The organism is Kitasatospora humi (assembly GCF_020907985.1).
GTDB lineage: Bacteria > Actinomycetota > Actinomycetes > Streptomycetales > Streptomycetaceae > Kitasatospora > Kitasatospora humi.
The window spans coordinates 55,559-112,578 of sequence record NZ_JAJJPA010000018.1 but is presented as its reverse complement, the minus strand read 5'-3'; the positions used below and the strand labels follow the sequence as shown (position 1 = coordinate 112,578).

Annotated in this window: 60 protein-coding genes and 1 pseudogene (2 of these 61 running past the window's edge); 53 read left to right on the top strand and 8 right to left on the bottom strand. The window is 69.7% G+C overall.

Annotated elements, in window-relative coordinates:
* The 28 genes from LN042_RS19035 to LN042_RS18900 all read left to right on the top strand — a co-directional run.
* Positions 1–922 carry the 3' portion of an NUDIX domain-containing protein gene (locus tag LN042_RS19035; RefSeq protein WP_230052465.1) on the top strand. The gene continues 23 nt to the left of window position 1, outside the view, so 922 of the gene's 945 nt are visible here — the last part of the coding sequence; the start codon falls outside the window, past its left edge; it ends in the stop codon at positions 920–922.
* Positions 923–1,223: 301 nt separating this feature from the next.
* Complete coding sequence (locus LN042_RS19030; protein WP_230052464.1) at positions 1,224–2,156, top strand: exonuclease/endonuclease/phosphatase family protein; 933 nt, start codon at positions 1,224–1,226, stop codon at positions 2,154–2,156.
* Positions 2,153–3,256, top strand: coding sequence for an NUDIX hydrolase (locus LN042_RS19025; protein ID WP_230052463.1), 1,104 nt, complete (start codon positions 2,153–2,155; stop codon positions 3,254–3,256). Before LN042_RS19030 ends, LN042_RS19025 begins: the two co-directional genes overlap by 4 nt.
* Positions 3,257–3,326: 70 nt before the next feature.
* Positions 3,327–4,280, top strand: a complete 954-nt coding sequence (locus LN042_RS19020; protein ID WP_230052462.1) for a hypothetical protein — start codon at positions 3,327–3,329, stop codon at positions 4,278–4,280.
* Between the two features lie 76 nt (positions 4,281–4,356).
* Positions 4,357–5,034, top strand: coding sequence for a hypothetical protein (locus tag LN042_RS19015; protein WP_230052461.1), 678 nt, complete (start codon positions 4,357–4,359; stop codon positions 5,032–5,034).
* A 117-nt stretch (positions 5,035–5,151) separates the two neighbouring features.
* A complete protein-coding gene (locus LN042_RS19010; protein WP_230052460.1) occupies positions 5,152–5,760 on the top strand; it encodes a hypothetical protein in 609 nt (202 codons plus the stop codon).
* Entirely contained in the window at positions 5,760–6,101 is a 342-nt protein-coding gene (locus tag LN042_RS19005) for a hypothetical protein (RefSeq protein WP_230052459.1), read from the top strand. The genes LN042_RS19010 and LN042_RS19005 overlap by 1 nt, the downstream gene beginning before the upstream one ends.
* Positions 6,101–6,571, top strand: coding sequence for a putative phage head morphogenesis protein (locus tag LN042_RS19000; RefSeq protein WP_230052458.1), 471 nt, complete (start codon positions 6,101–6,103; stop codon positions 6,569–6,571). Before LN042_RS19005 ends, LN042_RS19000 begins: the two co-directional genes overlap by 1 nt.
* A gap of 125 nt (positions 6,572–6,696) precedes the next feature.
* A complete protein-coding gene (locus LN042_RS18995) occupies positions 6,697–6,942 on the top strand; it encodes a hypothetical protein (RefSeq protein WP_230052457.1) in 246 nt (81 codons plus the stop codon).
* 7 nt (positions 6,943–6,949) lie between these two features.
* Positions 6,950–7,366, top strand: a complete 417-nt coding sequence (locus tag LN042_RS18990) for a hypothetical protein (RefSeq protein WP_230052456.1) — start codon at positions 6,950–6,952, stop codon at positions 7,364–7,366.
* Between the two features lie 144 nt (positions 7,367–7,510).
* On the top strand, positions 7,511–8,077 hold the full coding sequence (locus LN042_RS18985) for a phage tail tube protein (RefSeq protein ID WP_230052455.1): 567 nt from the start codon (positions 7,511–7,513) through the stop codon (positions 8,075–8,077).
* A 370-nt stretch (positions 8,078–8,447) separates the two neighbouring features.
* Complete coding sequence (locus LN042_RS18980) at positions 8,448–9,041, top strand: hypothetical protein (RefSeq protein WP_230052454.1); 594 nt, start codon at positions 8,448–8,450, stop codon at positions 9,039–9,041.
* 5 nt (positions 9,042–9,046) lie between these two features.
* On the top strand, positions 9,047–9,307 hold the full coding sequence (locus LN042_RS18975) for a hypothetical protein (protein WP_230052453.1): 261 nt from the start codon (positions 9,047–9,049) through the stop codon (positions 9,305–9,307).
* Positions 9,294–13,022 carry a hypothetical protein gene (locus tag LN042_RS18970; RefSeq protein ID WP_230052452.1) on the top strand — a complete coding sequence of 1,243 codons (3,729 nt, stop codon included), beginning with the start codon at positions 9,294–9,296 and terminating at the stop codon, positions 13,020–13,022. The genes LN042_RS18975 and LN042_RS18970 overlap by 14 nt, the downstream gene beginning before the upstream one ends.
* Positions 13,022–13,855, top strand: a complete 834-nt coding sequence (locus tag LN042_RS18965; RefSeq protein WP_230052451.1) for a hypothetical protein — start codon at positions 13,022–13,024, stop codon at positions 13,853–13,855. Before LN042_RS18970 ends, LN042_RS18965 begins: the two co-directional genes overlap by 1 nt.
* 11 nt (positions 13,856–13,866) lie before the next feature.
* Positions 13,867–17,298 carry a phage tail protein gene (locus LN042_RS18960; protein WP_230052450.1) on the top strand — a complete coding sequence of 1,144 codons (3,432 nt, stop codon included), beginning with the start codon at positions 13,867–13,869 and terminating at the stop codon, positions 17,296–17,298.
* A 21-nt stretch (positions 17,299–17,319) separates the two neighbouring features.
* The gene (locus LN042_RS18955; protein ID WP_230052449.1) at positions 17,320–18,018 is read left to right on the top strand and encodes a hypothetical protein; all 699 of its coding nucleotides are present in this window, start codon (positions 17,320–17,322) and stop codon (positions 18,016–18,018) included.
* Positions 18,015–18,206 (top strand): hypothetical protein, encoded by a 192-nt coding sequence (locus tag LN042_RS18950; RefSeq protein ID WP_230052448.1) that lies wholly within the window; start codon positions 18,015–18,017, stop codon positions 18,204–18,206. Before LN042_RS18955 ends, LN042_RS18950 begins: the two co-directional genes overlap by 4 nt.
* 22 nt (positions 18,207–18,228) lie before the next feature.
* Positions 18,229–18,441, top strand: coding sequence for a hypothetical protein (locus LN042_RS18945; RefSeq protein WP_230052447.1), 213 nt, complete (start codon positions 18,229–18,231; stop codon positions 18,439–18,441).
* Between the two features lie 27 nt (positions 18,442–18,468).
* Entirely contained in the window at positions 18,469–18,708 is a 240-nt protein-coding gene (locus LN042_RS18940; protein WP_230052446.1) for a hypothetical protein, read from the top strand.
* A gap of 143 nt (positions 18,709–18,851) precedes the next feature.
* Positions 18,852–19,160 (top strand): hypothetical protein, encoded by a 309-nt coding sequence (locus LN042_RS18935; RefSeq protein WP_230052445.1) that lies wholly within the window; start codon positions 18,852–18,854, stop codon positions 19,158–19,160.
* 308 nt (positions 19,161–19,468) lie between these two features.
* A complete protein-coding gene (locus LN042_RS18930; RefSeq protein ID WP_230052444.1) occupies positions 19,469–20,683 on the top strand; it encodes a recombinase RecT in 1,215 nt (404 codons plus the stop codon).
* An 80-nt stretch (positions 20,684–20,763) separates the two neighbouring features.
* Positions 20,764–22,041 carry a hypothetical protein gene (locus tag LN042_RS18925; protein WP_230052443.1) on the top strand — a complete coding sequence of 426 codons (1,278 nt, stop codon included), beginning with the start codon at positions 20,764–20,766 and terminating at the stop codon, positions 22,039–22,041.
* Positions 22,042–22,191: 150 nt separating this feature from the next.
* Positions 22,192–22,419: a hypothetical protein gene (locus tag LN042_RS18920; RefSeq protein ID WP_230052442.1), complete on the top strand. Its 228-nt coding sequence runs from the start codon at positions 22,192–22,194 to the stop codon at positions 22,417–22,419.
* A gap of 261 nt (positions 22,420–22,680) precedes the next feature.
* Positions 22,681–23,055: a GIY-YIG nuclease family protein gene (locus LN042_RS18915; RefSeq protein WP_230052441.1), complete on the top strand. Its 375-nt coding sequence runs from the start codon at positions 22,681–22,683 to the stop codon at positions 23,053–23,055.
* A 35-nt stretch (positions 23,056–23,090) separates the two neighbouring features.
* Positions 23,091–24,695, top strand: coding sequence for a DGQHR domain-containing protein (locus LN042_RS18910; RefSeq protein WP_230052440.1), 1,605 nt, complete (start codon positions 23,091–23,093; stop codon positions 24,693–24,695).
* Positions 24,696–25,035: 340 nt separating this feature from the next.
* Positions 25,036–25,569, top strand: coding sequence for an ECF-type sigma factor (locus LN042_RS18905; RefSeq protein ID WP_230052439.1), 534 nt, complete (start codon positions 25,036–25,038; stop codon positions 25,567–25,569).
* Positions 25,570–26,018: 449 nt separating this feature from the next.
* The gene (locus LN042_RS18900) at positions 26,019–27,767 is read left to right on the top strand and encodes an ATP-binding protein (RefSeq protein ID WP_230052438.1); all 1,749 of its coding nucleotides are present in this window, start codon (positions 26,019–26,021) and stop codon (positions 27,765–27,767) included.
* 52 nt (positions 27,768–27,819) lie between these two features.
* On the opposite strand, the gene dndE is transcribed toward LN042_RS18900, so the two are convergent.
* Genes dndE through dndB form a run of 4 tightly spaced genes read right to left on the bottom strand, consistent with a single transcriptional unit; the run spans position 27,820 to position 32,815 of the window.
* A complete protein-coding gene (gene dndE, locus LN042_RS18895; RefSeq protein ID WP_230052437.1) occupies positions 27,820–28,200 on the bottom strand; it encodes a DNA sulfur modification protein DndE in 381 nt (126 codons plus the stop codon).
* Positions 28,190–30,208: a DNA sulfur modification protein DndD gene (gene dndD, locus LN042_RS18890; protein ID WP_230052436.1), complete on the bottom strand. Its 2,019-nt coding sequence runs from the start codon at positions 30,206–30,208 to the stop codon at positions 28,190–28,192. Before dndD ends, dndE begins: the two co-directional genes overlap by 11 nt.
* On the bottom strand, positions 30,195–31,685 hold the full coding sequence (gene dndC, locus LN042_RS18885) for a DNA phosphorothioation system sulfurtransferase DndC (RefSeq protein ID WP_230052435.1): 1,491 nt from the start codon (positions 31,683–31,685) through the stop codon (positions 30,195–30,197). Before dndC ends, dndD begins: the two co-directional genes overlap by 14 nt.
* Complete coding sequence (dndB, locus tag LN042_RS18880; RefSeq protein ID WP_230052434.1) at positions 31,682–32,815, bottom strand: DNA sulfur modification protein DndB; 1,134 nt, start codon at positions 32,813–32,815, stop codon at positions 31,682–31,684. Before dndB ends, dndC begins: the two co-directional genes overlap by 4 nt.
* A gap of 100 nt (positions 32,816–32,915) precedes the next feature.
* On the opposite strand from dndB, the gene dndA reads away from it, so the two are divergent.
* The gene (dndA, locus tag LN042_RS18875; protein WP_230052433.1) at positions 32,916–34,049 is read left to right on the top strand and encodes a cysteine desulfurase DndA; all 1,134 of its coding nucleotides are present in this window, start codon (positions 32,916–32,918) and stop codon (positions 34,047–34,049) included.
* Between the two features lie 20 nt (positions 34,050–34,069).
* Here dndA and LN042_RS18870 read toward each other — a convergent pair whose 3' ends face one another.
* Positions 34,070–35,509, bottom strand: coding sequence for a DNA phosphorothioation-associated putative methyltransferase (locus tag LN042_RS18870; protein ID WP_230052432.1), 1,440 nt, complete (start codon positions 35,507–35,509; stop codon positions 34,070–34,072).
* Positions 35,510–35,796: 287 nt separating this feature from the next.
* Between LN042_RS18870 and LN042_RS18865 the strand changes: the two genes are divergently transcribed.
* The 8 genes from LN042_RS18865 to LN042_RS18830 are packed head-to-tail and all read left to right on the top strand — an operon-like array spanning position 35,797 to position 41,211.
* A complete protein-coding gene (locus tag LN042_RS18865) occupies positions 35,797–36,651 on the top strand; it encodes a ParB N-terminal domain-containing protein (protein ID WP_230052431.1) in 855 nt (284 codons plus the stop codon).
* Entirely contained in the window at positions 36,648–37,547 is a 900-nt protein-coding gene (locus LN042_RS18860; RefSeq protein ID WP_230052430.1) for a hypothetical protein, read from the top strand. The genes LN042_RS18865 and LN042_RS18860 overlap by 4 nt, the downstream gene beginning before the upstream one ends.
* Positions 37,544–38,479 carry a hypothetical protein gene (locus LN042_RS18855; RefSeq protein ID WP_230052429.1) on the top strand — a complete coding sequence of 312 codons (936 nt, stop codon included), beginning with the start codon at positions 37,544–37,546 and terminating at the stop codon, positions 38,477–38,479. Before LN042_RS18860 ends, LN042_RS18855 begins: the two co-directional genes overlap by 4 nt.
* Complete coding sequence (locus tag LN042_RS18850) at positions 38,476–38,835, top strand: hypothetical protein (RefSeq protein ID WP_230052428.1); 360 nt, start codon at positions 38,476–38,478, stop codon at positions 38,833–38,835. The genes LN042_RS18855 and LN042_RS18850 overlap by 4 nt, the downstream gene beginning before the upstream one ends.
* Positions 38,832–39,302, top strand: coding sequence for a 6-pyruvoyl trahydropterin synthase family protein (locus LN042_RS18845; RefSeq protein WP_230052427.1), 471 nt, complete (start codon positions 38,832–38,834; stop codon positions 39,300–39,302). Before LN042_RS18850 ends, LN042_RS18845 begins: the two co-directional genes overlap by 4 nt.
* Entirely contained in the window at positions 39,299–40,036 is a 738-nt protein-coding gene (locus tag LN042_RS18840) for a 7-carboxy-7-deazaguanine synthase QueE (protein WP_230052426.1), read from the top strand. The genes LN042_RS18845 and LN042_RS18840 overlap by 4 nt, the downstream gene beginning before the upstream one ends.
* Positions 40,033–40,632, top strand: coding sequence for a GTP cyclohydrolase I (folE, locus tag LN042_RS18835; protein WP_230052425.1), 600 nt, complete (start codon positions 40,033–40,035; stop codon positions 40,630–40,632). The genes LN042_RS18840 and folE overlap by 4 nt, the downstream gene beginning before the upstream one ends.
* Positions 40,633–40,647: 15 nt before the next feature.
* Positions 40,648–41,211, top strand: coding sequence for a hypothetical protein (locus LN042_RS18830; protein WP_230052424.1), 564 nt, complete (start codon positions 40,648–40,650; stop codon positions 41,209–41,211).
* Between the two features lie 76 nt (positions 41,212–41,287).
* On the opposite strand, the gene LN042_RS18825 is transcribed toward LN042_RS18830, so the two are convergent.
* Positions 41,288–42,559: a TIGR02391 family protein gene (locus LN042_RS18825; protein ID WP_230052423.1), complete on the bottom strand. Its 1,272-nt coding sequence runs from the start codon at positions 42,557–42,559 to the stop codon at positions 41,288–41,290.
* A gap of 159 nt (positions 42,560–42,718) precedes the next feature.
* Between LN042_RS18825 and LN042_RS18820 the strand changes: the two genes are divergently transcribed.
* From LN042_RS18820 to LN042_RS18745, 16 genes and pseudogenes are all read left to right on the top strand, one after another.
* Entirely contained in the window at positions 42,719–43,345 is a 627-nt protein-coding gene (locus LN042_RS18820) for a hypothetical protein (protein WP_230052422.1), read from the top strand.
* 104 nt (positions 43,346–43,449) lie between these two features.
* Positions 43,450–44,499 carry an AcrVA2 family anti-CRISPR protein gene (locus LN042_RS18815; protein ID WP_230052421.1) on the top strand — a complete coding sequence of 350 codons (1,050 nt, stop codon included), beginning with the start codon at positions 43,450–43,452 and terminating at the stop codon, positions 44,497–44,499.
* 140 nt (positions 44,500–44,639) lie between these two features.
* Entirely contained in the window at positions 44,640–45,197 is a 558-nt protein-coding gene (locus tag LN042_RS18810) for a hypothetical protein (protein ID WP_230052420.1), read from the top strand.
* Positions 45,198–45,501: 304 nt separating this feature from the next.
* Positions 45,502–46,125, top strand: coding sequence for a hypothetical protein (locus LN042_RS18805; RefSeq protein ID WP_230052419.1), 624 nt, complete (start codon positions 45,502–45,504; stop codon positions 46,123–46,125).
* Positions 46,126–46,193: 68 nt separating this feature from the next.
* A complete protein-coding gene (locus tag LN042_RS18800) occupies positions 46,194–46,403 on the top strand; it encodes a superantigen-like protein SSL4 (protein WP_230052418.1) in 210 nt (69 codons plus the stop codon).
* A gap of 93 nt (positions 46,404–46,496) precedes the next feature.
* Positions 46,497–46,832 (top strand): annotated as a pseudogene (locus LN042_RS18795) (HU family DNA-binding protein); the annotation flags it as partial.
* A gap of 94 nt (positions 46,833–46,926) precedes the next feature.
* On the top strand, positions 46,927–47,292 hold the full coding sequence (locus LN042_RS18790; protein WP_230052417.1) for a single-stranded DNA-binding protein: 366 nt from the start codon (positions 46,927–46,929) through the stop codon (positions 47,290–47,292).
* Positions 47,293–47,399: 107 nt separating this feature from the next.
* A complete protein-coding gene (locus LN042_RS18785) occupies positions 47,400–47,726 on the top strand; it encodes a hypothetical protein (RefSeq protein WP_230052416.1) in 327 nt (108 codons plus the stop codon).
* 257 nt (positions 47,727–47,983) lie between these two features.
* Positions 47,984–49,021 carry a DUF932 domain-containing protein gene (locus LN042_RS18780; RefSeq protein ID WP_230052415.1) on the top strand — a complete coding sequence of 346 codons (1,038 nt, stop codon included), beginning with the start codon at positions 47,984–47,986 and terminating at the stop codon, positions 49,019–49,021.
* Between the two features lie 99 nt (positions 49,022–49,120).
* Positions 49,121–50,179, top strand: a complete 1,059-nt coding sequence (locus LN042_RS18775) for a DUF4192 family protein (RefSeq protein WP_230052414.1) — start codon at positions 49,121–49,123, stop codon at positions 50,177–50,179.
* 229 nt (positions 50,180–50,408) lie between these two features.
* Positions 50,409–51,482 carry a DUF4192 domain-containing protein gene (locus LN042_RS18770; RefSeq protein ID WP_230052413.1) on the top strand — a complete coding sequence of 358 codons (1,074 nt, stop codon included), beginning with the start codon at positions 50,409–50,411 and terminating at the stop codon, positions 51,480–51,482.
* A 181-nt stretch (positions 51,483–51,663) separates the two neighbouring features.
* Positions 51,664–52,743 carry a DUF4192 domain-containing protein gene (locus LN042_RS18765; protein ID WP_230052412.1) on the top strand — a complete coding sequence of 360 codons (1,080 nt, stop codon included), beginning with the start codon at positions 51,664–51,666 and terminating at the stop codon, positions 52,741–52,743.
* 214 nt (positions 52,744–52,957) lie between these two features.
* A complete protein-coding gene (locus tag LN042_RS18760) occupies positions 52,958–53,365 on the top strand; it encodes a hypothetical protein (protein ID WP_230052411.1) in 408 nt (135 codons plus the stop codon).
* A gap of 154 nt (positions 53,366–53,519) precedes the next feature.
* Positions 53,520–54,086 carry a hypothetical protein gene (locus tag LN042_RS18755; protein ID WP_230052410.1) on the top strand — a complete coding sequence of 189 codons (567 nt, stop codon included), beginning with the start codon at positions 53,520–53,522 and terminating at the stop codon, positions 54,084–54,086.
* 60 nt (positions 54,087–54,146) lie between these two features.
* The gene (locus LN042_RS18750; protein WP_230052409.1) at positions 54,147–54,938 is read left to right on the top strand and encodes a hypothetical protein; all 792 of its coding nucleotides are present in this window, start codon (positions 54,147–54,149) and stop codon (positions 54,936–54,938) included.
* 182 nt (positions 54,939–55,120) lie between these two features.
* A complete protein-coding gene (locus LN042_RS18745) occupies positions 55,121–55,729 on the top strand; it encodes a hypothetical protein (protein WP_230052408.1) in 609 nt (202 codons plus the stop codon).
* 93 nt (positions 55,730–55,822) lie between these two features.
* On the opposite strand, the gene LN042_RS18740 is transcribed toward LN042_RS18745, so the two are convergent.
* Together LN042_RS18740 and LN042_RS18735 are read right to left on the bottom strand one after the other, a co-directional pair.
* On the bottom strand, positions 55,823–56,089 hold the full coding sequence (locus LN042_RS18740; protein ID WP_230052407.1) for a hypothetical protein: 267 nt from the start codon (positions 56,087–56,089) through the stop codon (positions 55,823–55,825).
* 300 nt (positions 56,090–56,389) lie between these two features.
* Positions 56,390–57,020: the 3' portion of a class I SAM-dependent methyltransferase gene (locus tag LN042_RS18735; protein WP_230052406.1), read on the bottom strand. 161 nt of this gene lie beyond the right edge of the window; 631 of the gene's 792 nt are visible here — the last part of the coding sequence; its start codon lies beyond the right edge, outside the window; it ends in the stop codon at positions 56,390–56,392.

The following is a 57,020-nucleotide window of genomic DNA, read 5'->3' as shown; positions in this document are numbered from 1 at the left end:
GCGGCAGGCGGCGTGGTCGGCGTGCGTCGAGATGGCGACCCGCTCGCCGATCGCACCCCGGACCGAGGCGGCCGAGGCTCCGGGGCAGATCCTTCACGACGCGCGGACGCTCACCGAGCAGCTGACGGCGGTGTCCGTCGCCGGGCCGCCCGCGCTGCTGGCCCGCACCGTCACCGGGGCCCTCGAACAACTCGCCCCCGTCCTGGCCCTGGCGGAGCAGTTTGAGCAGTGGAAGGCCGGACAGCCGACGACGCACGCGGTGGGCGGATCGGACTTCACCTGGCCGCTCTACCCCGACCTGGTGCAGGCCTTCGAGGCGACCTTCCCGGTGCTGCACAGCGCCTACGCGGCACTGGAGCAGGCCGCCCGCACCGAGGCGAGCGCCGGCTGGCGGACGCTCGGCAGCGAAATCCTGCACCGAGGTCGGCTGACGCTGCACCGTGACCAGGTCGTGCGGCCCGACGGCGAGCCGGGGACCTACGAGTACATCGATGTCAGGGACGCGGTCAGGGTCATCGCCATCAACGCACTGGGGGAGATCGCCCTCGTGGAGGACGACTTCTACCTCCAAGGCCGGCGCGTGGTCCACCTGCCCGGCGGCGGCATCGAACCGGGCGAGGCCATCGAGGCGGCCGCGGTGCGGGAACTGGAGGAGGAGAGCGGCTGGCGCGCCGGCCGGGTACGGAAGATCGGTGCGATCGATCCGCTGCCCGTCTCCACCCGCGCCGTCACCCACCTCATGCTGGCCACGGCCCTGGAGCCCGGCCAGCTACACCGGGACCCGACCGAGGCTGGGATGAGCGTGCACTGGGAACCCTTGTCGGGCGCCGTGGACCTGGTCACCACCGGAGCCATCCGCGAAGCCGGCAGCGTCGCAGGGCTCCTCCTGGCCGACCGGCTTTCCCGGATGCAGGCTCGGTGATTCGGGACTGCGATGCCGGCGCCAACCACCACTGCCACGGCGGCACCGCGTGGGATGCCCGGGCTCGTCGGCTGGCCGCCGCATCCCAGCCCCCATCGGCCGTCACCGTTTCCATCCGGTTCCACACTCACGTGCTGCACCGCCTGCTCATCGGAACTGACCGGCGACGAGTGGCCACTGCTGGACCTGCTCGACGCCATGGACAGCGCTCTCTGCACCTGACCCCCATCGGACCTGCCCCTGCGAATACTCGGCTCGGCCGTCGGACGGACGAGACCGGCCGACCACGGAGGATCACCCCATGCGCTTTGCGAGCTACAACCTCTTCAACCTCGGATCGGTGAAGACCCGTCAGGAGCAGGATCGCTACGACCTGCTCGTCCAGGTGATCCGCGACCTCGACCCCGATGTCCTGGCCGTTCAGGAGCTCATCGGGCGGACAGCCGAAGCCGCCGCAACCGTGCTGTGGCGGCTGGCGGACGACACCGGTTTGGACTGTTTGGCGGTCCGGCCCCACGACGACAGTGCGCCCACTCTCTCCCTTGCGTCCAGCACCCACACCTTCCACACGGCGGTGCTGTGGCGGCCGGGAATCGAACCCGTGCGCGGCGGCTGGCGCGGCTACGACGGCGGGGTGGACTTCTGGCACTCGATGGCCACCGTCCTGCTCGATGTCGGGGGCCACGGGCCGGTCAAGTTCGCCTCCTACCATGGCGACCCGTTCCGAGGGGACTTCCGCTATAACGAGGCCCGGCGCGTCCACTCGGCGTTCCGAAGCGGTGTTCTGGGCGTGGTCGGATCGGACTCCAACTCGATCTCCGCCGACCGCCGCCTGGACGGCGCCTACTATGACGCCGACCCTTACACCGAGCAGGATCATGAGTGGCTGGAGTACCAAATCCTGTGGCGGGACAACCCGGACGACCCTCCAGTCGCCGACCGTCGCGCCGGCGAAGTCCTGCGCCGCGGCGGCCTGCTGGACGCCGCTGCCGTCCTGGACGCGCCGTGGCAGCCCTCGGCCGGCCACTGGACCGACGAGAACGGCGACCCGGACATCTGGGGCGAGCGCCGGATCGACCACGCGCGCGTTACCCGGAGCCTGGCCCCAGCACTGCGCGAGCACCGGATCGTGCGCACCGCACAGTCGCTCGCGGCCTCCGATCACTGCCCCGTGGTCGCGGAGCTGGACCTTTACGCGCTGGCGGATGCCGTCTCCACCGAGGAGCAGCGGTGATCCGCCCGGGCGGGCAGTCGGACGCCGTGCTCGGCGTCGCCGATGCAGGACGCTACGGCCTGTGGGCGGCATCTGGAGTTCTGCTGCCCACCGCAGAAGGCCGGTTGCTGCTGGTGCGGAACGGCTACAACCCCGATCGGCCGATCTCGCTGCCCGGCGGTGGGATCGAGCGCGGCGAGAACCCCAGGCAGGCAGCGGTGCGCGAGGTCCGCGAAGAGCTCGGCATCACCGTTGAGCTGACGGGTCTGGCTGGCATCGACTGGGCTCTGTGCAGCGGACGGCCACCCGTCGCCGCCTTCCTGTACTGGGCGGCCCCGGTGACCGGCGAGCAGCTGTCGGCCATCCGGCTCCAGGAAGCGGAGATCACCGGTTACGGCCTGCTCGACCCCGGCCAGGTCAGGGCAGCTCTGCCCGAGCAGTTGTCACGGGGGGTCGCGGCCTGCTTGGCCGTCGGCTCAGCCGGGCTGGCGGTCGAGTTGGAGGACAGCTGGCCCGTAGGTGTGACCGCCGACCTGCCCTCCCACGGCGATGCAGGCCGGCCGCCCGGCGGTCAGCAGCAGGCTCAAGCGCTGGTCACAGACTCAGGCCGACGGACGGAACTGCTGCTGGACCCGGCCACCTACGCCGCGACCCGGCCCAGGATCATCGCCTCCGCTCGCCAGCTCTTCACCGACCCGCACGGCCGGGTCTTGCTGGCGCGATCGGCTGGCCCCGACCCGGACCACTGGCTGTTGGCCGGCGGCAAGGTGGAGCCCGCTATCGAGATGCCCCGGCAGGCCGCGCGCCGCGAGATCGCCGAGGAACTGGGCTGGGACCGCACGCCGGGCCAACTTTTGGCCTTGGACTGGTCCAACCCGGCGGGCGGCGGCCCGGCCCGGCTCGCCTACATCTTCGACGGCGGCACCGTGAGCGCCGACGACCTCGCCAGGATCCGGCTGCAGCGTAGCGAGTTGGCCGAGTGGCGGATGTGCACGCTCCCCGAAGCCGAGACTCTGCTGGCTCCCCGCTCGGCAGCACGCGTGCGCGCCTGCCTGACTGCCCGAGCGATCGGCGCAGGCCCGGTCGAACTCTTTGATGGCCGCCCCGCCGGTTCGCGGTAGCTTCGGTGTTCTCCCCGACAACCGGGTCCAGGGCCGGTAGGGTGCCGAACAGCTCAGGAGGGGAGGGCTCGTGGACAACGCGTACGAGGTGGCCACTGAGGTCGCCGCGCAGGCCGGATGGGCCGGCGAGGTCCGCGTGCAGTCCTTCGGCGCCTTCCAGGCCCGGATCGTGCAGGACACCGGAGGCTGGTGGATCGGCCTCACCAGTCCGCGCAACCCCGACAGCGGGACGGCTGACTTGGCCGCCGGCCGCTGGGAGGATGGCCGGCCCACCGATCCGCTGGTCCGCAGCGGGCCGCTGCCCTACAACTTCACCGAACTGGTCCTGGTGGCGAAGACTCTGGTGCGTCACCTCGCGACGGGATCGACGCCCGGCGCACAGGTCCACACCGACAGCGGTGGGTACCAGATCGACGTGCTGCCGGAGGTAAGGCAGCTCGTTGCGGCGGTCGGGCTGATGAAGGTCACGGCCGCCGTGGTGGACCCGGGAACCAAGGCTCCGCCGCTGGTGCGCCTTCAGGTGCTGCCCGACCCTGAGCCCAAGGGTCAGGAGTGGGACCCGGCGGCCAGTGTGCTGACCACGGTGGTCGCCTCCGCCGATTCGACGGCCGACCAGGCGCGGCAGCTGGCCGATGTCGTCGCACTCGCAGGAGCGGAGTCCGCGTCCGACGACAGCTGGATCAGCCCGGCCCTCCACCGGTTCCCGAACGCCGGCGCGCTGGCCCAGCCGACCTCCTCCGGCTGCCGAGTCCTGATCACCCGTGCCCGCCGCCGCCCCGACGCCGGCGACTTCGATCCCGAGCGAGACCACCTTGAGGTCGAGCTGCGCGGTGAAGCGCCGCCGCAGTGGGCCGCAGCAGCGTTGTTCGCGTGGATGTACTGGGACTGCGCCCGCAGGCGCCAGGCCCAGGTATCCGGACCGCTGGAGCTGGCCTTGCCTCCGGCTGGCGCGATCGAGCTGGTCAGCCCGGGCGGCACGCGCGCAAAGGTCAGCATCGGCCCAGCCCGGGTGATCCCATGCTGACCACACCAGGCGGCCACGTCTCAGCGCTCGCGCGCAGCGGCGCCTCCCCGGGCGCAGGACGCGAGGGAACGCACTCGTGCTGATCGAGGCGGCCTGGTGCGAGGTGCAGCCGGTGCTGCCCGTCGCGGGTCCGCTGCACCTGCAGCTGGCCCGCTACTCCACGGGCTTGGTACCGCGCGAGCACGCCCGCCTGTCCAGCAGCTACTTCGGGCTGACGCTGATAGGCGTCGCGCCGCCGCCGCACGGCACCCCGGAGGCGCTGTGGTGGGGCACCTCCCCAGATGCCCAGGCCACCGCGGAGAACGCCTCCGTCGTCGTCACCCACGCCGCCGGCCGCGACCCCCAGGTAGTACTCGGCGACCTGATGATCCATCATCCGGGTTGCCTACTGGCGGGGGTAGTCATCCAGCCAGGCCACTGCCTGACAGGGGTGCGCCGCAATCCGCTGGCCGAGCGGGACATCGTCTTCGCGGACGTCATGACGGTGACGGGGCCTGCGCGGGAGGCAAGTGAGGGCCACCTGTACCCGATGGCGATCTACGGGTGGATGCAGTGGCTGGCACACGAGCAGAAGCGGGCCGGCGGGACCCCGAGACTGATCACCCTCCCGCCGCCACCGCATGACCTGGTCCTGGTCGATGCGTTCCTCCAGGAGCCGTGCCCGCTGACGGTGACCGATGCCCGGCAGGTGCAGTGGCCGTGGCCGCCGCCGAAGCGGCCGATGTCCTGGATCGAGGACAGCGACCTGCCGTGAACCGGAACCCGCGCCCGGCGACGCTCAGTAGGTAGGCACACCAAGACGTAAGGAACGTCCAGCTCTACCGTCGCCCCTTGCTGGCCCCATCCGCGGGGGCCCGACGGAGGAGACCCGATGACGGATTTGATCGTCACGCCAGACGACGTCGCCGTTCGCCTCGGCTACCCCACGCCGCTCAGCGACGCGGTGCGGCAACGCGTTGAGACGGCGATTGTGGACGCTCAGGACGCGCTCGAATCGCATCTCGGCCGACCACTGACCCCAGCCGAGTACACAGAGTTGGGTGTTCACCCCGATTCCAGCGGCAGCGGCTGGGTGCTCAAGCACACTCCCGTGCGGCTCGTCCTCTCCGCGACGCTGGACCCGAATCCGGGACCGGCCTCGCTCCGGGAGTCCAGCTACACCGTGAAGTACCTCGGCGGCATCGATGCCCGGACCGACCCCGATACCGCCCCCCTCCGCCTGTGGCTGCGCGCCACCGCGTGCGCCCACCCGCTTCTCTCCGATGCCCCGGCACGACAGCGCCGTGTGGCCTCCGCCTCCGTGGAGGGCCAGTCCGTCACCTACGACACGGGCACCGACGCGCCCGCCTTGCTGGCGCCGCCGGCTCTGGCGACGGTCGATCGGTGGCGCGTGCGCGGGCGCCGCGCCTACCAGGCCCCGGTCAGGCCGGCCCCGCCAGGCCTGATGGTTCCCGGCATCCCTGGCACGGGCGGCCTGTGATGGCCGTCGTACTTGCGGACCGGCTTCTCGGAGTGAAGACCCGCGGTGCTCCAGGGCTGGACGCCTACGGCGACGAGGTGACCGGCCAGCTCGGGCCGCTGCTCGGTCCGTGGCCTGGGCGGGCGCTGCCCCAGTCGGACGGCAGCTGGCACCTGTCGCTGGACCCGCAGGCCGGGGTGCTGCTAGTCGGGGACGTCATCGTGGAGCCCGCCACCGGAAGCGAGTGGACCGTGCTGGCGGCTGACCAACTGCGCAACGCCGCCGATCCCTCGCTCGCGTACGTGCGGGCCAGCGCCCGGCCGCGGATCACCGGCGGTACCTGCCCGGAGGGACACCGCTGATGGCGCGACTCGATCTGCCCGATGACCTGGCAGCCCGCCTCGTCCCGCTGCTTGCCCGCCAGGTCGAGCGCCTGGCCGAAGAGGTAGCGGTCGAAGCCCGGCGTCGCGCCCCGGCTGGCAAGACCTGGCGGACGGTTGAGGACGGCAAGGCACGGCCCGACCACCAGGAGCTCGACGGTCAGACCCTCCCTGCCCCCGTGCTCTTCCAAGTCGGCGACGCCACGATGACCGGACCGCGCGACCCGAACGGTCCGGTCGAGGAGACCGCCAACTGCCGCTGCTCGCTGATCGAAGACCCAGAGGCCGTGGCCGACGCGATCAGCAGCGGAAAGGCCGCCACCCGCGGAACGCGCACCAGCGCCACCGTCAGCTGCTCCTTCCCGCACATCGCCGAGGCCGAGTACAGCCATGGCGAGGGAGGGCACTTCATGAGCGGCGCGGCCTCGCAGGTTGCCGCACGGCAGCGCTGATCGCCACGCGCACCGCGGCTTCAGCGCCGTGGTCCGCGCAGATGCGCTGCCCCAGCGGGACGCAACCAGCCCCGCCTCCCTACGGTCAGCTCGTTCCCCAACCCCTCGACGAGAAGGGCATCACCATGGCCGCTGACACGATCTCGATCACCCTGGCCCACCATCTGCACCGCGATGGCGCCGATCTGCTGCCCGGCACGGTGATCGACGTGCCACTCCAGGAGGCCCGACAGCTGATCTCCTCCGGGTACGTGGCCGGCGCCGACCCCTCCGACCCGAACTCCGTCGCTCGTGCACTGGGGCCGACGCCGGCTTCGGTGCGCGCGGCGGCAGGCGGCAAGGCACCGGCCGAGCCCGCGCGGGCCGAGTGATCCGGCCGTGCTGGACGCCGAACTGCTGGCAGTGAACTGGCTGTCCGCCCACGAGGAGCTGACCGCGGTGTTGGGCGGGCAGGGTCGGGTGGGAGCTCGCAACACCCCGCCCTACCCTCGGATCCGCCTCGCCCAGATCCCGGGAGGATCGGTGCCCGGCTGGAGGTGGCTGGGCACCTTCCACCTCCAGGTCGAAGCGCTGGGGGAGCTGGACCGCACGACGCCCCGGCCACTGCTGCACACGGCGTTCAGCACGGCGGTGAAGGCGCTCCACCAGCTGCCCTGCCGCCCGCCGGCGGCAGGGCAGCCTGTGGTGACGGCGGTCCAGGCTCTGTCGGCCGGTGGTTGGCTTCCGGAGCCGACCGGGCAGGGACGCTACCTCGGCCTGGTGGCGCTCACCGCTCACCCCGCGCAGCCCGGGTAGAAGGGGGTTGTGCAAATTGCGCGACAGGCTCACGCGCGGGATGGCCCAGGCCGCCGCTGGTCGGCGGATCCGGCGCGACGCTACGGATCGGCGCACCTTACGGTCCCGCGAGAGTGAGAGCCGGCCCGCGTGAAGGAGTAGCCCGTGCCCGCCGAGAGTGTGTTCGTCGCCCAGATGGCGCGCCTGTACCTGGCTGTGCCGGGCACCGTAGCCCCCGCCGATCCGGTCACCGCGATGGCGGCCGGCTGGAAGGAGGTAGGGCTGTTCCAGCCCGGCTCGCTGGAGTGGAACACCGAGCCGAAGTTCGAGGAGGTGAAGTCCCATCAGCTTCAATACGCCGCTCGCACCATCCAGACGGAGGATGCCGCCTCGCTGAAGGTGGAGCTTCAGGAGTGGAACTCCACCAACATCGTCGCCGTCTACGGCGGCGGGCAGGTGACCTCGGTGACGCAGAACAGCAAGACGTTCTACCGGTTCAGCCCGCCCAAGGTCGGAGGCCGCTCCCAGTTCACCGCGGTCGTGGAGCTGATCGACGGCGCCAAGCACTACCGACGCGTCATCCCGCTGTGCGAACAGGTCGCCTCGGTCAGCCAGAAGTTCCCCAACGACAAGGAGTCGACGTTGCCGTTGGAGCTGAAGGTGATCGGCGGGGCGGCCGGTGACCCCTGGTACGACCTGACGGACGACCCGGGGTTCGCACCGGCAGCCTGACCAGGCCAGCGGCGGCAACTGGCTGTGCCCAAACTGCTGTTCCAGCCGTACTGTCGGAGACGTGGTCCGGGTCCCCCGCCCCCTGGGGACCAGGTCCGCTTCCACGATGCCCCAGCCAGAGCGCGCACCCTGGCTGGGGCACCGTCATGTCCCTGTAAAGGAAGCATCGATGGTGGCGAGCGCAGGAAGGCTTTCGGCCACGCTTACAGGGGTGCGCCGCGCTGGCAGCCTGGCTGGTCCATAACCTCCTGTGAGGCTTGGCCCGGCGGGGCCATCAGCGGTGTGCTGCTGACGGGCCGGCGCGACGCTAACGGCGGCAACTCCTACGGTCTTCGGCGATCACCCGCCCGAACGACGGTAGGAGTTGCCGATGCCTGGGATCGACCTGGACACCGCGCGTGCCCGCCGCCTGGCTGCCGCCGCAGCCAAGGCGCTGGCCGCGAAGGCCGAGTACACGGTCGGAGAGGAACCGATCGTGCTCGGCGGGGTGCAGGTGGCGGTGCTGCCGGCGGAACTGCCGCTGGAGGTTTGGCAGCCGCTGATCGGCATCCCGTATCTGCCGCTACTTCTCCGCAAGTTGGTGGAGGCCGCCCAGTCGAAGGGCGAGCAGCAGGCCGAGGCGGCCGGCCTGGTGGTCGACGTGCTCGGCTCGGAGCCGACGCTGCCGGCTGACCTGGTGGCCGCGGTGGGGGAGATGGGCCGGCGGCTGCTCGGGGCGGACGGCTACGAGCAGCTGATGGCGGCTCGGCCCAGCCACTCAGACATCGTGGAACTGGTGCGCTACGCCTGGTCGAAGTACCTGGGCGGGGGTGCGGGCCTGGGGGAACTCATCGCGCCCTCCGCGACGCCTTCGAGCGGTGGGACGACCTCGAATCCGACCTCCAGCGGTTCTACGGGCTCGACGCCCGAGGAGTCTGGCTCCGCCCCGGTGAGCTCGGCTTCGTCGGCACCCGCCGCCTCCTGACGCTGATGCGGGGGCTCCCGGCGGACGCGCTGCTGCGCCGCGACTCCAGCGAGGTCGGCTCCGACCGATGGGGGCTGACGCAGGAACTGCTCGCCCAACTGGTCGAGGTCGTCTCGGTCGTGGCGGCCGAGCGCCGCCTCAAGCAGCCCGTCGACCTTCCCCGCCCCGCCCACCTGCGCCCCGCCGCGAGCGAGGCCGGGATGGGCAGGGCGGTCGGTGTGCTGCGCGGCTCCACCCGGAAGGTGGTGGCCGGTGGCCGAAGGTGACATCGATGCGGGCCGGCTGCTCGTCGAGGTCGTCGCGGACGCGGCCGGGTTTGCCCGGCAGGCCCGCAGCCGGGTGGAGGCCGCCACCCGCAACCTGACGGCGCAGGTCCGGTTGGAGGTGGACGCGGCCGGGCTGCGCGAGCGGATCGAGGCCGCCGCCCGCCGGGCTCGTGCCCGCGTGCAGGTCGCGGCCGATGTGGACGCCACCGCGCTGGCCCGCAAGCTCCGGGCGGCAACGGCGCGCGGTGCCACGATCAAGGTCAGCCTCGACCTGGACACCGCGGGCCTGCGGCAGAGGGTGCGCGCCGCAGCCCAGAGCGCCACCGCACGCGTACGGCTCGGGCTCGACCTGGACACCCGGGGCCTTCGCACCCAGGTGCGGTCGGCGATGGCCGGCCTGTCGGTGCGGGTACGCGTCGACCTGGACACGGCCGCCGCCAGTACTCGACTGGCCGCGTTCCGCGCCCGGGCCGAGCGGCCGGTTCGGGTTCCGCTGGACGGCGGCGGCCGAGGCCCCACCCCGCCTTCCTCCGGTAGCGGGGGAGGTCTGGCCGAGGCCGTCGGCGAGTTCGGCACGGCCGTGGCCGGCCTTGTGCGGCTGCCGGCGATGGCCTCCGGTGCGCTGGCCCTCGGCCAGGCGCTGACCCAGGCCGCGGCCGGGCTGTTCGCGCTCGGCTCGGCCGCCGCGCCCGCAGCCGGCTTGCTGGGGGCGCTGCCTGGCGCGATGAGTGCCGCTGCCCAGGCCGGTGGCACCGTGCTGGCCGCGTTCCTCGGCATCGGCGCGGCCGTCAAGGCGCTCGGCCAGCAGGACACCGCCGCGGCTTCTGCCGGCACGGCCGCCGCCCAGGCCCGCCAGGCCGCCGCCGACCGGGTCGCGGACGCGCAGCGGCGCCTGGTCACCGTCCAGCAGGACGCCGACGAGCAGGCGCTGCGCGGCTCCGAGCAGGTAGCGCAGGCCCGCCAGCGTCTGGCGGACGTTCAGGAGCAGTCGGCCGCGCGGGTGGCCGCCGCCGACCGGCAGGTTGGCTTGGCCGAGGCGACCCTGGCGCGCGCCTACCAGGCGACGGCCCGCGCCCAGGAGGACCTGAATCGGGCTCGGCAGGAGGCCCAGCGCAGTCTGGAGGACCTCAACCGGGACGCGGCGCGCGCCCCGCTGGAGGAGCAGAAGGCGCTGCTCGGGCTGGAGGAGGCCCGTCGCCGTCTTAACGAGACCAACGCCTCGCCGTTCGCCTCGGAGACCGACCGGCGCGAGGCGCAGATCTCCTACCAGGAGGCGGTCAACCAGCTCGAAGACGTCCGGGTGCGCAACCAGCGCCTTGCCGAGGACGCCCGGCGCGCCAACGAACAGGGTGTCGAGGGCAGCGACCAGGTCCGCTCCGCCAAGGAGCAACTGCTGCGCGCCCAGGAGGCCGAGCAGGACGCGGTACGCGGTGTCCAGGACGCCGAGCAGGAAGCCGCGCAGGCCCGTGTTGAGGCGGTGCGGCAGGTGCAGGCCGCGCATGCCGACCTGGACCGCAGCATCCGCGAAGCGGCCCGTGAGCAGAAACGTTCCGCCGAGCAGATCGCCGATGCCCAGCGGGAGGTGTCGCGGGCGCTGCGCGACCAGCAGCAGGCCCTGGAGAGCCAGGGAACGGCCGCGAGGGCCGCCGAAGCCGCGCTCGACAAGCTGTCTCCGGCCGGGCAGCGGTTCGCTCGGTTCCTCAAGGGCACGGTCATACCGGCCCTGACCGGGCTGCGCGACACCGCGCAGGAGGCACTGCTGCCGCCCCTGCAGTCGGCCATCGACCGGTCCCTGGTCCTGCTGCCGATCTTCGACAGCGCCCTGGATCAGACCGGCCGGGTGCTGGGCCAAGTCGCTCAGCGCGGCGCCGAGATGGTCACCTCCGGGCCGTGGAGGGCCGACCTGGCGCAGACCGCGGCCACCAACACGCGCGTGATCGGCACCCTCGCCGGTGCCGGGCTGCAGGCAGCCGACGCGCTGCGGAACATCACCGTGGCGGCCGCGCCGCTTGTGGAGCGGCTGTCGGACGGCACCGCCCGCGCCATCCAGCTCGGCGCCGCCTTCCTCCAGGCCCAGCGCGACAGCGGCCAACTGGCCGTCTTCTTCCAACGGGCCGGCGACACCGGCGCCCAGCTGTGGGGGATCCTGCGCGACGGCGCGCTGATCCTGGTCAACATCGGCCGGGCCGCCGCCCCCGCCGGCCAGCAGCTGCTCGACTCCCTGTCCGGGGTCCTGGCGACGGCCCGTCAGATCAGCGGCGAGACAGCCACGCAGGACAAGCTGCGCGCCTACTTCGCCAACACCGTTCCCGTCGTCCAGGAGCTGGGCCGGCTGCTGGTGGCCGTCGGGGCCGCCTGGTTCAACTTCACCAACAACCCGCAGCTGGCGCCGCTGATCGCCAAGCTGCGCACCGACTTCCTGCCCGCCGTCGAACAGGTCGCCGGGGCGCTCGGCAACGGGCAGGTGTGGGGCCAGCTGGTCAGCCTGCTGACCACGGTAGTGGGCATCGCCGCCGAACTCGGCGGCCTGGGCAACACCCTGTCCGGATTCCTGTTCGTAATGCAGGCCGTCGCCGCCGCGGTGCAGGTGCTGCTGTCGATCCCCGGCATGGGGCCGTTCGTCGGCGCGCTGCTGACGATGGCCGGCGTCGCGGGCGGGATCATGGCCGTGGGCAACGCGATCGGCGCAGTGCGCGGGGCGATGACCCTGCTGTCGGCCAATCCGATCATGCTGATCGTCGCCGCGGCGGCCGCCCTCGTGCTGGCCCTCATCACGGCCTACGAGAGAAGCGAGTGGTTCCGTAACGCCGTCAACTCCGCCATCGGCGGGCTGGTCAACGGCGCCCGCGCGGCCCTGCAGGGCTTCGTCGACTTCGTGCGCTGGATCTGGCCAACCCTGTCCGGCACCTTCGGCGTTCCGATCCGGTTCCTCGTCAACACCGTCTACGACGGCGGGATCCGCCGGGTATGGAACTGGATCGCCGACAGCTTCGGCCTCGGCAAACTGCCCAGCTTCACCGTGGCGTTCGCCCGAGGCGGCGTGGTGCCCGGCTACGCGCCCGGCCGCGACACCGTCCCCGCCATGCTCTCCCCCGGGGAAGGGGTCCTGATCCCGCAGGCCGTGCGCCAGCTCGGCGGCGCAGGCGGCATCACGGCCCTCAACGACGCCGCCCGCGCTGGACGCCTGGCCGGCGCCGGCGCACCGGTTGCCGCGTTCGGCCTGGGCGGCGTCGTTGACTTCGTCGGCGACCGGCTGCGCGGCTGGGCCGCCGACGCCCTTGGCAAGGCCCTCAACCCGATGCGCGGTCTGTTCAACTGGATGCCCGACACAGCGTGGGGCCAACTGCTGCGCGGCATGGTCAACCGGGCCGTGGACGGAGTACTCGGCTTCGTGCGCGGCTACGCCGACGGCGGCGTGGTTCCCGGCTACGCCCCCGGCCGCGACAGCGTGCCCGCGCTGCTCTCCCCCGGGGAAGGCGTCCTCACCCCGCAGACCGTTCGCAACCTGGGTGGCGCCGCCGCCGTCACCACCCTGAACTCCGCCCGCGGCCGCGTGGACACCGCCGAGACCACCAGCCGCATCGGCACCGTCATCTCACCCGGAGCGATCGTGCAGTACATCACCAATCCGGCGCCGGAGACACCAGGGGAGACCGTCAACAACCGGCTGCGCGCCCTGGCCGCGTTCGGCCTGTTCGACAAGGAGGGCGCCTGATGGCGCGCGAACGCTGGCTGGTGGACGGCTGGGAGCTGACCGACGGCCTGGTCCGGGACGTGGAGTACCGCGCCGGACTCAATACCACCCCGGCCGTCGTCGGCGCGAACGCGGCCGTGCCGAACCGGATCGGCGAACTGTGGCGGCCCAAGCACCACGGTCCCGGCAAGTTCACCCTGGCCATGTGGCTGGCCCCGGCCGCCGGTGGCTGGGACGGAGTCGAGCAGGCGTGGGAGGACCTGCTGCGCGCCTTGGTCCGCCCGCACCGGCTGCTGACGTTCGAACGCCACACCGCCACCGGGCAGATCCGCCGCTGCCAGGGCGAAGTGCTCTCAGCCCTGGCCCCCACCCCGCTCGGCCAGTCCGGTATGCGCGTCAGCGTCGAGGTGACCGTCCCCGCCGGCTACTGGCAAGCCGCCGCCCCGGTCACCGCCACCAGCGCGCCCGGCACGCCCGTCCCGCAGGCACTGGCGCTGACAGCGTTCGCCGACGCCACCGCACCGATGGACAACCTCGCCTACCGCATCGACGGGCCGATCACCGCGCCCACCGTCACCGACACCACCGACGGCCCCGGCCACGACGGCGACTCCTTCACCTACACCGGGCAGATCCCGGCCGGGCAGTGGCTCACCGTCGACTCCGCCACCTGGCAGCTGATCGGCGGAGGCGGCTTCACCCCCGACGCGGCCCGCCTCAGCAACACCGGGCCCGCCTTCCTGCGCCTCGCTCCCGGCCGGCCCGGCAGCCCACCCAGCGTGCGCCTGGACGGCACCAACACCGCCGCCGGCACCCGACTGACCGTCACCGGCCGCCCCACCTACCTGGCCTGAAGGACCCAACCGTGGCCGTCCACCTGCGCGTCTACAGCCCCACCGGGCCGCTGCTCGGCCTGCTGCCCTACCCGGCGGACGTCAAAGTCCAAGCCGAGCACAACGGGCCCGGGGCCCTGACCTTCACCTACCCGCGCAACGCCCCCGGCGCCGAGCTGCTCGCCGGGGACGACCCGCGCATCGCCCTGGTCCTCGACGGCACCGAGCAGACCGAGCGGTACCTGCTGGAAGACGACGGCGACGACCCGGCCGACGACGCCGGACAGGCCCGCCCGATCCAGGTCGGCTGCCGAGGCGCCCTGGCCCTGCTGGAGCGGGCCGTGATCTACCCAGCCGGACACACCCCCGGGCAGACCGTGCACGGCCTGGACCCGCACTTCCCATTCACCACCGCCAGCCCCGGCGCGATCCTGGCCACCCTGCTGCAGCGCGCCCAGTCCCGCGGCGCGCTGACCGAGCTGCGCTGGGACTTCACCGCCGCCGCCGACAGCGCGGGCCGGGCCTGGCCCACCGCCTACACCGCCCAGTACGACGCCGGCACCGACCTGCTGAAGACCGTTCAGGCCATGACCGGTGCCGGGTGGGCGGACGTGCGGATGGACGGCTACCTGCTGCACGCCTACGTCCCGGACACGGTGTGCGCCGCCGACCACCCCGGCATCGTGTTCTACCTCGGCCGCGACGTGCTCAAGGGCCCCCGCCAGCGTTCCCGCCGCGCCGTGCGCAGCCACCTGCTGGCCGCCGGCGACAGCGGCACCCTCGCGGAGGTCGCCAACCCGACCGCCGCCGCCCGCTACGGCCGCCGCGAGGCGTTCGACGGCCGTGGCGGCATCACGGATGCGGCCACCTTGGCTGAGCTCGGGCGTGTCACCCTCGCAGGGCTAACCGCCGCCTCCGAAGGGTTCACCATCGAGCTGGACCCCGCCGCCACCTCGGCCAGGCCCGGCATCGACTACCGGGTGGGCGACTACATCCGCTACGACCAGCGCCGCACCGACCCCACCACGTTGGAGCCGCTGCGGGTGCGCACCATCGCCACTACCTACGACGCCACCGGCCAGCCCAGCAGCAGCCTGGAGCTCAACGACCTGTTCGTGGAGCAGCGCCTGCGCCTGCAGCGCACCCTGGACGCGCTGACCAACGGCTCCGCCACCGCCTCCCGCACCCCGCTGCCCCCACTCGGAGACCGCAACGACACCGTGGCACCCAAGGCCCCGGACTCGGTGCTGCTCGGGTCCTGGGCCTACCTGGACGCGGACGGCCAGCAGCACGCTGCCCTCGCGGTCTCCTGGCCCAAGGTCACGCAGAACGCGGACGGCACCGTGTACGACGACGCCGGCAACTACTACGTCTCCTACCTGCTGCCCGGGCTGAGCATCGGCGGCCAGCCGGCCCAGTGGTCTGCGGAGCAGGCCGTCAACGGCACCATCGCCCACTACGACCAACTGCCCGCCGGGCAGCGCGTCCAGGCCCGGGTGCGCACCGTCGATGCCTCCGGCAATTCCTCCCCGTGGCAGCTGTCCGAGCAGACCATCCTCGCCTCTGACACCACCCCTCCGCCGGTGCCCTCCGCACCCGTGCTGGCACCGCTGATCGGCGGCATCCGCGCCACCTGGGACGGGCGTGGCGCCCAGGGCGAGGAAATGCCTTCCGACTTCGCGGCCGTGGAGGTGCATGCCGCCACCGCCGCCGGCTTCACCCCGAACGCGGCCACTGCCCTGGACCGGTTGCAGGGCGCTGGCGCGGCACCGCTGACCGGGCTGGCCTACGGCAGCACCTACTACCTCAAGTTCGTCGCCCTCGATCGAGCCGGCAACGCCTCCGCCCCCTCCGCAGAGATGTCCGCCATCCCCAGCCAGGTGATCGGCGCCGACCTCGCGGACAAGATCCTCACCGCCGGCAAGTGGGCCGACGTGGAACGCGCCAGCCTGCAGACCACGTTCTTCACCGGCTTCATTTCCGACGATGCCCGCTGGGTGAAGACCGCTGCCGACACCGGCGCCACCTGGACCAGCCTGGCCCGGCCCGACGCGCCCACCGGAGCCCGGGCCCTGGCCGTCAGCCGCATGGTCCGCTTGGAGTGGTCGGAGAACCTGGTGCTCGACCCCGCGGTGCTCTACCGCATGTCGATCCGGGTCCGCCAGGTCGCCGGCAGCCCCGCCAAGGTCTCCGCCGGGGTGACGGGCATCGCCGCTGACGGCACCACTCGCATCAACACCGCCGGCGCCAACACCGTGGACCAGCCGTTCACCATCGCCGCCTCGGACACCGTCCTCACCCCCGGAGCAGGCTGGGTGACCCTGACCGGCTTTCTCAAGGGCTACGGTCCCGCCGCCGGACCGTTCTGGACCACCCAGCCCGACCCGCAAAAGCCCGTGACCCTCCACCCCAACGTGCGGTTCGTGCGCCCGCACCTGGTCGTCAACGTCGACGGCGGCACCAGCGCCGCCACCGAGGTCGACATGCTGACCATCGAAGCGCTGGAGTTCCCGGCCAACGTGATCGGCACCGTGCAGATCGCCGACGCCACGATCGTCGGCGCCAAGATCGCCCAAGCCACCATCCAGGACGCCCACATCGGCACCGTGTCCGCCAGCAAGATCACCGTCGGCTCGGTCAAGGCCGACATGACGATCGCCGCACGCATCAAGACTGCTGACACCGGGGCCCGCGTCGAGCTGAACTCCGGCGGCATCGGCGCCTGGAAAGCCGACGGCACCCAGACCGTGGCGATCGCCGGCGCTGACGGCTCCGTCAGCCTGATCGGCCAGCTGCGCAGCGGTGCCGCAGGCCAGCGCATCGTCATCAACCCATCGGACACCAGCCTGCCGGAGATCCGTTTCTACCCCACCACCGGCAACAACTACGGCTTCCTCAACGCCGTTGGCACCGGTACCTCCGTCGCGGTCGGCCTCAACACCGGCACCTTCACCGCCAACGGCCTCGCCTCCACCCACCGCCTCTACATGACCGACTCCACCGCCTCCCTGGAGACCGTCCGCAACGACACCCAGGCCCGCTGGGGCGGCCTTTGCGGCGTCACCCCAGGGGGCGCCGGCCTCTACCACGTGACTGACCAGCTCCACGGCTACCTGTACGTCAACCAGGACGGCGCCTGGCTCGGCCGGCGCAACGGCGGCGTCACCACCGAGCTGTGGATCAACGCCGAGGTGATGAACTACCGCGGCCGGTGGAACAACTACGTCGCCATCGAGAGCAACTACGGCCTGTTCACCGGCAACTTCCAGGGCAGCAACTGGCAGGCGATCTCCCTGGGCTACGGCGCCACCATGGCCACCGACATGATCCCAATCATCACCCTGCGAGATGGCAACGCCTACCGCAACTGGCAGGTCACCTCTACCAACAGCACCGGCTTCACCGTCGCCCTCAGCACCTCCAGCCCCAACGGCGCCTTCGGCTTCTGGTGCTTCCGCGTCTGACCCGAGAAGGAGACTGGGCCCGTGCTCGACACCTACGAAATCCTCGACACCACCCGCATCCGCGTCGGCGACACCGACTGCTGGCAGATCCGCCAGCGGCGCCCCGACGGAGGCCACCACCTCACCGTCTTCCCCACCAGCGCCCTCGAGTGGCGCGCCGCCGAGTACGGCATCGACCACACCACCCCCGACGGCCTGGAGCAGATCATCGACATGGTGCTGCACGAGCCGTTCATCCCCGACCCGCTGCTGCACCGCGACCAGGACCCCGCAGCGGCCAAGGGCCACACCGCCGCCTCCACCCAGGCCATCCACGGCCTGTCCCTCGGCGACGAGGCACCGGTGACCCTGTTCAACGCCCCCAGCCGCGCCCACGCCCGACGAGCCCACCAACTGCGCATCGAGCACACCAAGCGCACCCGCATCAAGGTCGTCACCCCGCCGGCCGCCACCACCCGGACCGGCACTGGCCACACCGCCCCGGCCGCAGCCCCCAGCGACCCGCTGCACCAACTGCGCACCGAACACGGCATCACCGCCCACGGCGTGGCCGCCAAACACTCCACCGTCCAGCAGGTCCGCGCAGACCTGGCCGCCCGGCTCGCCGAAGCCACCGGCCAGAGCGGACCGGCGGCCGTCTTCCCGCAGCAGCCCGCCGGCGGCACCTGGGACGCCTCCCTCGCCGCCCGCGACCAGGCCCACCAGGAAGGCAGCCAATGAACCACCTCCCCACACCCGAGCAACTGCAGCACCTGCTCGGCCACGCCGAGCGCCGCCGCCTCACCACCGCCGAGGCCGCCCGGCTACGCGCTGGCGTCCAGCACCTCATCCGCCAACTCGCCCTCGCCGAACCCCACACCGGCCCCGGCCAGCCTGCCGGCCTGGCCGACGCGTCCGAGAGCAACTGACCGACCGCCAGGAGAATCGCCGATGGACCGCTACTCCGAGCCCGTCACCGTGGACGCCGAGACCTACATCGGCCTGCTGCGCACCCAGCTCACCGAGGCGTGGGGCAACAGCCAGGCCGAACTCGTCCTCGCCAAGGCGGAGAACGCCCAGCTACGTACGCTGCTCGCCAAACGAGACCAGCAGATCGCCGACCTGAATGCCGAGAAGCCGGCAGCGGGCTCGACGCGACCGTAGCGGGCGGCCCGTCTACGGTCCTCGCCTGTGGAACGGCCGGACAAGCACACGCCCCCGGCGCGGCGAGCGCACCGCAGGAGGACCCGTTGGCGCCAGATCACTGGGCTGAAGACCCTGCGCGACGCCGTGCTGTTCCTGCTCGGCACCGCCGTGATCGTGCGCGAGGTGTGGAGCCCGCCGGCCGACCCCAGCCTGATCGTCACCGGGCTGACCCTCACTGGGCTGCCCGCCGCGCTGTCAAGAGACGAACGGCCACCGCGCCGATAGACCCCGCCGCCCCAACCTGGCGGATCCTGGCCCGCTACAAGGCCACCGGCTCCTACCTGGCGTGCGCCGCCCTCGTCTTGATCGCCACCTGGCCGCTCTGACCGCCAACCCCGACCCGCATCCCGTGAAGGAGAAACCCACCCGTGAGCATCCTCAACGACACCGAGGCATGGGGCCTGCTGCTGGGCGCCGTCACCCCGTGGGCGACCGCCCTGATCCAGCAGCCCACCTGGTCCAAGTCGATCCGCACCCTCGTGGGTGCGCTGGCCTCCGCGGCTGTCGGCATCATCACCGTGCTGGCCCGCGGCGACATCGCCCACGCCCAGACCGCCCTGACCACGGTGGCGCTGGCGATCGTCGCCTCCAAGTCTTTCTACGACGGGCTGTGGCAGCACACCGGCGCCAAGGCGATGGAGGTCGCCACCGCCAAGGATCGGCGTGCCGGATGGTAAACGGCCTTCGGCTACCGCCGGCCATCCCGTAGAGTGACAATGAGGCCGCCGGGCCAACCGGCCTCGTGCTCCGGCAACCAACCCTTCGGGGCTGTCTCCTTATCAGGGGAGCGCGAGGACCCGGGCGGGATTCGCACCCCGCGGGCCTGGCGGCCCTCTCCTTTCCAACCTCCTTGCTCTCACAGCGCATTGATGCCGTGGTGGGTGTTCCCACGAGCCGCGTTCGCACGGGAGGCTGGGCGCAGGCAGCCACACCGGGGCCTGCGAACCCCGGTGCCGCCAAGGAGACGACAGGAAGGCGCCGTACGGTGACAACTACCCAGCAGGATAGGCTTGCTGACACCGAGCCGCTCACCCCGCTGACCGACAACCGCGCCCAGGTGATGATCGAGAACCCGGACCAGGTCCTGGAGATCACCGGCGCCCAGCGGTTTTGGACGAAGGCGCAGCGCTCAGCGTTGGCCTCGATCGGCCTGGCCAACGCTCCCACCCACGAGTTGGTGGCTTACTTCCACATCTGCAAGAGCACCGGGCTCGATCCGTTCCGCCGCGAGATCTACTACATCCAGCGCAAGCGCCGGATCGGCAAGCGCGAAGAGCTGTACTACACCGCGCAGACCGGTATCGACGGGTTCCGGCACATCGGGCAGCGCAGCGGCCGGTTCATCCGTCGCGTCGGACCGTTCTGGACTGGCCCCGAAGACGACCCCGCGTGGTGGACCATCGGCGAGGACGGCATCAACCGCCGTCGCTGGGTCGACGTGTGGCTGGGGAAGGGGCTCCCGGCCGCCGCGATGTGCCGCATCGAGCACTACAGCATCGCCGGAGACCGCACTGTCTCCCAAGCCGTCGCCCTGTTCAGCGAGTTCGCCGTCACCAAGGACGAGTGGGCGAACAACCCGCACACCGGGGAAGGCGAGCGCACCGGCAACAAGGTGCTCTCGGGCCTGTGGCCCACTATGGGCGTTCACATGATCGGCAAGGTCGCCGAGGCGCAGGCATGGCGCATCGGCTTCCCCCGCGAGCTGACCGGCATCTACGAGCACGACGAGATGGGCCGCGCCGACCAGGAGCAGCGCGAGCTGGCCCGCGAGGACGCCGCCGCCCGACGGCGCACCGCCCGCGAGAACGCCACCGTGCCCGAGCCGGTCATCATTCAGGGCGGCCTCGTGGACACCACTACCGGAGAGAACCAGCCCGGCGAGCAGGACGGCGGTGACCAGCTGTCTGGGGACGAGCCGCCCGGCGCCGACGAGCTGCGAGCCGAACTGCGTGCCTACGCCAACGCCATGGGCAGCACCGTCACCACCCTCACCCAGCGGTGGCGCAAGTCCAGCGGCAAGAAGATCGGCGAAGCCACGGTCGAGGACCTGCAGCAGCTGCTCGACGGGCTGCGCGACCACGCCGTTACCGCGCTGCGCCAACGCCACCCGGATGCGGCCGAGCACCTGACGGCGGGTGGGCTGCTGGTGCGGCTCAACCCGGCCGTCAACGCCTGGCTCACCACAGTCTCCCGGCACTGACCCTCCCGGCCCGGTCAGCCGCGCCACCCCCGCTCATGGGCGGCGCGGCGCTGAGCCCTGCACACCTTCCGGAACCTGCCATGACCGACCTCATCCAGCGTGCCCGCGAACTGGACGCCCGCACCCCGATCGGACCGCGCCTTCTGTACTGCCGCTGCGGAGCAGCCCGCCACCAGCACCGGGGCGCCAAGCACACCGGTGCCCACCCGCCCACCGATTGCCGCCGCTACCGGCGCGACCCCGCGGACCTGCTGCTGGAACGCGCCCAAGACGGCGCCCACCAGGGCCTCGGCCAGGACCTGGCGACCTACGACCGCACCCACCGCCGCACTGGCCACAACCGCACCAACCGCCCCGCCGGAACCTGGTCGATCGGCGCCTCCGACACCGCCTCATGCCGCCGGGCCATCCAGTACCGGGAGAGGCCGCCCGTCGACTACACCCCGGCGCCTGCCGACAAGCGCGCGGCCATGGCCGGCACCCTGATTCACGACTCCGCCGCCGCTCGCCGCCGCGCCCTGTACCCGTGGCGGCTGTACGAGCAGCCCGTCATCCTGCCGGGGCTCGACCGGCCCAGCCACTTCGATGAGTACGACCCGATCACCGGCGTCCTCTACGACTTCAAGACGGCCGGGGACTGGAAGTGGGCGAACGTCGGGGACAACGGACCACCCGAGGCGGAGTGGGACCAAGTCCAGCTGTACGGGTTCGCCCTGACGATGGTGGGCCACGCGGTCCGCGAGGTGCGGATCATCTATCTGGAGCGCAAGAGCGGCGTGGATGAGGAGTTCGCCCGGCCCTACGACGAGGCCACCGCCCGCCGCGCGCTGGCCCGGCTCACCGCGATCGCCACTGCGCTGGACGTCGGCGCGGAGCTGCCCAGGGACCGGTCCGGGCCGAGTACCGATCCGATCTGCAAGCGCTTCTGCCCGGCGCGGGTGCACTGCTGGAACATGACCGAGGCGGAGCAGGCTGGTCGCTCCCCGGAGTCCTTCACGCTCGTCGAGGACCGCGCCGACATCGAGTGGGCCCTGGCCGAGTATGACCGTCATCGCGCGGCCAAGTCCGCCGCCGCCAAGCAGCAGGAGTTCGCCCAGGTACTGCTGCTGGGCGTCCCCGCCGGCTCCTATGGCGAGTTCGAGTACGACAAGACCAGCGACCGGCTCAACGACCCGGAACCGGACCCGGTGGCGCGAGCCCTCCAACTGGAGGAGTTCTGGGATTATCCGGCGGACCAGCGGCCAGCGCTGTCCGAGCTGGACTATCCGACCAAGCGCAAGAAGGTCTCTGGCCGGACCGTGGTGCGCCGTGTCCGCGCGGCCAAGCGCGACAAGGCCCGCCGCGAGCAGGGCACCTAAGAACGCCATGTGCACCCCGCGCGGCGGCCCGCTGGCGGCACCGGTCCTTGCCGGACCTGGTCCAAAGCTGCCGTGCCCGCCGCCAGGACGCACCGTCCGGCGATTCCTAACCTTCCGGCCGATCAGTCGACTTGAAAGGCACTCCTGGCCATGAGCATCCCAGCCAGTCCCTGGTTCACCGCCCGTCCCCCGCTGCCGGTTGCAGCGCCTGCCCGCATCATCGACACCCCCAGGGAGGAACCGACGCCGCTCTATGACCAGCTGGTGGCCGAGCGTGGGGACCCCTTCCGTGACCTGGGCCCGCGCGGGGTGCGCCTGCGCCCACGCCGTGAGGACCAGGCGAGCGTCGAGCTGCCGGGAAGCAGCCAGGACTCCTAGCGGCCAGAGCCGGCGGCAGAACTCCTCCATCGCTAGCCCCTGGTTCGCCCCCCGACCGGCGCCATCGCACGCGACCCGATGACCGTCATCGCGGCACCTACTCACCGGGGTAGTCGATCCAAGCCGTCATGTTTGGCAACATAAACAGAGTGTCTTGCGACCAGGACATCTGTCCAGATGTACATGGCCGGATGCTTCAACAACACATGCCATGTTTCTAAATACTTGCACAGTGTCTCTCCGACATGCCATGCTGACGGCATGTCACCTGGGGTGAGGACAGAGAAGTTGCTCTGGCAGAGCATTCGATCCGTTGCGCTCGCGCACAAGCTGGTGCCGGATGTGCCCGGCATCTACGCCTACTCGGAGCTCGCCGAGTTCCACGGTCTGGCCGTCGCGCACCAGTGGATATACATCGGCCAAGCGCTGTCCCTGCCGACAAGACTGGCCCGCCACCAGGTCCGCACCGAGTCCAACAGGCAGCTCAGAGACTGGCTGCACCGCCCCGGAGAGAGGCAGCTCTGGTACGCAGAGGTTGACCCCGCCGATCTCGACCGGGTGGAGCGGGACTTGATCGCCCGCCTCCAGCCCCGCTTCAACCGGACGCGCTACCTGCAGCACGCCCAGTCTGCTTAAGCACCATGATTCCCGCTGATATCCAAGGAGAGCGCATGGACACCCGCTCCGCATCCGACCTCGCCGCAGAGATGGAGGAGCTCACGGGGCTCCGCGAGCGGCAGATCAACATGATCGCCCGCTTCCTCGACGACTCGATCGCTCGAGACGACGCCCTGTTCGTGGAGGTGGCACAGATGGGAGGAAGCCCCTCCTACATCGCCTCGGCCTCCCTGGAGTGGATCCGCAACCAGGTCAGCCTGGCGAACACCATGCCGCTACTCAAAAAGAGCATCGACCCGGAGACGGGCAAGCTGCGGATCGACGAGGAGAGCATCGAAGCCATCTCGCAGCGAGCGATCGACTGGTCCCGGGAGGCAGTGCTCGCCAAGTACCTCATCGAGCGCGACAACCACAAGTTCCCGCCGATCCTCGTCGTCCTCAGCCAGCCGTGGGTCGACGACCCCGACAGCGACATGTGGGATGAAGACGGCTGCGCGAAGGAGACCTCCGCGACCTTCCGTGCCCTCGACGGGCGCGGCCGTGTCGGCATGCTCGAACTCGGCCCGCAGACCCGCCTGTACGCGTTCGACGGCCAGCACCGAGTCATCGGGATCGACGCCGCGCTCAAGCTCATCACCTACGGCCGGCTGGACGTCCGGGACAAGGAGGGCAAGGTCAAGCGCGACGAGGTCCTCCTCCTCGACGCCATCGTCGCCGAGCACAACCTGGACGAAGCCCAGCTTCAGCAACTCGGCGCCGAGCGCATGGGAGTTGAGATCATCCCCGCGGTCCTGAAGGGGGAGTCTCGCGAGGACGCTCAACGCCGAGTGCGGAGCATCTTCACGCATGTGAACAAGCAGGCCTCGCCGCTGACCCCCGGCGAGGTCGCCCAGCTCGACGAGGACAACGGGTTCGCCATCGTTGCGCGACGCGTAGCCGTGGAACACCCCCTCTTCAAGACCGCCAAGAGCGCTGTCAACTTCAAGAACAGCACCATCTCCAAGCGCTCAGCCCACATCACCACGCTCCAGACCCTGACGGAGATGGCCAAGGGCTACCTGCTCGCCGACAACCACTACAGCGACTGGGAAGCCAAGGGCCGCGAACTCGCACGCCGGCCAAGTGACGCCGAGCTCGTAAGGGGCCGGTCGGACTTCGCGCAGCTCTGGGACTACATCAACGAGATGCCTACGTTCCAGGCCATCAGCCGAGGCGAGTCCGCCTCGCGGTTCCGCCGCTTCGGACACGAGGTGGAGCGAGGAAGCGGCGGCGGAAAGGGACACCTCCTCCTCCGGCCAGTGGGTCAGCAAGCAATGGCGCAGGCCGTGGGACTGCTTCGCGCTGAAGGCATGCATCTCGACGACATCTTCAGCAAGCTCCACACGCTCGACAGCCGTGGTGGCCTGAAGCTGGACGCCGTCGAGAACCCGTGGTGGGGGGTCCTGTACGACTTCAACGGCCAGCGCATGAGCATCAAGGGGCGGGATACCGCGGTCAAGATCTTCCGTCACCTGGTGTCGGGCCTGCCGACTGACAAGGAGCGGCGAGCGCTTCGGGACCTCATCGCCGATGCCCGTCTGGTCGGAGAGCACGAATACCGCGACTACTCGGGCGAGGTCGTCCAGCGGAACAAGATCAGTTTGCCCGCCACGATCTGAGAAGACGCCGATGCTCGGACCGCTTCCGGCGCTGGGCAGTCGTCGCAAGTTGGAGGAGCACAGCACCTCTGTGGGCATGGGCACTTCCCTGACGCCAGAGGGGTGCCCGAGTCCCTGAGACGAGCGTCGCAAGAAGAATCTGACGAGCAGTGAGGGGCAGAGGAACAATCAAGTCCCATAACAGGTAGAGCACTTCGCCACGAACAACAAGTGGTGCTTCGTACGCTGGAACCACCTGCTGATGTCGGGGCCGACCATACGGCGGCCCCGGCCAAAGGGACAGCAGGCCACAACCGAAGAGGGCTTGACGCACGGCCGTCAGGTACCGGAAAGGCAGTAGATGCCTCAGCTCAACGAGGCACGCCAAAGCGTGCTTCGCCGCCTGTACGACATGCACGACCGCGGGGCCCAGGACGTTCAGCGCCTGGAGGTCCTCGACACCGCGCTCAGCCTGACGCTCGGCGAGCGTCGCGCCGCGGAATGCCCCAACTTCCTGCTGCGCAACGTGCTTCGTGACGCCAAGCGGACGCGCGACCGCGCTGCCATGGTCGCCCGCGAGCGGGCCGCAGCACTTCCCCTCCCGGACGCCCACCGCCGGCGTGCCTACCAGCTGCAGGCGGACGGCAGCGAGGTAGCGGAACTGGTTTCGCACGACACCCCCGAGGAGCGCGCTCTCGTGGGCGAGACCATCCGGGAACTCGACTCCTATGCATACCAGTTGGGGCGGCATGGCTCGGCCTGCTGGGCAGGGCTTCTGGCCGGTTGGACGGCCGCCGAGACGGCCGCCCGCGCAGGAGTGTCGATTGCCACGGTTGAACGGGCTTGGAAGAGCATCCGAGCACATGCCCGCACCCTCCTGGTGGCCACTGCCTGATCGCATCACTGTGGATCAAGGCTCCCTCGGGCGTCCCTGTGAGGCCGGCGAACAGCGTCTCGCGTACCGGTTCACAGCAGCGGTCCTGCGCCAACTGCTGCCGACCGGTCTGCTCGGTGCCTACATGCTGTTCGACGCTAGCTCAACTGCACTAACGCCCATCTACATTGGCCGATCCGATGCCTGCCTACGGACGCGCCTCATCCGCCATCCACTGCTGGGCACCGCAACGCATTTCACCTGGGCTCCCGCCCGCACGCCACGAGGCGCCTACTGGTTCGAGTCGTACTGGTACCACCGACTGCGTCGGGAGCAGTTCCCGATCGCCAACCAGATCCACCCGGCCACGCCGGCACGCGCCAACTACCGGTGCCCCTTCTGCCTTGATGACTCGGCGGCTTGGCGCCACGTCCTGCATACAAGACTTCTGAACTCCGAGGAGAGTCCCCGTGATTGACACGACGCAGACATCCGACGTCATCCCGGTCATGCTGAGCGGCCAGGCCCTCACCAGCCTGCGCGAGTCCGGCTACACGCTGTCGACCGCGATCGGTGAGGTTGTGGACAACAGCATCGAGGCGAACGCCAACAGGATCCAGATCCTGATGGAGGAGACCACCAAAGGCCGCAAGAAGACCATCGACCGAGTCATCGTCATCGATGACGGCGTCGGCATGGACGACAACATTCTGCAGCACTACCTGCAGCTCGGTTACTCCACCCGCTTCATGTCCGACAAGACCATCGGCAAGTTCGGCATCGGGGCCAAGTTGGCCGGCCTGAGCGTTGGCGAGCGCATTGACGTGTGGTCCCGGGTCGCTGGCGACGACCGCATTCGGCACGTGGAGTTCGACCTCCAGGACGCGCGCAGTGCAGAGAACCGCGGCGAGCAGGTCGGCATCTACCCGCCAGACGATAAGCCGCTCCCCGCCCACCTGGAGCCCTGCTTCCCGGAGGGCACCGGCACTCTGCTGATGTGGTCGAAGATCGACCGTGCATCCAACGGGCGCGGACAGAGCACCCCGGATGCCCTACGACTTGAACTGCAGAAGGAACTCTCCCGCATGTTCCGCGAGTTCCTCTACGGCGGGATCAAGATCGAGGTTGACACAGTCCGCCTGTTTCCTCACGACCCCACCTTCCTGCGGGCCGGCTCCTGGGCTGATCACGTCCTCACACGGGAAGTGGCGCGGGTGCAGGGCCTTGTTCGTGACGCTGACCTTCCGGACGACCACTTCGCCGGACACGTCTTCTTCAACGAGTGGGTCGCCGTCGACGGCACAGACCACAAGGTCCGCGTCGTGATCACGCTGGCGCCGCGAGAGGTTGTCCGACGCAGCGGCGTGGGTGGCGACAGCTTGGCGAAGAACCTGAGGATCCCCGACAACGAAGGCATGATCAGCTTCATGCGGCTGAACCGCGAAATCAGCTACACGATCGTACCGAAGCTGTTCCCCGGAGGGATCAAGACCCCGGACCGCTACATCGGATTCGAGGTCCACTTCGATCCGACGCTGGACCGCATGATGGGCGTGCGCAACGTTAAGCGTGGCGCCGAACCGTCGGACGAGCTTCGGAGGACGCTCCGCACCGTGGCCGAGCGTTGGATCCCCAACGCCCGTGCGGAGCTGCAGAGCATCTGGGGGGAGATGGCGCGCGAGGAAGCGAAGGAGTCAGGCGAGCACGCGCCCATCAACAAGGCCCTCACGGACGCCGACCGTTCCCTGCCGAAGGGCAGGGTGAAGGAGACTGTCTCGGAGGAGCAGCAGCTCGATCTGCTCAGCGAGCTGGCCCGCGATGCGGGCAAGCGGAGCGAGGAGGAGCGCGCCGCCTATGTGGATAAGGTCAAGGAGATGCCGTTCGTCATCGAGACGGTCGACTTCCCCGGAACCAACATGTTCGAGATCACCCACGTCAACGGGCAGTCGCTTATCCGCCTCAACTCGCGGCACCGCTTCTACAAGGAGATGTACGCCCCGCTGCGAGCGTTGTCGCAGCAGGATCCGACAACGGTCACCACTCAGCAGGCTGCGGACACTGCGCGCAGGGCGGCCGAGGCGATCACGCTCCTGCTGGTTGCCTATGCCCGCGCCGAAGCTCAGCACCCCGACCCGGCAGAGCACTACGGGGATCTTCGGCAGTGGTGGGGCAATCTGACCGACAGGCTGCTGTTCAAGGTGAAGGACGTCCTCGACTGAGCCAAGAGTCTGGCGGACCCCTGTGCTGGTTTGGGGGCCCGCCAGACTCACATCACGCAGCTACCGTCATGACCAGGTCGTGCACACTTTCAAGGTCCTGGCGTCCCGCGAGGTACCCAATGCCACGGTGGAGATGGATCGTCAGGGTGCGAGAGACAGCCTCGTCGGTGGGCTCCTCGCCGTCCTGAAGACAGCGCGCCTTGATCAGGGCGAGGTAGATGTCGCCGTACTCACTGCCGGCGAACGTCTTCCAGTCCATCGTGACGTTGGAGTCGGCAACGATCTCCCGGACCAGTGGTGTCGATGAGTCCTGCAGAGAGAACATCAACGCCCACCGGCACAGGACATTCCAGTGCTTGATGCCCGTCACGCGCTTGAGACGGACCAGCTGGTCCTTACCGGTCTGTGACAATTTGATGTGATCAAGCGACATTCGGAACTCCGGTCGTCCAGAAGTAGCCCTTGTGGACCGTGGTCGTGAGTGCAGCGTCGTCATGGACAAGGGTGTAGGTATGAGCAATCGACTTCTTGAGGCGGTTGTACAACTGCTCGTCGATCTCCTCGTCCGTTGACAGCAGAAGAACCTGGTCGTTGGCGTGCGGGAAGTACCGCTCCACCAGGTGCTCGCGGTGGTAGCTGTCGAGACGTCCGAGCGGCGTATCGATCACGCTCGGCAGTTCGTTGCCGGCTACACGAGCCACTCCCCAGAGAAGGGATACGGCAAGGAGCTGCCGCTCTCCGGCAGAGAGTCGAGCGCGGTCCAGGGGCTCACCATCGTTGCCGATGAGGTTCAGCGTGTACTTGTCTGTGTCGATATTCAGGTCACGAATGAGGCCGGACTTCCGCATGAGCTGACGAAGACTCTCAAGGACGGCTACCTCAAGCTTGTCAATGCTCTCCGCGATGAGCCCCGCCGCGTACCTCGCCAGCGTGTCTCGTGCGCGCTCCGTATAGTCCTCAAGGCGCTGCAACTCGTTCGAGGTGCGCTCTTTCTTGGCGTTCTCCCTCTTGGCGCGGTCACGCGTGATCTGGAGTTCAGCGCGCCGAGTCGTTGCCTCCTCTTGAGCCTCTGCCGCCTTCGCGATGAGAGCTTCAAGCGTTCCGACCTCCAGCAGTGCTTCGTCGCGACTCTCCATCAACTCCGTGATGGCCGTTGCGGCTGTCCCGCGGTCCTTCTTACCGGAGGTGGCACTCGCAAGGAGCTCATCGACAGTGTCGCGCTCAGCAGACAGGTCGTTGGCCCGCTTCACGAGCTTCTTTGCAGCTGTCCAGCTCCCGGCCAGGCTCTGGTCGAGTGAGCTCAGCTGGACGAGCATGTCATGGGGGAGATTGAGCTGTCGCGGGGACAGAGCATCCTGGTTCCGGCGGTCGCGATCTGACTCCAACTCGCGTGCGATGTCCGACGCGGCGGTGGCCGGCACTGCCTTCTCCAACAGCTCGACCAGCCACTGGTCTCGCTTCTCCAGTGCGTCCAGAACCTCTGCTGCCTGCGTTGCGGTGTGCTCGCGCTGGGCGTGCTCGCGGACCGTGGAGAGCAGATCCTTCACGAGCAGAAGGGGGAGCGGGCCGCCTGCGATGGCCGTTCGCAACTCTTGCTCGACTTCTTGGAGCTGCTTCTGGAGCTGCTTGCTCTGAGCGGTGAGCTCGGCGTGCCGCTCGAAGACGGCTCCGCCCTCCTTCTCAAACCGCTTCTGAGCGTCGCTCAGTTTGTTCTTGGCCTTTTCGAGCTGGGGGTTCAGCGAAGCCATTTCCTGCTTGGCTGAGTCGACCCTCTGCTGCGCAGCCTGCAGCTCAGCCTCGATACTGTCGATAACGTCCGAGGCTTGCTTGTCGGAGTTCCGCTCTTCCTCTGCCCGACGCTGGACGACGCGCAGGTCAGTCCGCAGCTGCTCAACTAGATCGACACCGAGCAATGACTGGACAGCGGACTTGATGACGTCGGCTGAGCGCTGAGGGTCGGCCAGGGCCTCGATCTTCTCGCCATCAAAGAAGAATAGAGAGGCGACATCCAGCGGAAGAATCTCATCCACGTGGTCAGTCCAGCCTTGGCTGAACATCCCGTTCGGGTTCTTGCTGCCGTTGAGATAGACCTGAAGGAACTCGCGAACCTTGTCATCCTCGATTCGCCACTTCCTCTCTACCTTGTAGATCCGCTCCTCGCTGTCGGCGATGATAGAGAATTCGACAGTGACAGAGGCGCCAACACTGGGGTCGGCGGAACGGTTGATGCTGTCCCGGAGGTACTTATGGTAAGAGCCCCGGGTGGACTGGGAGCGCGAGCCGTAGAGTGCAAGCTGGATTGCCTCCAGCAGCGTGGTCTTTCCGCAGCCATTCAAGCCGCCGATCAAAATGATCGGCTTGTTCTTCTTGGTGGCGAGGACCAGAGACTGCTCTCCGCGGTAGGCGCCAAAGTCCCGGAGAGTGATCTTACGCAGGTGCATTGGTGGTCTTCTCGCTCGCGTCCGTGGAGTTTTCTGTGGAAGGTTCGATCCCTAGGTTTTCAAGTTGGAAATCAAGGGCGTCCTGCGCGTCCTTGTAGTATCCCTTCTTGATTGCCTTCGCCAGATTGTCGTAGAGCCCAGCCCGGCGACCCATCTTGCGGTAGTTACGCTCAACGGCCAGGAGTTCTCGGAGGGTGGAGTAGTGGAGCTCGTCGCCATCGCACACCTGCTTCAGGATGGCCATGTTGTCGGCTTCCAGGGCGAGGTGCGCGTCAACGGGCCGCCCCGGGAACTTCTCTCCGGTGATCTTCTCGTACAGCCCGGGGAGGATGTCCTCGACCTCGTGCTTGTCGAAGACCCAGATGCGCCGGATCTCGTGCAGCTCCTCCATCGTGATGAGCTCGATGTTCTGCACGTGTGCCGGCGCGTTCGTCCGGACGTGGTTCTGGGCCTCCAGGAGCTGCTTAAGCCAGTCTGCTCGGGCTTCCTGGGTGTAGGGGCCGTGGATGACCCGGTCGCCGAAGAGCTGGACCTGGCCGTTCATCCGGCGGAAGTCGCGCAGTGGCTTGTCGTCGGGCACGTCCAGCCTGTTGCGGAGCTCGAGAAGGGGCTGCATCCACAGCTTCTCGTCGTCGTTCGAGATCATCGCGGACATGGACTTGTCCTGCTCGACCAGCGTGCAAGTCCAGCAGCCGAACCGGCTATCGCCACAAGAGGGCGTGGTGTTGTCCACGACCAGCGGGCACTCCCCGTCGCTGGAGGCCCCTTGGTACATGGTGAGCAGGTCCTTGTTGTTGTGCCCCCAAGGGTTGGCCTGCTGCATCAGGAACATCCACACCTCGTCGTTGGTCCAGTCCTCGACGGGGCTGTAGACCAACGAGTTCGGCAGGTTGCCGTTGGGGGACAACCGGTCGCGGACCCGGCGCTTCTCGTGCTTGGCCATGGCCTTCGCGCGAGCCTGGCTCTCGGCCTTGCGGATGCCGAGGACGAGGATCGCTTCACCATGACGCTTGACGACGTCGCGGATGAACTTGTTCGACGGGCGGATCTTGAGTCGTTCCGTGCACCAGCGGAACTTCGGCCGGGGGGCGGGGTAGCCGCGGCCGATCAGGTTGACCCAGAAGGTGTCCTTCACGACGGGAGTGAGGCGATGGGGCTGGATCGGGAGGTCTTGCTTGGCCGCAGCCTCGCTCATGGTCTCGAGTGACTGTGTGACCCAGCTGGCTACGATTGGGTTCTCGACCAAGGTGTCCGTGCTGATCACATGGACAGGCTTGGTCCGCTGCTCCGCCGGCAGCCCCTTCAGGGCGAGCCACACCAGCTGCAGGATCGCGGTGGAGTCCTTGCCACCGCTGTAGCCGACGACCCATGGCACCTCGTCCGCGATATACAGCTCGCGGATCTCGTCGGTGAGTTCACTGACGACCTCCGCGAGTTTCCTGCCCTGGAACGGTGCAGTACGCGTCGGGGTGCTCATGCGTCTCCTCGGTGGCTGAACGCCTCTTCGGCCTGCTGCTCCTCGGGGGTGAGCGGCAGGCCGAGGCGCAAGCGCAGGTAGTTGGTGGTCAAGGCAAGGTTCTGGTGGCTTTTGGATACCCGTCCGCCCAAGATCGCGCGACCGCTCCAATCGGCATTCGACCGACCCCAGTCCACGTCCTTGAGGCGGTTCACAGCTGGCTGCCACCGGACTGGGTCGGTCGACTCCCGCAGGAGCGAGTTGCCCACGCGGCCCAGCGCGTGGAGCGCGAGGCTGTGCGAGTGGAGGAAATCCCGCCGCACGTCGGGGGCGCACAGCGAGCGGTCTCGCACCAGCTCCCACTCGGGGATGGTCCGGTCGACAGCCTCCCAGTATGCCTGTGCGAGGCCGGAGGCTTCCTTCTTGTCGACCTCCAGGCCCTGGAGAAGGGCCTGCGTCCCGGAGTAGATCGCGCTCAGCGTGAACAGGCGCCGTGACCGGCTCGACAGGGTGCTCTGCTCCATCTCGACGCATCCCTTGAAGACGGGTGACTTGAGAGCGAGCAGCTTGGTGAGCTGCGCCAGGTCGTCGCGATGGTCGTAGAGCACGCCGATCGAGCGGGATGGGCGCACTGCGTGGCGGTTGAGGTCGGCGAACATCTGCTGGCACCGTGCGAGCCCGGTGTCATGGAAGAACACCACGGCGATCGTCTCGTCGCCGAGGTCGGGGTTCTCCTGGAGCGCGACCTCGATCGCGGCCCGCCGGTGCTGGCCGTCGTTGATCAGGAACCGTGCGTCCATCGGGATGTGAATCTGACCGATCCGCATGCCGGCGCCCTCGTCGCTGACGCCGCTGAAGCGCAGGTCACCATCGATCGACGCGGTCAGCGCGCTGAACACGTAGTCGCCCGGGTTGTCGAGGAGGTATCGAGTCAGCGCGGGCAGGCGGCCCTTGTTGAGGACGCGCTGGGCGCGCACCTCAGGTGGCAGCCCCTCCTCGTCGAACATGAACATCTTCGGGATCAGGCGTAGCGGGCACATCGATACGTAGAACTCCCGACCAGCCTGGATCCCACGGATGGCCGGGAACGTGTACTCGAAGCCCGTCGATGTCGTTGAGTGCTTCGTCTTGGACGATGTACGTGATCCCACGTGCGTGACTTTATCCCAGGTACGTCTATGATTTCACGCGGGTACGTCTCTTGAGTTTCGTGTCCGGCATGGTCCTAAATCTGGGATGCGGAGGGCGGCTGTGGTGAACTACCTGGACGTTGCGGCGACTACTCGAGTCGACCAGCGCGTGGCTGACGTGGTCATGCACTGGATGACAGAGGACTTCGGCAATGCCGGAAGCCGCACCCACGAGTTCGGTACGCGCGCGAAGAAAGCCGTCCAGCAGGCTCGCGAGCAGCTCGCATCCCAGATGGCAGCCAACCCAGAAGAGTTGATCTTCACGAGTGGTGCCACGGAGAGCAACAACATCGCGCTGCTCGGACTCGCCCCGCACGGGGAGCAGACCGGTCGGCGCCACATCATTAGCTCCGCCATCGAGCACAAGGCCGTCATCGAGCCCCTTGAACACCTGAAGACCCGCGGCTTCGACGTCGACTTCCTCACGCCAGATTCCCACGGACGAGTGAGCGTGGAGGCTGTCGCCGAGCGGCTGCGCCCCGACACTCTGCTCGTCTCGCTCATGCACGTGAACAACGAGACCGGGGCCATCCAGCCCGTTGCTGAACTCGCCCACTTGCTGAGCCAGACACCGACGTACCTGCACGTGGACGCAGCGCAGGGCTTCGGCAAGCTGCCGAAGGACCTGACGGCACCCATCGACATGATCAGCATTAGCGGCCACAAGATCGGTGCGCCGAAGGGCGTCGGGGCCCTCCTGACGCGCCGGCGCGGCTGGGAGAAGGTGCCGCTGCAGCCGCTGATGTTCGGTGGCGGTCAGGAGCGCAAGCTGCGGCCCGGGACTCTGCCGGTGCCGCTGATCATGGGCCTGGCGAAGGCGGAAGAGATCTTCCGCGCAGAGCACGCGTCCTGGCTCGCCGGGAGCCTCGCATTCCGGGAGCGGCTGCTGGAAGCCCTCTCTGCCACTCGCTTCCACGTGAACGGCGACGCCGAGCAGGGGGTGCCGCACATCCTCAACGTGTCGTTCGACGGAGTGGACGCCGAGGCCCTGATCGTTCGGCTGAAGCATGTTGCCGCCGTGGCGACGGGTTCTGCGTGCACCAGCGCCTCCTACACGCCGAGCCATGTGCTCACCGCGATGGGCTTGCCCGAGGAACAAGCGCACAACGGGCTGCGACTGTCGTGGTTCCCCTCGCAGGTTGAGGACTTTGATCCGAAGGAGATCGCTGCGGCGGTCGCGTGGCTGCAGCCGTAGACGAGGTCGGTGGCTGTCCATCAGGCCACCGGCCGGCGGATAAGACGGTGCCCGCGCAGTTCGCGCTCGCAGCGTTGGAGCTCAGCCTGCCAGCCTGTCGCTGTGCCGATCAGGTGGGGATTCGCGTAGAGACCGGCCTGCATTTCGGCCCTGCTCAACCGCCTGTACTTCGCGGCATCGGGGTCGTCGGGGGCAAGGAACTCGTGCTTGCGGTGGAGCACCGGACGATCGGGAGCATCAACGTACGAGGAGTACACGGGCTCCAAGGTTCGTAGGTCGACACTGTACGAGGAGCTCAGCTGGGGGTGGGGATCGCGGTCGAAGTCCGGGTAATCCATCCAACTCGCGGCGCGTCCCTGGTGGCACAGCTTTACGATGCTCCAGTCGGCCGGACGCCCGGCCGCGACCGCCGCGCAGTGCTCATAAAGGCGTAGCACCGTCGGTAGCCGGAGCACTGCCCGCCGATGGACGTACAGCGCGGTGCCTGTCACCTTCCCAGCCGCTGACGCTTGCATCGCTCCGAGCACGTATGCGTCGTCCCGCAGTTTGAGCAGCAAGCGATCGGCGCGGCGGCAGGCCTCCACGTACGAGGAGAAGAACGCGCGGACGTCCAGCTGGACGGACAGGGGCAGGCTGCTGAACGGCCCCCGCCCGTTGAAGAGTTCGACCGCGAGGAACAGCAGGGTGTCCAGGGTTGAACGCCTGGCACCGGCGTCCACCTTGGCTGGTTCAGCGGTACGACGCACCAGCCGCTGGAGGTCAGGAGGTTGCACATGACCGAGGATCTCGGCCATCTGCTGAGGCATCTCCTCCAGCCTCGGAAGCCGGCCTCGGCGCTCGGCGTGATCCACGACGGCAGCGATCGCGCTTGCACTGTCGTTCGAGCTGAGCCACTGCGCAGACGGCAGAATGCGGCGGGCGAGATACCCCAGCCGGGACGAGTCGTCCTTGAAGGCGTAGATGATGCCGGGCGCCGCGGCGACGCACCGCACGCCGGTGACCTCCTGCACGAAGCCGCGAAGCTCACTCGGGCTGAACAGGTGCTGGAAGGTATTCCGGCTGGTGAGTAGCCCATCTGCATACTCGTCGCCGCGGACCTTGGTCCTCTCCCAGGTCAAGCGCGTGGAGACAACCAGAAGGGAGCCAGCAAGATCCCATGCCTGCCGCAGGGTCGCGCGGCGCTCCGACGGATCCTCGATGATGTTCAGCACGTAGGTGAGCAGAACGACATCCGCTGGTTGCACCCGCCCGTCCGGTTGGTAGAACGGATCCCAGCCGACTGCCGGGACGGCCATGCCCTCGAGCCCTCGCACGTCCCCACCCCGTCCGCAGCCGTAGTCCAAGACGGTGGTGGTGGGGGTGATCTGCAGGTCGGTAACGGCCTGGCGTGCGGGGACAGACAGGGTGGTGCGCCCAATCGCTGTGAGGCGCCGTTCGCTCTGCCACACCTGACGTGCCATGTGCTGCCCCGTCGAGATCTCACGTAATTCCGACTGCGGTCTCCAACCTGTTGTACAGCCTGCCACGCTGACGCTTCACCAGGTCAGGTGGGTCCGCCTTGGTGGACTGGTGCAGAGACGGATCGGGACCTGATTGGCGCCGGTCTCGTCGAGGTGATGCCCGTTTGCTGTCGCATCCCGATCACTCAGGCCAAGCAGAGGTCGGACCACGTCGCGGTCGATGCAGCCAGGAAGGGGTGGCGAGGTCGGCGCGACCTTACGGGCCATGGCACTTAGGTTTCCCGCTCATGGCTGCCCCCCGATACATCGAGTACATGCCGCTGGACGAGATCCGGCCCGCCGAACGCAACCCCAAGGGTCACGACGACGGCGGGCTGGACGCGTCCGTTGACCGCTTCGACTTCACCGAGCCTGGCCTGCTCGATGAGCGCACTGGCCGACTGGTCGCCGGGCACGGCCGCTACGACACGCTGCAGCGGCGCCACGGTAGTGGCAAGCCAGCGCCGGAGGGCGTCGTCGTCGCCGAGGACGGCACCTGGACGGTGCCCGTCGTCCGAGGCTGGGCATCGGTGGACGACGCGCACGCCGAGGCATACCTGATCGCCTCCAACCACCTGACGACCAAGGGCGGATGGGACGGCGAAGGGCTCGCCGACATGCTGAACGGCCTGGAAGCGGTGGACCCAGACCTGTTCGCCGCCACCGGCTTCGACCACACCCAGCTGGACGCGCTCCTGAACGATGTCGGCGCCAGCAGCAGCCTGGTCGACGCGGAGCAGGACGAACCGCAGGAAGAACCCGAAGGCCAGCCTGATCAGCCCAACCGCGGGGACCTGCTCGCCCTGGCCGGCGTCACCGTCGGCGAGCCCGAGCACCAGGTCGAGCCCGGCCAGGTCTGGCAGCTCGGCGAGCACCGCCTCGTCGTGGCCGAGGTGTTCGACGGCTGGCCGCGATGGGCGCCGCTGCTGGTCGACAACTCCCTGTTCCTGCCGTACCCGACGCCGCTGGCCCCATTCGCGGACCGGGCCGAAGGCCGCCGCCTGGTGATGGTGCAGCCGGAGCGGTACCTGGCCGGGCACTTGCTCGACAAGTGGGCCCGCATCACCGGCCAGCAGCCGGTCCTGGCCGGTGAGAGCGCGTGAGCACGCCGCGCGCCACCGGCGGCGGAGCGTTCGACCGTGGTGAGCGGCCGATCTACTTCCTCGCCGGGGGCGGAGAGTACAACGCCGGGCCGCACGTGCTGACCGCCGTCAACGAGCTGATGGGGCAGGCGGAGGAGCAGCGGCTGAACGCCCTGCTGGAGGCCGGCAACCGGGTGCTGCTCGACTCGGGCATCTTCTGGCTGACCAACCGGCACAGCCGCACCCACGGGGTGACCATGGACGAGGCGCTGGCCCTCGCCCCCGAGCAGATCGACGGCTTCGCCCAACTGCGCGAGCGGTACGTGCACCTGGCCACCACCTACGGGGACCAGCTGTGGGGCTACATCGAGTTGGACCAGGGCGGCCGGGAGCACAAGCTCCGCCAGCGCGAAGCCCTCCAGGATCTGGGCCTGGCACCGATCCCGGTCTACCACCCGCTGGTGGACGGCTGGGACTACTTCGATGAGCTCGCCTCGCAGTACGACCGGATCTGCGTGGGCAACATCGTGCAGGCCCCGGGCCCGGTGCGGCTGCGGATTCTGCACACCTTGTGGGAGCGGCGGCAGAATTATCCACACCTGTGGATACACGCTCTCGGCCTGACCGCCTCCGAGGTGTGCCTTGCTGCCCCGCCGGACTCCTGCGACTCCTCGTCCTGGCTGGCCCCGCTGCGCTGGAACCACCAACGGATCGAGACGGCGATGCTGCGCAGGATCGGCTCGCTCCCGGATGGGTTCCGCTATGCCGACGGCGACCAGGGATCCTACGCGGCCGCCGCCCGGCTGTGCGCGGACGCTGCCGGCGCGCTCGGCCGCTGTTGGCAGCACTCGGCCACCCGCCTGCACGACCTGCTCGGCCAGCTCGCCCTCGGCCCCGAAGGAGCGCAGCACCGATGACCGCCCCTCAGCCCGTGCCGGAGCGCAAGCAGACCGGCGGCGGCGCCTTCGACCCGGCCGACCGTCACATCTACTTCGCCGCCGGAGACTCCGAGCACTACCCGCGGTACACGCTGCTGGCCACCAACGATCTGCTCAGTGAGGCGCAGGAGCGGCGCCTGGTCGCCCTGCTGGACGTCGGCCACCAGGTGCTCCTCGACTCCGGGATCTTCTGGCTGACCAACCAGCACAAGCGGCAGACCGGCGTCTCCATGGACGAGGCGCTGCGCCTGGCGCCTGAGCAGATCGACGGCTTCGAGGACCTGTACGACCGCTATGTCGAACTCGTCCGCCGCCACGGCGACCGGCTGTGGGGCTACATCGAACTTGACCAGGGCGGCCGGGACAACAAGATCCGCACCCGCGCCCGCCTGGAGGCCGCCGGCCTGGCACCGATCCCGGTCTACCACCCGCTGGTGGACGGCTGGGACTACTTCGATGAGCTCGCCGAGCAGTACGACCGGATCTGCTTCGGCAACGTCGTCCAAGCCCCCGCCCCTGTCCGGCTGCGGCTGCTGCACACCCTGTGGGAACGCCACCGCCGCTACCCCGACCTGTGGGTCCACGTGCTCGGACTGACCGTCAACGAATGGTGCATGGCCCTGCCGCCGGACTCCTGCGACTCCTCCACCTGGCTGGGCCCGCTGCGCTGGCCGGACGTGCGGATCGACTCCGCACTGCTGCGCAAGGTCGGCGTCATCAACCGCGGCTTCAGCTACGACCTCGACCAACCCGCCCACCCGACCCGCGGCCGCACCGCCTGCTGCCAGATGTGCGCGCAGACCGTCGAGGCCACCAACACCGTCTGGACGCTGGCCCGCACCACCCGCGAACACCTGCTCCAGCAGGGCCCCTACCCGCCCCTGAACCCGAAGGAGAACACCCCGGCATGACCACCTCGACCGCGATCGTGTGGACCGAAGTCCGCGTCCCCGGCTTCCACCACTGGCCGGCCGCGCCCGAGCACCGCTCCTACCTGCGCGCCCGCCACCGCCACCTCTTCCACCTCCAGGCCCGCATCCACGTCGACCACGACGACAGGGCCTTCGAGTTCCACGACCTGCAGGACGTGATCCGCGCCTGGTGGGGGCCTGGCGACCGCGAGTGCGGCGCCGCCTCCTGCGAACTGCTGGCCCGCTCCCTCGCCGGGCACCTGGCCGCACTCGGCCTGCGCGTCGAGCAGGTGTCGGTCAGTGAGGACGGCGAAGCCGGCGCCATCGTCCGCCCGGTGCCGGAGGCGCGGCCGTGAACCACGCTGTGACAGTCCGCCACAACTTCGAGACGGCCCACCGGCTGCCGCACCTGGCCAGCAAGTGCGAGAACCTGCACGGCCACAGCTGGAACGTCGAAGTGACGGTCGAGGCACCCGAGCTGGCGGCCGGCACCGTCGTGGAGTTCGGCGCCTTCAAGCGGGCCCTGCGCCAGTGGATCGACACCTTCCTCGACCACGGCGCCATGCTGGGCGCGACCGACCCGCTGGCACCCGTTCTCGCCGGACAGGGCAGCAAGCTGTTCCGGTTCGGCGCCACCGACCCGACCGAGCAGGAGCAGCACGCCACCGGCCTCGCCTGGCCCAGTGTCGAAGCCGTCGCCGAACTGCTCGCCCGCGTCGCCGCCGAAGCCCTGCACACCCTGCCCCGCGCCGCCGGCGCCCGGGTCGCCCAGGTCACGGTGACCGAGACCGCGGTCAACGCCGCCCACTGGAGGGCCCCGTGAACGCCGAGACGGCAGCGGTGAGCCTGCCAGTCGTGGAGACCTTCGGCCCCACCCTCCAGGGAGAAGGGCCGAGTTCCGGCGCGCTGGCCCTGTTTCTGCGCCTGGGCGCCTGCAACCTGTCCTGCCCCTGGTGCGACACCCCGTACAGCTGGGACGGCAAGCGGTTCGACCTGCGCAAGGAGATCACCCGCAGGCCAGTGGTCGAGCTGACCGAGTGGCTGGCCAGCAGCCCGCACGCCCTGGTCGTGCTGACCGGCGGCGAGCCGCTGCTGCACCAGCGCAGCGACGGCTGGCGCGCCCTGATGGCCGTCCTGCGGCACACCCTCCGCCGCGTCGAAGTGGAGACCAACGGGACCCTGGTGGCCGCCTCGGTGACCATGGCGGTGCCGGGGCTGACCTTCAACGTCTCCCCGAAGCTGGCCCACACCGGCGACCCGGAACAGCGCCGCATCGTGCCCGAGGCGCTGGAGCAGTACGCCGGCTTGGCCCGCAGCCCCTGGCGCCGGGCCCGGTTCAAGTTCGTCGCCACTGGCCCCGACGACCTGGCGGAGATCGGCGAGCTGGTCGACCGCTTCCGGATCCCGCCGCACGCGGTGTGGGTGATGCCCGAAGGCACCACCCCGGAGCGCACCATCGAGGTCGCCCGCACTCTGGCTGACGCGGTGATCGACCGCCACTGGAACCTGACGATGCGGCAGCATGTGCTGCTGTGGCCTGGAGAACGCAACCGATGACCACCAAAACCGTACCGGCCGCCGTCGACCTGGCCCTGGCCGCCACCCACGCCTCCGGCCTGCTGGCCGCGCTCGGCATCCCGTGCGACAGCCCGTCCACCGCGGACACCCCGCGGCGGCTGGCGAAGGCGCTGGCCGAGCTGACCGCCGGCGTGCATACGGACCCGACGCGGCACCTGGCCGTCACCTTCCCGCCCGAGGCCGACCGGCCCGGGTTGATCGCCGCGGTGGACGTGCCGATCACCGCCCTGTGCGAGCACCACGTGCTGCCGTTCACCGGCAGGGCGACCGTCGCTTACCTGCCCAAGCCCGGTGCCCGCATCGTCGGCCTGTCCAAGCTCGCCCGGCTCGCGCAGGAGTACGCGGCCCGACCGCAGGTCCAGGAACGGCTCGGCCGCCAGGTCGTCGACGCTCTCACCACGCACATGGACGTGGACGGCGCGGCTTGCCTGATCCGCTCCCAGCACGCCTGTATGGCCCTGCGCGGAGCCCGTGCCCACGGGGCTGCGATGGTCACCACCCACCTGGCGGGGCTGCTGGACACCGACCCGGTAGCCCGCTCCGAGGTGCTCACGCTGCTACCCGCATCCTCCTGAAACCGCAGAGGAGTTGTGCCCTTCCCGGCCGACGGCGCGGGAGGATGGCAGTGCCAGGCCGGGGCCGCGAACCCCGGCCGCCGACACACCAAGGAGACGCCCACCATGATGTTCGCCCTGCCCGCAGACCTGCCCGAGGAGGCCCAGCGCGTCGCCCAGCTGCGCACTTACCTGGCCCAGCTGCCCAACCGGGCACCGGTCGTCGCCGACGTCGACTCACCGGAGGACGGTGGCCCGCGCCGGATCGCCATCGGCTGGCCCGTGCAGGCCACTATCCGAGACCACACCGGGCGGCGCGTGCCGGTCATCGCTCTGCCGCAGGAGGACGGCCCGGAAGCAGCCGTAGACGTCGCCCTCCTGCGCAGCCACCTCGCTGGTCTGCCCGACAGCGCGCTCGTGGTCGCCATCTGGGAAACCCCGGACGGCCCTCGCCAAACCACTCTCGGCCAGCCTGAGGCGGTCACTGCCCCGGACGAGCACAGCGGAGCGCCGAGGACTGTGGCGGCGCTGCCTCAGGTGCTCAGCGCTGTCACGGGGTACGCGTACGACGAGATCGTGGACAACCTCGGCTGGGAGTGACGGCCTCTCCGGTGCCCTGGGCTGCTCCAGTCCAGGGCACCGTCATGAGCGCTGCCGGTGACCGAGTGCACCGGCGCTAGGGTGAAGCCGTGCCGATGGCTGCTCCCTGTGTATTCAGAGATGCCTCCGCGAGGTCCAGGCGCCGCATGAGGAAGCTCGCCAGGACCAGCATTTCTTGAGCCTCGTCCGGATCATCCGGGTGGTGGGGGCCGTGGGCGCGGGGGTTGCGCAGTGCCGTCATCGCCCCCTTGAACAGGTCCCTCATTCCCGCCTGTTCACTCGGTAGCGAGCCTCCGACCGAGCGGGTGACTGTGAGTCGGGGTGCAATGGAGCCGAGAACGAAGCCCATCAGGTCCTCGCCGATCTTGGATGAGCCCGAAAGGGTCTGCACCCTGTACTCGACTGCTTTGAGGGCATGCAGAACTGCGTCGAGGCACAGGCCTTTCCTGAAGCGGTCGGCGGATGCCTCGGCGATCAGCGGATGCAGGGTGCAGCTCAGGGTGAGCTGCTCGGCGGGGGCCGCCGTCGTGATGTCGACCGTCGAGGCTGGTGGCTGGTACAAGTCCCGGCCGAGGAGATCGGCTACGTTCAGATTCATCACCGTGCCGTCTACACCCACCACACATCCGAGGGCTCTCTTCTCCTTGCGCTTCAGAGCGACCGAGCGGTCCCACCACTCCTGAATGTCGCCTACGTCACGGAACGCCTGGATACGGTGGTCAACAGTGATCCGCCAGGCGTGCTCGTTCTCCTGCCGCATGATGGTCTTGAAGCCTGGCTGCGTCCCGTGAAGCAGCACGCCGGCCTGGTACACGGCACTGCGCAGCGCGGCCTCCACCAGCTTGAACGACTTCTTGGCGTGAGAGCGTTCCTCGTCGTCTCCAAGCGCAACGGAGAACGCCTCCACGAACCCTTCGACCTCCGCCCGATGACTCGCCATGTGGTCGAACTTCTCGCTGTAGAAGCCCTCGCTGGTGATTGCCGGGCGTTCGCTGGCGCTGGCCGGCCACTCCGCTTCGACTTTGCAGGCGTACCACAGGAGATCGAAGATCAGTTCCTCCACGACGCCGGACCAGTCGCAATAGCGCATGCCGACGAGAGTTAGCTGGAGTTCAGTCCCAGGATCGGGCAGCGGGTGTCCGAACGCACTCGCTCCCTTGACGAGGTCTTCCGACAGCTCCCCCAGGGCGGCTTCGACGTCTCCATCCTCACGGCGCAGTAGCCGATAGACCGTGCCGAAGTCGGGCCATCGCGAGGTCCGCAGGAACTCGCGGAAGATCACCTGAAGCATCTGCTCGCCCGACTCGCCACCCGGTGTTGGCATCTTGACTCGCTGGTCCTCAAGCATGGTGCTCCCCACCCGTACTGCCTGTCCTGGTTCGGCAGGCTATCCGCTGGCCGGCGGCTCTGCATGGGTAATCGGGGCCGTCGGAGACTTGGGGCTCGGCGCCTCTTCGCGGTGGGCTCGGGGCGCCACTGAGCTGCTGGTGGTCGTACGGTCCCCGCTGTGGAATCCCGTCGCCCTGGCCGCCGCTCTGCCCTCCAGCCGGAGGTGGAGAAGCGGCTGCTCGACGCTGTGCGGGCGGGGGTGCCGCTCGGGGACGCGGCGGCGATGGCCGGCGTGCACGCGTCCACGGTCTACCGCTGGCTGGAGCGCGGGGAGCAGGAGCAGCAGCGGCTGGAGTCGGGGGAGCGAGCCCGGTCAGGTGAGCGGATGTTCCGCGAGTTCCGCGACAGGTTCATGCGCGCGCGGAGCGAGGGCAAGGCGCAGTTGGTGCTGCTGGTGCGCAAGGCGGCGCAGGGCGGGCATGTGGTGCGCGAGCGGACCCGGACGGTGCGGGACGCGGAGACGGGCGAGCTGGTGGTGCAGACGGAGCGGGACTTCGCGCAGCCGGACTGGCGGGCCGCGCAGTTCCTGCTCGCCTGCGTGGCGCCGGAGACGTTCGGGCGGGCGGCGCAGGCTCGCATCGAGCTGACGGCGGCGGGCCCTGGGGAAACGGCGCCGGTGCTGGCGCCGCCGGAGCAGATCGGCCGGCTCGCGGCGCGGCTGGCCGACATCCGGGCGCAGTTCGCGGCGGAGGAGCAGCAGGGCGCGGTGATCGACGCGGAAGTGGTCGATACCCAAGAGGTCTGATCGTCCAACTTACTTATGGATTACGCCTGTTGTCCTGATATCTGCGCCTTGGCGAGTGTGGCGGCATGCCGGACCGCAGGGGCCCGGCTGCCGGGAGGGCATCGATGGCCAGCAGGGACGTGCAGATCGGGAGGGCAGCGGCCGAGGTCGCTGAGCGGATGGTGCGGGAGGCGCAGACCTCGAACGCGTTGCTGCAGCGGATCGGGCTCGGCCACCTGCCGCAGGAAGCGATCGAGGGCGGCGCGTCCATCGCGGTGGGGGACGCGGGCCTGACCGTGCAGGAGATCCGAGCCAGCACCACGATGGCGGCGACCTGGCGGCTGTGGGGCCGGGGCAAGACGGTTCTCGCGGTGCACCCGGAGATGGGCGCGGAGCTGCGCACCTACAAGGTGGGCAAGATGGATGGCGGTGTGTTCCGCCGGCTGCGCCACCCGGACCCGCTGATCGTGCTGGCCGAGCCGTGGCCGTGCGCGCTGAGCGACGGTTCACCAGGGCGCCTGCTGGGGCTGTTCGCCATCGGGCGGGTGAGGAACAGCACGTTGCTCTGCTCCACGTCGGACAAGCGGATGGGCACCATCGCCGTGATGGCCGTGGCCGAGGTCCTGGAGGATCCGGACGGCCTGCCGATGCTGGAGTTCATCCACTGCAGCATTCCGGCGGAGCCCGGGGACCGCTTCACGGCGTACGACCTCGCTGCCCGCATCGCCCGCAAGGCGGGGCGGGAGGATCCGACGCCCGGTCAGCAGGGCCTGCTGGAGGACGTACTGCGGTTGGTGTCCTACGTGTGCTCCTCGAAGGCCGACATCGAGCTCGCGGCTCCGAGCAGCGGCAAGAGCGCCAAGCGCGGTCCGCGTGCATGGAACAAGCCGGAGTCGTTCCTGCGGGTTGGCTGGCGGCTGGGGCCCAGGCTGCGCCTGGCGCGGATCCGGGCTCAGGAGGCGGGCCGCCGGGCGCGCGCCTCGGCGGGCTCCGGTACGGGGGCGAGCGGGTGGCGGCAGTACCCCCACCAGCGCGGCGGCCACCTGAAGACGGTGTGGAAGGGGCCGGGGCGCGCGATCGAGGACGTGGCGCTGGTCGAGCCGTACTGGGTCTCGCAGGACCTGCTCGATGGGGACGGGCACGCGCCGGAGGGCGTGGTGCGGCCGGTGCGCTGAGCGGCTGTTGTCCGGCCGTGGCGCAGGCCAGGAGGCTGGCGGAGGCCGTCCGGGCCGGGCCCAACCGGGGATGGGCCCGGCCCGGACGGCCTTCTGGTTGCCGGCGCCCCGCCGCGAACGGGGCGCGAGGAGGGAGGGTTATGGAAACCAACAGCGAGCAGGCACTGCCGGCCGGGCTGGCGGAGCGGCCGGTGGATCCGCGACGCAAGCTGCCGATCCCGGCCGTCAACGAACGCGAGGACGGCACCGCGGACTTCCTAGTGATCAACGGCCGCCGGGCGCTGGAGCTGGCGTCTCGGCGGCAGTGCGGGGTGTGCGCGAAGCCGATGGGGGAGCGGGTGGCGTTCATCGGCGGTCCGAACTCGGCGGCCTCAGGGGCGTTTAGCGACCCGCCGATGCACGTGGACTGCGCCGAGGCCGCGCTGCGGCTGTGCCCGCACATCGCCCGCCAGCATGCCAGGAGGGCCGGTGAGGGGCGCACCGATCCGGGTGCGACGGTGCCGGATGGCTTCATGGGCGACAAGCCGTCGGAGTGGGTGCTGGTGGAGACGCAGGGGTATGCCATGGTGCTCGCCCCAGCAGCGGGCGGCGGCCGAGTCCCTGTGTTCCTCGCGACCACCTACGAGGCGGTGCGCCGATTCGGCTACGTGGAAGGCGTGTTGGTCGAGCAGGAGGGCCAGGCTACGGCGCGACCTTAGGGGCGGGTGCGGCTTACCGTCCGGGCGTGCCGTCTGCCGGGAGGAAGCCGCAGTGATCTGTGACCGAACGCCAGCGCGCGGCGGGCGAGCCAGGAGCTCGGCCGCCGCGCGCTCGCACGTGCGGGGGCCTGCCACAGCGTGCCAAGTCGATTGCGGAGTAGCTCCTTTGGGCACGGTGAGCGCCCAGTTCAGAGCTGAAAATTACCGTCATCTTATTAGTTGACCTAGGTCTGTTTTGTGCGAGGCTGGTCCTGCCAGCCGGGGAAAGCGAACCCCGGCCCGCAGACCAAGGAGACAGCCACTCATGAGCGACACCACCGAGAACCGCAGCACCGAGAGCGGCAAGCCCACCGGCCCGGCCGCCAAGCGCCTCGACAGGCGCACCGTGCTGGCCCTCGGACTGGCCGCCGCCGGATTCCTCGCCGGAACCGCCGTCACCCACCGCCCGGCCCACAACCCCAGCGCCCAGAACGCCCCGCTGGCCCCGGCCGCCACCCTCAGCCCCATCCAGCTTCCGTCCCTCCCGGCGCAGCCGACGCTGTCGGCCGTACCCACCCCCGTCCAGCCCACTCCGGCCGCCGCACCGGTCGGAGTCGCGGCCCCGGCCGCGCCCCTCGCCCCGGCTCCGGGACTGACCCCCTCGCCGCTGGCCGCCCCGACCGTCCCCGAAGCCAGCCCCGCGCCGGTGGTCACCGTCACCGTCACCCACCTGATCGCGCAGCCCGCACCCACCACCCCCGAGGCGACCTCCAGCGCGGGCAACCCGCCGCTTGGCTGCCAGCCCGCACCGACCACCATCACCCCGGCGCCGACCCCGACGGCCACCACGAGCCCGGTGCCCACGCCGACGGCCACCGCCTCCACCCTCCAGCCGAACCCGACCGACCTGCCGCCCCTGCTGTCCGGAATCCCGGCGCCCGGCCGCTGAGCCACCCGCTGGTGTGGCCCCGCCCTGGCGGGGCCACACCAGCCCGACCCGACAAGGAATCGCCCGCCATGCGCAGCCCCGCCCTTCTCGTCAGCTCCCTGCTCGCCGGACTGGCCCTCGGAACCATCAGCGGCGCCGCCACGGCGGGCACCGCCCCCACACCCCCGGCCAGCGTCGTCCCTGCCCTCCAGCCCAACTGCCCGCCGGGCACCGTCCCCAGCGCGCCCGCCAAGCACCCGAGCGTCAGCCCCGCGCCCGCCCCGCGCCTTCAGGCGTAGGCCCCACAACTCCGGTCCGGGCTCCGTGCCGCCTCCCGGCGCCCGGCGCCCGGACCGGACCACCCACCACCTACCGAGGAGAGCAAACAGCCGATGAACAAGAACCAGCTGATCGACCGACTCGCCCCCACCCTCGGCGGCCGGCGCGCAGCCAGCGCCGCCGTCGACGCGGTCCTCGACACCATCGTGCGCACCGTCGTCGCCGGAGGAAGCGTGTCGATCACCGGATTCGGCGCCTTTGAACCCGTCCAGCGCCGCACCCGCCAGGCCCGCAACCCGCAGACCGGTACCCGCGTCCAGGTGCCCGACCGCACCGTGCCGCGCTTCCGCGCCCACCAGGGCTTCAAGGACCTGGTCGACGGGACCCGCGCGCTGCCGCACGGCGCCAGCGCGATCCGCAAGGCACCCAAGGGCACCTACACCCAGCCGGGCCGGTCCGCATGAACCTGCTGGGCTTCAACGAACTGGCCGCTGGCCTGAACACCGTGCCCGCGCGGGCCGCACTGGTCGGGTGAACGGCACCATGACCACTACCCTGATTGGCCGCGTCACCCGCGACCCCAAGCTGCACCGGCTGCCCGACTCCGTCGTGGACAAGGTCACCTTCACCCTGGAGCAGCGTCCCCCGCTCGCCACCAAGGGGCGCAGCCGCAAGGCCAGCGAACCGCTGTTCATCCGCTGTGTCGCCTGGCGGGGACTGGCCCGCACGATCGCCGCCACTCTTGCCCACGACAGCCGCGTGGTTGTCGTCGGCGACCTGGTCCAGCACCAGATCTGCGCGGAGGGACAGCCGCCCCGGCAGATGATCGAGCTGGAGGTCACCGCGATCGGCCAGCTGCTGCGCCCTGAGCCGCCCGGAGCCTGCGCCCCGGCCGCCGAGCAGCCGTGACCACCCCGGTGGGGTCGGCGCTGCTCGCCCCGCCCGCGCGCGGCCTGATACACATAAGGTCACGCCAGCCGGCCCGAAGCGCCGGACCCGCAACACCGAGGAGCACGATGGCCGCCAGGAAGCCGAGCGCCAAGCTGGCGGCTGCCGCGAACGCGCTGAGCGAGGCGCTGGCGGAGATCGAGGCGGCGGGCCTTTCTCCGGCCGAGGTGCTGTCCGCCCTGCGCGAGCCCCTGGCTGTCGTGGACGTGGCGGCGACGAAGATGCGCGAGATGCGGCGCGAGGCCGTAGTCGGCCTGTACCCGGACCGCACCTACCAGGTTTACGAGATCGCCACCTTGGCCAACCTCGAGCCAGCCCTCATCAGCCGCTACGCCAAGGAGGCGGGGCTGGAGCTGCGCAACCGCCGCCTGAAGGACGCACCCGGGACCCCGTAGCCCCGCTCGGCGCAGACCGCCGAAACCGCGGAAGGGGCGGCCCTGACCACCACGGTCGGGGCCGCCCCTTCGCCTTACGCGGGTGGGCCGCTGCCGACGGCCGATCAGGAGGCAGGCGGGAAGGGAAATTCGCTGCTCGAAGGGTGTGCCCAAGCAGTGCGACCTGAGAATAGACTCAAGTCAAGAAAGCGGACGGAAGTCCTAAAGGTTGCCAGTCCGGGCCGCGAACCCGGACCACCGACACGAGGAGCAAACCCATGCGCGACAGTGCCGTCATCACCGGCCGGGCCACCGACGGGGCGATCGACACCACCACCGGCGAGGCCGCCTTCTACTCCCACCGCGTGCCCGCCTGGCACGGCCTCGGCACCGTCACCGACGAGGCCAAGACCAGCGAGGAGGTACTGCACCTGGCCAAGCTCGACTGGGAGGTCGAGAAGCTGCCGATCCTGCCGATGCGCGGCGGCAAGCTGGGCAAGAAGATCCCCGGCCGCTTCGGCACCTTCCGCTCCGACACCGGCGACTGGGTCGGCGGCCTGGTCGGCAAGACCTGGACCCCCATCCAGAACCGCGATGCCTTCGCGTTCCTGGACGAACTGGTCGGCGGCGGCCACGTCACCTACGAGACCGCCGGAGCGCTCGACGGGGGCCGCGTCGTCTTCATGTCCACCATGTCCCCCAGCATCACCCTCGACCCCGAGGGCGCAGCCGACCAGATCAACCTGTACACGCTCTTCGCCAACAGCCACGACGGCCGCTCGGCCGCCGTCGCGGTCGAGACCCCGATTCGGGCCGTGTGCACCAACACCCTCGACCTCGCGGTCGCCGAGGCTCACCGGGTCTGGAAGATCCGCCACACCGCCGACGCCCTCTCCCGGCTGGAGGAGGCCCGACGCACCCTCGGCTTCACCGAGCGCTACGCCGCCGCCTTCGAGCGCGAGGCCACCGAGCTACTCCAGACCCCGATGACCAACCAGGAGTTCGACCAGCTGATCACACAGCTGTGGAAGACCCCGGGCGAGGGCGCCCGCAAGAACCTGGTCGCGGCCCACGAGGAACGGCGCGACCGCCTGCACTTCCTGTTCCGTGAGGCCGCCACTCAGGAGAACATCCGGGGCAGCCGCTGGGCCGCCCTGCAGGCCGTCATCGAGTTCGACGACTACTTCCGCACCGTCAAGGTGCCCGAGGCCCTGACCGAGCAGGAGCACCGCGCCAACCTCGCGATGACCACCCTGCTGCACGACCAGAAGAACCCGGTCAAGGACCTCGCCAAGTCCCTGCTGCTGGCGGCCTGACCCACCCGGCGGCGGGCACGCCCCGCCGCCCACCAGCCACCTGCCGCGCCGCCCCGTCCGGGCGGCGCGGCCCCGACCCACACCCACGGGAGACCAGCCGTGCCCACCAACCGACCCACCCCCGCCGACCTCGCCGCCCTCCTGCCCGACCTGTTCGAGACCGCCCCGCAGCAGGGCAGGGTGGTCGTCGTCGGCCTGACCGAGCACCACCGGCCCGGCGCCGTCGTGCGCTCCACCGTGCCGACCGCCCTGGAGGCCTGGCCGGTGTTCGCCGAGCAGATGGTCGACCACATGGACTACATGCACCGGCGTAACAGCGAACCCGCTCTCGGTGCAGCCCTGTTCATCCACCCCGCACCGGACGGCGCGGGCGAGACAGCCGACCGGGACCGCCATGCGCTGCTCGCCCGCCACCTCGCCGGCGCCTGCCGGCGACGGGGCATCGACGTCGTGAGCAGCCTGCACTGGAGCGGCAACTCCTGGCAGGAGACAACCGAAGACGACGACGCGGCGGCGGGCTCCCAGGCAAACGCCGGGCCCGGCGGCGAGGGCGGCAGCGAGCAGCAGGTCCTGGCGCGGCTGACAGGCCCGACCAGCGGGGACCGAGCCGACCAGCTGATCGACGCCATGGGGGCAGCCACCGACAAGCTGGACCAGGAACTCGCGGACCGCACCGAGCAGCAGGTCACCGAGCGCATGATCACGCTGCTCGACCGCACCATGGCGGAGCTGGTTGCCCACCCCGAGATCGACCAGGTCAGCGACGACCTCGCCGCCCAACTGGCCGTCGCCGTCCTCCACGGCGACGTGTTGGACGCGGCGACCGGCTACGTCGAGCCGGCCGAGCTGCGCCGCGCGGAAGAGCTGTGGGCCCAGCTCGCCCGCGCCTGCGTCGGGCCGTTCGAGGAGTTCGCCGCCGCACCACTGATGCTGTTCGCCCACGCCCGCTGGATGGACGGGGACCTTGAGACGGCCCGCACCGCCCTGCTGCGCGCCAAGCTGCTGCGACCCGACCACGAGCCGATCCAGATGATGCTGTCCATCATGGCGATGCAGACGCTCGTCGGACTTCCCGAAGGCGGCCAGGCGATCGTCCACAGCTTCCGTGAGCAGCAGCGCGCCGCCCGCGCCGCCCGCAGGGCGGCCAGCTCCGAGTGACGGCAGTCCGGGGCGGGCGGGTCTGGCCCCGCCCGCCCCGGGCAGTCACAGGCAGGCTGCAGCCGGCCTGCACGCAGCGACAACGCCGATGCGCCAGGCCATTTGGTGCGCCGTAGGTGTGCCCAGGGCCCCGAGGCTGAAAGTAGACTCAAGTTAAGAAAAGCAACTCAAGGTTGCTTCTGCCAGGCCCGGGCCGCGAACCCGAGCCCCATCCAAGGAGAACCCCGCCGTGACCAATCCTTCGACTCAAGACCCAATCAACGTCCGCTCCCCGCAGGACCTGGTCGAAGCCCTGCCCTTCCTGCTCGGCTTCCACGCGGAGAACAGCCTGATCCTCGGCGCCCTGTCCGGCAAGCACCTCGGACGGCTCGCCCGGCTCGACATCCCCGCTGACCCCGGTGACTGGTACGGCGTGGTCAACACGATCCTCGACACCCTCGGCACCGCGCCGGACAAGGCCGGGCGACTGCCGGAACAGCTGATGCTGATCGTCGTCCCCGCTCTGCAGCCGGGCGAGCGGCCCGCGGACGCGATGCGCCGCACCCAGCCTCTCGTCGCGGTGACGACCACCGTCGTCGAACGTCTCGGGCTCCACCTGTTCGAGGCGCTGTGCATCAGCGGAGGCCGCTGGTGGTCTTACCTGGATGCCGCCTGCCTCGACGACGAGGAAGGCCACCCCGTCCCCAGCGCGGACCAGCCTGGACAAGTGACCGTCACCGCCATCGCCAATGGCAGCCGCGTCCCGCTCGACCGCGCCCGCGTGCTCGCCGCCCTCGCTCCGGCGGACGGCAAGCACGCCGCCGCCTGCAGCGACGCCCTCGACCAGGCCATCATCCGCTTCCGCGAGCACGGCCCAGAAGGCGAGCGCGACTTCCTGGACCGCGCCATCCACCGCCTCGACACCCTGTTCACGGCACCCAGCGAGCAGGGCGAGTTGAACGACCGGGAGGCTGCCGAACTGCTCCTCGCGCTACGCAGCTCGGTCATCCGAGACATCGCCATGGAGTACGCCGAACCCGCCCACCTGCCGCGAGCGCTCGCCCTGTGGCGCAACCTCGCCCGGCGCTGCGTCGACCCGTACGCCGAGTACTCCGCTGCTCCGCTGGTACTGCTCGGCTTCGCCGCCTGGAACGCCAAGGACGAGGCGGCGGCCCGCATCGTGCTGCACGAGGCGCAAGAGCGCGACCCGCACTACACGATGGCCGACACCCTGATGCAGCTGATCAACAACGGGCACGGACCGGAGCCATTCCTGCAGATCGTGCGCGAGCAGCGCGCCGAACGGCTGGCAGCAGAGAGCTAACAACCCGTCACCGCGCGGGCTGGACCGAAGAGGTCGCGGTCCGGCCCGCGCGGCCAGCGGATCCGGCGCGGGGTGTGCCCAATCACCCGCCCAAGAAATAGACTTGAGTCAAGAAAAGCAACCCAAGGTTGCAACTGCCAGGCCCGGGCCGCGAACCCGGGCCCACCTGAGGAGACTTCACATGAGCGAGCACACCCCCCTGCGCCTGAGCACCCCCGACGAACTCGCCGAACTTCTCCCGCACCTGCTCGGCTACCACCCGGACAACAGCATCATCGTCGCCGGCATCAACACCACCACCGGCGCCCTCCAAGGCACCCTGCGCACGGACATCCCCGCCGACGAGGCGCACTGGGCCTTCCTCGCCACCGACTTGATCGCCACCTTGCTGGAGCGCAGCGCCCACCACGGCGGCACCGTCTCCCAGGTCGCGCTGTACATCTGCGCCGACCCCAACGACCCCGGCTACGGCTACGACTCGCTGCTCCACCACGCACCCCTGGCCCACGCCCTGAGGAACGCCGCCCTCGACCACGAGCTGCGCATCGCCGACCTGCTCTACACCACCGCCACACACTGGTGGTCCTACCTGACCGACACCGAGCCCACCCGCGAAGGCACCCCCATCCGCGGCCCCCACAACCCCGGCTCCGTCACTGCATACGCCGTGGTCGAGGGCCTGCCGACCCCGCGCCGGCGAGCAGACATCCTCGCCACCCTCGCGCCGATCGACGGGACCAAGGCAGAACAGCAGCACGCCGCACTGGACACGGCAGTGCTGGCCCTGACCGACCGAATCCACGCCCAAGGCCACGAAGCTGTGAAGGAGCAGGCCGTCCAGCACCTCCGCGCCACGCTCGAATCCCTGCTCGCTGGCGATGCCGCCACCGACATCGACCCCGACCTGGCCGCGCAGCTGATCCTCACGCTTCACTACGCCCCGGTGCGCGACGCCGCCTACGGCTACGTCCTGCCCGACGAACTGCCCATCCTCCAGAACCTATGGCGCCACCTCGCCCAGCGCTGCGTTCCCGACTACCGCCACCTGGCCAGCGTGCCGATCGCGCTCTTCGGCATCAACTCATGGGGCCAGGACGACACCGCAACCGCCGCAGTCGCCTTCCATGCCGCCCTCGAAGCCGAACCCGCCTACGGATTCGCTCAGATGATGCTCGACGCCATCAACCAGAGTGTCCCCTTCGACCTCGTCAAGGGCCTGTTCCTGCAGCACCGCGCCAGCCGCACCACCACGGCCAGCTGACACCGCCGCCGCCCGGTCCACACCGGGCGGCGGCCCGCCCACGGTGCGGCGAAGCCGATCCGCTTCGCCGCACCGGCCCGCGATTGAGCTGATCACCTCGGGCCCAGGGCACGTCCGCGCGCACCCGGCCCCGCTGACCCGGCGCTGGCCGCCGACGCGATCACACCAACCCACGTGCGGTACACCCAAGTCAGCGCTACGAAAGAGGAGCCCGATGCCCGGCCAGCAGCCAACCACCCTCACCGACGATGTTGAGGACGACGAGGACGAGACAACCGCCGAGGTCGCCGACCCCGCCACCGGTGAAGTCCGAGTCCTGGCCGACCTGTGCACCACCTGCATCTTCCGTCCCGGCAACCTCATGCGCCTGCAGCCAGGCCGCGTTCGGCACATGGTGCGGGCCGCTCTCGCCGCCGGCGGGCACATCCCATGCCACAGCACCCTGCCCGGAGTAGCTCCAGCAGGCACCAAGGCCGCCATCTGCCGAGGCTTCGCCAACGCCTACGGGCGCCAGATCCTCGCCCTACGCATCGGCGCGGCGCTCGGCACCATCCTGGAGGTCGAACCGCCGGAAGTGCCGCACCTCCACGCCAGCGCGCCCGACCCCACCTGCCCCCAGTAGCAGGCGCCCCGAGCGCGCCGCAACGCTACGGGGTCACGGTGGCTCGCCAAATAGCATCTAACGCCAGAGAGTTGATGTTCCCACGGGGCGGCTCTGATGGGGAGGCTGGCGAAGCAGCACCGCAACGAACCCCACCTGAGCCCGAGGCCGCCCCATGCCCGAACAGCAAGCCCCGAACCTCATCACGCGGATCCAGCTCGCCCGAGACCGCCACCACGCAGCGGCCAACGACAGCACCCTCGGGCCATCCGCCCGCCGTTACCACCAACACGCTGCCTGCGGCTACACCTGGGCACTCGGCGACCTCACCAGCGACGAGCCCGCCGCCCAGCGCCACCTCGGCTACGCCGCCGCCTACGCCGAACTCGCCAAGCAGCATGCCGTCTCCAGCCGCCGCTGGACCCTGACCCTCCCGGGGGCGTTCTGCGACTGGTTCACCACCACCGACCTCTACCGCAACGGCTACACCGGCACCGAGGCCGACGACCGACTGCTGCTCGCCTACCACGCCGGCACCTCCCACCGCATCGGCGCCAGCGGCTGGACGCTCACCATCCCCGCGCACGACCCGCACGCCATGCTGCGCCTGACCGAGATCGCCAAGGACTTCATCAACTTGGCCGACACCATCGGACACGCCCCGTCCCAGAGCCGCGCCGCCCGGGCGCTGACCGAACGCATCGAAGACCTCGCCCACCGGCAGAGCGCCGCCGACTACTGAACCGCGGCTGCCGGACGGCCAGTTGTTCGGCACCCGCCCAGGACCAGCCCGGAGCCACCGATGAACCACCGCCTGATCTCACCGATGCCCGATCGCCGCCCCGAGCCGGACACCACTTCTGCCGAGAACTTCGTCCAGCTGCTCGAAGCCCACGCCGCAGCAGAAACCGCCCTCGTGGCAGGTGCCCTCGAACACCTCGCCCACCACACCCGCCGCCGCCATCCCCAAGCCGAATACATCGAATTCACCCGCGACCAGGACGGCACCGCCCGCGCCGAACGCATCTGGGCCGGTGGCATCTGGACACCACCAGTCGCCCGCCACCTCCTGTGGACCCGCCCCGACGACAGCTCCGCATGGCAGGAGGAGCTCGACGCCCTCCTCGACTACGTGCAGGGATGTACCGAACGAATCACCAGCCCCGAGAAGGCCAACCTGGCAACTCCGCCCCTGGCTGAGCCGAGCCTGCTCATCGAGCTACCACCACCCGACATCGCCGCCTACCTCGCCCACCTGATCCACCGCCAGCACCCACACGCCGCCGGCCTACTGCTCAGCCTCGACACCGACCTCGACCGCATCGACATCGCTGTCGAACACCTCCTCGCCGCCGACGGCACCTCGATCTGGCACAACTCCCGGGAAGCCGCCCTCCACCCGGATCCTCTCCAACGCTGGTGGCAGTTCCACCGCGACGAGATCTACGACCTCATACGCCACCTGTGGCGGGCACCCCACCAGCGCGCCCGCTACCTGTACCCCCAAGGCGACGAATCACTGATGTGGAACCAGGGCATCCAACTGCTCCTCTTGCCCGAGCCGAAGATCCTCCCAACCTCCGACCACACCTGAACGCCCGATCGACACCACCCGCACGTCAGAGCACCCAGTGCGCTCCTAGTCAATCCACCGCCAACAACCTGCGCCGATCTCCGGAACTTTCTCCAATCCGATGGTGCGCGGAACCCGGCTGCGAGATCGTCGTTCCCGGCGCGCCGACGAGGAGCGCGTCGGGAAAACGTTGAAGGGGAGCCATGGCTACGAGGGAGACGTGGACGACGGACGAATTCGGCGCCTCGCACGAAGGCATGGTCGGCGTGCTCCTGGCCGACGGCACGACGCCCGGCCCGGTCTCCTTCCCCATGATGAGCGGCGGGAACTCCCACGCCCCCATCTCACACTGGAGCGTGTACGACGGCAGCTTCAGCTTCGTCCCGCGTGCGCAGGCGCTGCGCGCGGTCTGCTCTTGCGGCTGGACCGGCCCCGAGCACCAGCTGGACTGGGACGAGATCGGAGATCAGGAGCTCGCCGAGGCCGGCGGCGACGCGGCGGACGCCTGCGCAACTGAGTGGGACACGCACACCGCCGAGGTGCAAAGGTCGACGATCCCCCTGCCCGAGACGATCACCGCCCTGCTGAGCCAACTGGCGGAGGAGATCGAGAAGCTGGCGAAGACCTCCCCGCTGGCGGCCCTGCGAGCGTCCCGCCAGCTGGAGGTGACCGCGGCCCAGACTGCGTATTGGCCTGCCCACGATGCTCGCGGTGAAGAACGACTCGGACAGGCCGCAGCCGCCCTCGGCCTCAACGCGGACGACACCCGGCACCTACTGGCCCGCTTCGGTCGCTGGAACCCCTACTCGTGAACCCCGGTGCCGTACAGCCCCGGTGGCCTTCTGGCCGCAGCAAGCATCCTCAGCCCAACCGCCGACCACGATCGTGAACGCCGGCAACGCGCTCTACCCTGGGCGCAGCGCCGCCTCACAGTCCAGACAGCGACGGTCCCCCAGCTGTGGCGGATACCAAGGTTCCCCGGGCCGAGCCGGCCGGTAGTGGGCGTGCTCCATCGGATCGGTCTCACGGCCGCAGAGGGTGCGGGGGAGCGGGTCCTCGGGCACGTCCGGATCGGAACCGGCGGCGTGAACGGCTAGCAGCACCGGCTCGACCCCGTCCGGCCCGAGAGCTTCACCCTGCGCCAGCTCGAACAGCACGACGATCGATCCCATGGTTCGAGGGTCGAGGACACCGTCACGGCCCACATCCGGGGTGGGCCTTCCGGGTTTGACGAAGCGGCAGTGGCACGGGGCGGGGCCTCTGCCGAGACAGTCACCATCGGGCCACCGAGGCCAGCGCCGCGATGTTGCCGACGACGAACTCGACGGTGTCGGTGTTCAGTGGCACGTGAGGCTGTGCTGTTCGAGGGCGCCGATGAGCAGGACCAGGATCGAGTCCGAGGTGATCGCGGTGTTGGCGTCGGGGCCGGCGAGCCGCGTCAGGTGGCGCCCCTGCCGCTTGCGCTGTCGCGGTCACAGGCGGGGACGGCGGCCGATGCGGATCAGGAACTCGTTGTCCTCGCCGAAGGTGTCGTTGTCGCTGTGCTTGGCGAGGACGGCCTTGACCTGATTCTCGAACTCGGGCAGCCGGTCGCCGAACAGGTGCGGTGCGGCGAAGCTCGTTGAGTAGAGGTAGCCGAGGATGCCCGCGGTGTTCCAGGTCCGCTGGACGGGGACGCGGAACTCGCTGACCTGGCTGAACGGGGAGTCCTCCATGATCTCGCTGTAGGGCCGGTTGTGGTGCTGGAAGGTGCGGGTGCCGGCGCGGCGTTTCTCGCCGAGGAAGTCCTGGATGATGGCGCGCATGTCCTGCTTCCAGGGGCTGTCGGCTGCCCAGAAGCTGTTGTCGCCGAAGATGGCGACAGCGCCGTCCTGGGCGACCTGGTTGTCCAGGAGGGTGAGGACGGCGGCCTGATCGAGCCAGTGGAAGGCCCGGCAGATCGTGACGAGGTCCGCGTGCCAGCCGGGCGGCGGAGTGAAATCCTCGGCGGCGCTCTGGACGAGGGTGAGGGCGGTGCCGTCGGGCAGGGCTGGGCGTAGGGCCTGTTCGGCGGTTTCGATCATCTCGGCGTCGTTGTCGATGGCGATGACGTCCTGGAAGCGG

Bases quoted from the DNA above. Each gene is read 5' to 3' on its own strand.
- LN042_RS19030 (WP_230052464.1), top strand. From the start codon at position 1,224: ATGCGCTTTGCGAGCTACAACCTCTTCAACCTCGGATCGGTGAAGACC.
- LN042_RS19010 (WP_230052460.1), top strand. From the start codon at position 5,152: ATGACGGATTTGATCGTCACGCCAGACGACGTCGCCGTTCGCCTCGGC.
- LN042_RS19005 (WP_230052459.1), top strand. From the start codon at position 5,760: ATGGCCGTCGTACTTGCGGACCGGCTTCTCGGAGTGAAGACCCGCGGT.
- LN042_RS19000 (WP_230052458.1), top strand. From the start codon at position 6,101: ATGGCGCGACTCGATCTGCCCGATGACCTGGCAGCCCGCCTCGTCCCG.
- LN042_RS18995 (WP_230052457.1), top strand. From the start codon at position 6,697: ATGGCCGCTGACACGATCTCGATCACCCTGGCCCACCATCTGCACCGC.
- LN042_RS18980 (WP_230052454.1), top strand. From the start codon at position 8,448: ATGCCTGGGATCGACCTGGACACCGCGCGTGCCCGCCGCCTGGCTGCC.
- LN042_RS18975 (WP_230052453.1), top strand. From the start codon at position 9,047: ATGCGGGGGCTCCCGGCGGACGCGCTGCTGCGCCGCGACTCCAGCGAG.
- LN042_RS18965 (WP_230052451.1), top strand. From the start codon at position 13,022: ATGGCGCGCGAACGCTGGCTGGTGGACGGCTGGGAGCTGACCGACGGC.
- LN042_RS18950 (WP_230052448.1), top strand. From the start codon at position 18,015: ATGAACCACCTCCCCACACCCGAGCAACTGCAGCACCTGCTCGGCCAC.
- LN042_RS18945 (WP_230052447.1), top strand. From the start codon at position 18,229: ATGGACCGCTACTCCGAGCCCGTCACCGTGGACGCCGAGACCTACATC.
- LN042_RS18925 (WP_230052443.1), top strand. From the start codon at position 20,764: ATGACCGACCTCATCCAGCGTGCCCGCGAACTGGACGCCCGCACCCCG.
- LN042_RS18920 (WP_230052442.1), top strand. From the start codon at position 22,192: ATGAGCATCCCAGCCAGTCCCTGGTTCACCGCCCGTCCCCCGCTGCCG.
- LN042_RS18915 (WP_230052441.1), top strand. From the start codon at position 22,681: ATGTCACCTGGGGTGAGGACAGAGAAGTTGCTCTGGCAGAGCATTCGA.
- LN042_RS18910 (WP_230052440.1), top strand. From the start codon at position 23,091: ATGGACACCCGCTCCGCATCCGACCTCGCCGCAGAGATGGAGGAGCTC.
- LN042_RS18905 (WP_230052439.1), top strand. From the start codon at position 25,036: ATGCCTCAGCTCAACGAGGCACGCCAAAGCGTGCTTCGCCGCCTGTAC.
- dndE (WP_230052437.1), bottom strand. From the start codon at position 28,200: ATGTCGCTTGATCACATCAAATTGTCACAGACCGGTAAGGACCAGCTG.
- dndD (WP_230052436.1), bottom strand. From the start codon at position 30,208: ATGCACCTGCGTAAGATCACTCTCCGGGACTTTGGCGCCTACCGCGGA.
- dndC (WP_230052435.1), bottom strand. From the start codon at position 31,685: ATGAGCACCCCGACGCGTACTGCACCGTTCCAGGGCAGGAAACTCGCG.
- LN042_RS18870 (WP_230052432.1), bottom strand. From the start codon at position 35,509: ATGGCACGTCAGGTGTGGCAGAGCGAACGGCGCCTCACAGCGATTGGG.
- LN042_RS18865 (WP_230052431.1), top strand. From the start codon at position 35,797: ATGGCTGCCCCCCGATACATCGAGTACATGCCGCTGGACGAGATCCGG.
- LN042_RS18855 (WP_230052429.1), top strand. From the start codon at position 37,544: ATGACCGCCCCTCAGCCCGTGCCGGAGCGCAAGCAGACCGGCGGCGGC.
- LN042_RS18850 (WP_230052428.1), top strand. From the start codon at position 38,476: ATGACCACCTCGACCGCGATCGTGTGGACCGAAGTCCGCGTCCCCGGC.
- folE (WP_230052425.1), top strand. From the start codon at position 40,033: ATGACCACCAAAACCGTACCGGCCGCCGTCGACCTGGCCCTGGCCGCC.
- LN042_RS18825 (WP_230052423.1), bottom strand. From the start codon at position 42,559: ATGCTTGAGGACCAGCGAGTCAAGATGCCAACACCGGGTGGCGAGTCG.
- LN042_RS18815 (WP_230052421.1), top strand. From the start codon at position 43,450: ATGGCCAGCAGGGACGTGCAGATCGGGAGGGCAGCGGCCGAGGTCGCT.
- LN042_RS18810 (WP_230052420.1), top strand. From the start codon at position 44,640: ATGGAAACCAACAGCGAGCAGGCACTGCCGGCCGGGCTGGCGGAGCGG.
- LN042_RS18805 (WP_230052419.1), top strand. From the start codon at position 45,502: ATGAGCGACACCACCGAGAACCGCAGCACCGAGAGCGGCAAGCCCACC.
- LN042_RS18800 (WP_230052418.1), top strand. From the start codon at position 46,194: ATGCGCAGCCCCGCCCTTCTCGTCAGCTCCCTGCTCGCCGGACTGGCC.
- LN042_RS18790 (WP_230052417.1), top strand. From the start codon at position 46,927: ATGACCACTACCCTGATTGGCCGCGTCACCCGCGACCCCAAGCTGCAC.
- LN042_RS18785 (WP_230052416.1), top strand. From the start codon at position 47,400: ATGGCCGCCAGGAAGCCGAGCGCCAAGCTGGCGGCTGCCGCGAACGCG.
- LN042_RS18780 (WP_230052415.1), top strand. From the start codon at position 47,984: ATGCGCGACAGTGCCGTCATCACCGGCCGGGCCACCGACGGGGCGATC.
- LN042_RS18765 (WP_230052412.1), top strand. From the start codon at position 51,664: ATGAGCGAGCACACCCCCCTGCGCCTGAGCACCCCCGACGAACTCGCC.
- LN042_RS18760 (WP_230052411.1), top strand. From the start codon at position 52,958: ATGCCCGGCCAGCAGCCAACCACCCTCACCGACGATGTTGAGGACGAC.
- LN042_RS18755 (WP_230052410.1), top strand. From the start codon at position 53,520: ATGCCCGAACAGCAAGCCCCGAACCTCATCACGCGGATCCAGCTCGCC.
- LN042_RS18750 (WP_230052409.1), top strand. From the start codon at position 54,147: ATGAACCACCGCCTGATCTCACCGATGCCCGATCGCCGCCCCGAGCCG.
- LN042_RS18745 (WP_230052408.1), top strand. From the start codon at position 55,121: ATGGCTACGAGGGAGACGTGGACGACGGACGAATTCGGCGCCTCGCAC.
- LN042_RS18740 (WP_230052407.1), bottom strand. From the start codon at position 56,089: ATGGGATCGATCGTCGTGCTGTTCGAGCTGGCGCAGGGTGAAGCTCTC.